51 protein-coding genes (1 of these 51 running past the window's edge) are annotated in these 57,671 nt (G+C 36.8%); 27 read left to right on the top strand and 24 right to left on the bottom strand.

Translation table 11 applies throughout. The features are described 5' to 3' along the window. The 3 genes from ACMAYS_RS08705 to ACMAYS_RS08695 all read left to right on the top strand — a co-directional run. A protein-coding gene (locus ACMAYS_RS08705; protein ID WP_103219060.1) for a GGDEF domain-containing protein crosses the window boundary here: on the top strand, positions 1-867 show its 3' portion. 96 nt of this gene lie to the left of the window's left edge; only the last 867 of its 963 coding nucleotides appear in the window; the start codon falls outside the window, past its left edge; the stop codon is at positions 865-867. Between the two features lie 2 nt (positions 868-869). Beyond that, complete coding sequence (locus tag ACMAYS_RS08700; RefSeq protein ID WP_103219059.1) at positions 870-1,949, top strand: metallophosphoesterase; 1,080 nt, start codon at positions 870-872, stop codon at positions 1,947-1,949. Between the two features lie 375 nt (positions 1,950-2,324). Further along, complete coding sequence (locus ACMAYS_RS08695; protein WP_103219058.1) at positions 2,325-2,933, top strand: sterol desaturase family protein; 609 nt, start codon at positions 2,325-2,327, stop codon at positions 2,931-2,933. A gap of 1 nt (position 2,934) precedes the next feature. Here ACMAYS_RS08695 and ACMAYS_RS08690 read toward each other — a convergent pair whose 3' ends face one another. Genes ACMAYS_RS08690 through spt form a run of 3 tightly spaced genes read right to left on the bottom strand, consistent with a single transcriptional unit; the run spans position 2,935 to position 6,269 of the window. After that, positions 2,935-3,909, bottom strand: a complete 975-nt coding sequence (locus ACMAYS_RS08690) for an NAD-dependent epimerase/dehydratase family protein (RefSeq protein WP_103219057.1) — start codon at positions 3,907-3,909, stop codon at positions 2,935-2,937. Then, on the bottom strand, positions 3,909-5,036 hold the full coding sequence (locus ACMAYS_RS08685) for an N-acetyltransferase (RefSeq protein ID WP_103219056.1): 1,128 nt from the start codon (positions 5,034-5,036) through the stop codon (positions 3,909-3,911). Before ACMAYS_RS08685 ends, ACMAYS_RS08690 begins: the two co-directional genes overlap by 1 nt. A 24-nt stretch (positions 5,037-5,060) precedes the next feature. Further along, positions 5,061-6,269 (bottom strand): serine palmitoyltransferase, encoded by a 1,209-nt coding sequence (gene spt / locus ACMAYS_RS08680; protein ID WP_103219055.1) that lies wholly within the window; start codon positions 6,267-6,269, stop codon positions 5,061-5,063. Positions 6,270-6,406: 137 nt separating this feature from the next. Between spt and ACMAYS_RS08675 the strand changes: the two genes are divergently transcribed. Next, positions 6,407-7,345, top strand: coding sequence for a hypothetical protein (locus tag ACMAYS_RS08675; RefSeq protein WP_392992332.1), 939 nt, complete (start codon positions 6,407-6,409; stop codon positions 7,343-7,345). Here the strand turns inward: ACMAYS_RS08675 and ACMAYS_RS08670 are convergent. Then, on the bottom strand, positions 7,311-8,042 hold the full coding sequence (locus tag ACMAYS_RS08670) for a PilZ domain-containing protein (RefSeq protein WP_103219053.1): 732 nt from the start codon (positions 8,040-8,042) through the stop codon (positions 7,311-7,313). The genes ACMAYS_RS08675 and ACMAYS_RS08670 overlap by 35 nt on opposite strands. A gap of 139 nt (positions 8,043-8,181) precedes the next feature. On the opposite strand from ACMAYS_RS08670, the gene pepN reads away from it, so the two are divergent. After that, entirely contained in the window at positions 8,182-10,797 is a 2,616-nt protein-coding gene (pepN, locus tag ACMAYS_RS08665; RefSeq protein WP_412463104.1) for an aminopeptidase N, read from the top strand. 19 nt (positions 10,798-10,816) lie between these two features. Next, positions 10,817-11,602, top strand: a complete 786-nt coding sequence (locus tag ACMAYS_RS08660; RefSeq protein ID WP_412463103.1) for a nitroreductase family protein — start codon at positions 10,817-10,819, stop codon at positions 11,600-11,602. Positions 11,603-11,605: 3 nt separating this feature from the next. Here ACMAYS_RS08660 and ACMAYS_RS08655 read toward each other — a convergent pair whose 3' ends face one another. Then, positions 11,606-11,791 carry a hypothetical protein gene (locus tag ACMAYS_RS08655; RefSeq protein ID WP_412463102.1) on the bottom strand — a complete coding sequence of 62 codons (186 nt, stop codon included), beginning with the start codon at positions 11,789-11,791 and terminating at the stop codon, positions 11,606-11,608. A gap of 185 nt (positions 11,792-11,976) precedes the next feature. Between ACMAYS_RS08655 and ACMAYS_RS08650 the strand changes: the two genes are divergently transcribed. After that, positions 11,977-12,489, top strand: coding sequence for a hypothetical protein (locus tag ACMAYS_RS08650; RefSeq protein WP_392992324.1), 513 nt, complete (start codon positions 11,977-11,979; stop codon positions 12,487-12,489). Here the strand turns inward: ACMAYS_RS08650 and ACMAYS_RS08645 are convergent. The 3 genes from ACMAYS_RS08645 to fbaA form a co-directional block, all read right to left on the bottom strand. After that, positions 12,476-13,246 carry a sulfite exporter TauE/SafE family protein gene (locus ACMAYS_RS08645; RefSeq protein ID WP_103219048.1) on the bottom strand — a complete coding sequence of 257 codons (771 nt, stop codon included), beginning with the start codon at positions 13,244-13,246 and terminating at the stop codon, positions 12,476-12,478. The genes ACMAYS_RS08650 and ACMAYS_RS08645 overlap by 14 nt on opposite strands. Positions 13,247-13,295: 49 nt before the next feature. Next, positions 13,296-14,228, bottom strand: a complete 933-nt coding sequence (locus ACMAYS_RS08640) for a TIGR01777 family oxidoreductase (RefSeq protein ID WP_103219047.1) — start codon at positions 14,226-14,228, stop codon at positions 13,296-13,298. A gap of 94 nt (positions 14,229-14,322) precedes the next feature. Beyond that, positions 14,323-15,348, bottom strand: a complete 1,026-nt coding sequence (fbaA, locus tag ACMAYS_RS08635; RefSeq protein WP_103219046.1) for a class II fructose-bisphosphate aldolase — start codon at positions 15,346-15,348, stop codon at positions 14,323-14,325. A gap of 58 nt (positions 15,349-15,406) precedes the next feature. Here fbaA and adeD point away from each other — a divergent pair, with 58 nt between their 5' ends. The 4 genes from adeD (at position 15,407) to ACMAYS_RS08615 (ending at position 23,154) form a co-directional block, all read left to right on the top strand. Next, positions 15,407-17,170: an adenine deaminase gene (gene adeD, locus ACMAYS_RS08630; RefSeq protein WP_412463101.1), complete on the top strand. Its 1,764-nt coding sequence runs from the start codon at positions 15,407-15,409 to the stop codon at positions 17,168-17,170. Beyond that, the gene (locus ACMAYS_RS08625; protein ID WP_103219044.1) at positions 17,157-17,663 is read left to right on the top strand and encodes a hypothetical protein; all 507 of its coding nucleotides are present in this window, start codon (positions 17,157-17,159) and stop codon (positions 17,661-17,663) included. The genes adeD and ACMAYS_RS08625 overlap by 14 nt, the downstream gene beginning before the upstream one ends. Positions 17,664-17,760: 97 nt before the next feature. Further along, entirely contained in the window at positions 17,761-19,812 is a 2,052-nt protein-coding gene (locus ACMAYS_RS08620; protein WP_392992317.1) for a thiamine pyrophosphate-dependent enzyme, read from the top strand. A 180-nt stretch (positions 19,813-19,992) separates the two neighbouring features. After that, positions 19,993-23,154 carry a hypothetical protein gene (locus ACMAYS_RS08615; protein WP_412463100.1) on the top strand — a complete coding sequence of 1,054 codons (3,162 nt, stop codon included), beginning with the start codon at positions 19,993-19,995 and terminating at the stop codon, positions 23,152-23,154. 28 nt (positions 23,155-23,182) lie between these two features. On the opposite strand, the gene ACMAYS_RS08610 is transcribed toward ACMAYS_RS08615, so the two are convergent. The 4 genes from ACMAYS_RS08610 to ACMAYS_RS08595 all read right to left on the bottom strand — a co-directional run bounded on the left by ACMAYS_RS08610 (position 23,183) and on the right by ACMAYS_RS08595 (position 29,046). Beyond that, positions 23,183-25,456, bottom strand: coding sequence for a CHASE2 domain-containing protein (locus tag ACMAYS_RS08610; RefSeq protein WP_412463099.1), 2,274 nt, complete (start codon positions 25,454-25,456; stop codon positions 23,183-23,185). A 22-nt stretch (positions 25,457-25,478) separates the two neighbouring features. Beyond that, positions 25,479-27,059: a hypothetical protein gene (locus ACMAYS_RS08605; protein WP_103219040.1), complete on the bottom strand. Its 1,581-nt coding sequence runs from the start codon at positions 27,057-27,059 to the stop codon at positions 25,479-25,481. A 135-nt stretch (positions 27,060-27,194) separates the two neighbouring features. After that, positions 27,195-28,514, bottom strand: a complete 1,320-nt coding sequence (locus ACMAYS_RS08600) for a FecR domain-containing protein (RefSeq protein ID WP_412463098.1) — start codon at positions 28,512-28,514, stop codon at positions 27,195-27,197. A 172-nt stretch (positions 28,515-28,686) separates the two neighbouring features. Next, on the bottom strand, positions 28,687-29,046 hold the full coding sequence (locus ACMAYS_RS08595) for an ArsC/Spx/MgsR family protein (RefSeq protein WP_103219038.1): 360 nt from the start codon (positions 29,044-29,046) through the stop codon (positions 28,687-28,689). An 82-nt stretch (positions 29,047-29,128) separates the two neighbouring features. Between ACMAYS_RS08595 and hemF the strand changes: the two genes are divergently transcribed. Next, the gene (gene hemF, locus ACMAYS_RS08590; protein ID WP_103219037.1) at positions 29,129-30,028 is read left to right on the top strand and encodes an oxygen-dependent coproporphyrinogen oxidase; all 900 of its coding nucleotides are present in this window, start codon (positions 29,129-29,131) and stop codon (positions 30,026-30,028) included. A gap of 3 nt (positions 30,029-30,031) precedes the next feature. Here the strand turns inward: hemF and ACMAYS_RS08585 are convergent, their stop codons facing one another. Continuing rightward, a complete protein-coding gene (locus ACMAYS_RS08585; protein WP_158246941.1) occupies positions 30,032-30,181 on the bottom strand; it encodes a hypothetical protein in 150 nt (49 codons plus the stop codon). Positions 30,182-30,378: 197 nt separating this feature from the next. Here ACMAYS_RS08585 and ACMAYS_RS08580 point away from each other — a divergent pair, with 197 nt between their 5' ends. Together ACMAYS_RS08580 and trhA are read left to right on the top strand one after the other, a co-directional pair. Beyond that, positions 30,379-30,612, top strand: a complete 234-nt coding sequence (locus tag ACMAYS_RS08580; RefSeq protein ID WP_103219036.1) for a hypothetical protein — start codon at positions 30,379-30,381, stop codon at positions 30,610-30,612. 96 nt (positions 30,613-30,708) lie between these two features. Continuing rightward, positions 30,709-31,347: a PAQR family membrane homeostasis protein TrhA gene (trhA, locus tag ACMAYS_RS08575; RefSeq protein ID WP_103219035.1), complete on the top strand. Its 639-nt coding sequence runs from the start codon at positions 30,709-30,711 to the stop codon at positions 31,345-31,347. Between the two features lie 199 nt (positions 31,348-31,546). On the opposite strand, the gene ACMAYS_RS08570 is transcribed toward trhA, so the two are convergent. From ACMAYS_RS08570 to ACMAYS_RS08545, 6 genes are read right to left on the bottom strand one after another with little or no spacing between them, the layout of a single operon-like run. After that, positions 31,547-32,110 carry a NifU family protein gene (locus ACMAYS_RS08570; protein WP_103219034.1) on the bottom strand — a complete coding sequence of 188 codons (564 nt, stop codon included), beginning with the start codon at positions 32,108-32,110 and terminating at the stop codon, positions 31,547-31,549. 27 nt (positions 32,111-32,137) lie between these two features. Then, positions 32,138-33,358 (bottom strand): aminotransferase class V-fold PLP-dependent enzyme, encoded by a 1,221-nt coding sequence (locus ACMAYS_RS08565; protein ID WP_103219033.1) that lies wholly within the window; start codon positions 33,356-33,358, stop codon positions 32,138-32,140. After that, on the bottom strand, positions 33,358-34,599 hold the full coding sequence (sufD, locus tag ACMAYS_RS08560) for a Fe-S cluster assembly protein SufD (protein WP_412463097.1): 1,242 nt from the start codon (positions 34,597-34,599) through the stop codon (positions 33,358-33,360). The genes ACMAYS_RS08565 and sufD overlap by 1 nt, the downstream gene beginning before the upstream one ends. A gap of 15 nt (positions 34,600-34,614) precedes the next feature. Then, the gene (gene sufC, locus ACMAYS_RS08555) at positions 34,615-35,373 is read right to left on the bottom strand and encodes a Fe-S cluster assembly ATPase SufC (protein ID WP_103219031.1); all 759 of its coding nucleotides are present in this window, start codon (positions 35,371-35,373) and stop codon (positions 34,615-34,617) included. Between the two features lie 27 nt (positions 35,374-35,400). After that, entirely contained in the window at positions 35,401-36,834 is a 1,434-nt protein-coding gene (gene sufB / locus ACMAYS_RS08550) for a Fe-S cluster assembly protein SufB (protein ID WP_103219030.1), read from the bottom strand. Beyond that, complete coding sequence (locus ACMAYS_RS08545) at positions 36,827-37,261, bottom strand: RrF2 family transcriptional regulator (protein ID WP_103219029.1); 435 nt, start codon at positions 37,259-37,261, stop codon at positions 36,827-36,829. The genes sufB and ACMAYS_RS08545 overlap by 8 nt, the downstream gene beginning before the upstream one ends. Positions 37,262-37,469: 208 nt before the next feature. Here ACMAYS_RS08545 and ACMAYS_RS08540 point away from each other — a divergent pair, with 208 nt between their 5' ends. Next, the gene (locus tag ACMAYS_RS08540; RefSeq protein ID WP_392992302.1) at positions 37,470-38,318 is read left to right on the top strand and encodes a rhomboid family intramembrane serine protease; all 849 of its coding nucleotides are present in this window, start codon (positions 37,470-37,472) and stop codon (positions 38,316-38,318) included. Here ACMAYS_RS08540 and ACMAYS_RS08535 read toward each other — a convergent pair. Next, positions 38,272-39,537 (bottom strand): pseudouridine synthase, encoded by a 1,266-nt coding sequence (locus tag ACMAYS_RS08535; protein WP_412463096.1) that lies wholly within the window; start codon positions 39,535-39,537, stop codon positions 38,272-38,274. The two genes, ACMAYS_RS08540 and ACMAYS_RS08535, sit on opposite strands and share 47 nt — an antisense overlap. Before the next feature lie 24 nt (positions 39,538-39,561). On the opposite strand from ACMAYS_RS08535, the gene ACMAYS_RS08530 reads away from it, so the two are divergent. Beyond that, complete coding sequence (locus ACMAYS_RS08530; RefSeq protein ID WP_158246940.1) at positions 39,562-40,164, top strand: DUF938 domain-containing protein; 603 nt, start codon at positions 39,562-39,564, stop codon at positions 40,162-40,164. A gap of 5 nt (positions 40,165-40,169) precedes the next feature. Here the strand turns inward: ACMAYS_RS08530 and argS are convergent, their stop codons facing one another. Then, a complete protein-coding gene (gene argS, locus ACMAYS_RS08525) occupies positions 40,170-41,936 on the bottom strand; it encodes an arginine--tRNA ligase (RefSeq protein ID WP_103219025.1) in 1,767 nt (588 codons plus the stop codon). 101 nt (positions 41,937-42,037) lie between these two features. On the opposite strand from argS, the gene ACMAYS_RS08520 reads away from it, so the two are divergent. Then, on the top strand, positions 42,038-42,433 hold the full coding sequence (locus ACMAYS_RS08520) for a hypothetical protein (protein WP_103219024.1): 396 nt from the start codon (positions 42,038-42,040) through the stop codon (positions 42,431-42,433). Here the strand turns inward: ACMAYS_RS08520 and ACMAYS_RS08515 are convergent. Continuing rightward, a complete protein-coding gene (locus tag ACMAYS_RS08515) occupies positions 42,430-42,867 on the bottom strand; it encodes a GNAT family N-acetyltransferase (RefSeq protein ID WP_392992295.1) in 438 nt (145 codons plus the stop codon). The two genes, ACMAYS_RS08520 and ACMAYS_RS08515, sit on opposite strands and share 4 nt — an antisense overlap. 150 nt (positions 42,868-43,017) lie before the next feature. Here ACMAYS_RS08515 and ACMAYS_RS08510 point away from each other — a divergent pair, with 150 nt between their 5' ends. The 3 genes from ACMAYS_RS08510 to ACMAYS_RS08500 are packed head-to-tail and all read left to right on the top strand — an operon-like array spanning position 43,018 to position 46,121. Continuing rightward, complete coding sequence (locus ACMAYS_RS08510) at positions 43,018-44,883, top strand: hypothetical protein (RefSeq protein WP_412463095.1); 1,866 nt, start codon at positions 43,018-43,020, stop codon at positions 44,881-44,883. Next, entirely contained in the window at positions 44,876-45,706 is an 831-nt protein-coding gene (locus tag ACMAYS_RS08505) for a mechanosensitive ion channel family protein (RefSeq protein ID WP_103219021.1), read from the top strand. The genes ACMAYS_RS08510 and ACMAYS_RS08505 overlap by 8 nt, the downstream gene beginning before the upstream one ends. Before the next feature lie 34 nt (positions 45,707-45,740). Beyond that, positions 45,741-46,121: an MAPEG family protein gene (locus tag ACMAYS_RS08500; RefSeq protein WP_103219020.1), complete on the top strand. Its 381-nt coding sequence runs from the start codon at positions 45,741-45,743 to the stop codon at positions 46,119-46,121. Here the strand turns inward: ACMAYS_RS08500 and ACMAYS_RS08495 are convergent. After that, entirely contained in the window at positions 46,105-47,043 is a 939-nt protein-coding gene (locus ACMAYS_RS08495) for a CoA transferase (protein ID WP_392992288.1), read from the bottom strand. The genes ACMAYS_RS08500 and ACMAYS_RS08495 overlap by 17 nt on opposite strands. Beyond that, a complete protein-coding gene (locus ACMAYS_RS08490) occupies positions 47,036-49,102 on the bottom strand; it encodes a thioredoxin domain-containing protein (RefSeq protein ID WP_103219018.1) in 2,067 nt (688 codons plus the stop codon). The genes ACMAYS_RS08495 and ACMAYS_RS08490 overlap by 8 nt, the downstream gene beginning before the upstream one ends. A gap of 171 nt (positions 49,103-49,273) precedes the next feature. Between ACMAYS_RS08490 and ACMAYS_RS08485 the strand changes: the two genes are divergently transcribed. The 7 genes from ACMAYS_RS08485 to pheT all read left to right on the top strand — a co-directional run bounded on the left by ACMAYS_RS08485 (position 49,274) and on the right by pheT (position 57,191). After that, positions 49,274-50,203, top strand: coding sequence for a lytic transglycosylase domain-containing protein (locus tag ACMAYS_RS08485; RefSeq protein WP_158246939.1), 930 nt, complete (start codon positions 49,274-49,276; stop codon positions 50,201-50,203). Between the two features lie 85 nt (positions 50,204-50,288). Beyond that, on the top strand, positions 50,289-50,978 hold the full coding sequence (gene cmk / locus ACMAYS_RS08480) for a (d)CMP kinase (protein WP_103219016.1): 690 nt from the start codon (positions 50,289-50,291) through the stop codon (positions 50,976-50,978). Continuing rightward, positions 50,975-52,042 carry a glycosyltransferase family 9 protein gene (locus tag ACMAYS_RS08475; protein ID WP_103219015.1) on the top strand — a complete coding sequence of 356 codons (1,068 nt, stop codon included), beginning with the start codon at positions 50,975-50,977 and terminating at the stop codon, positions 52,040-52,042. Before cmk ends, ACMAYS_RS08475 begins: the two co-directional genes overlap by 4 nt. A 10-nt stretch (positions 52,043-52,052) precedes the next feature. Next, positions 52,053-53,075, top strand: coding sequence for a bifunctional heptose 7-phosphate kinase/heptose 1-phosphate adenyltransferase (locus ACMAYS_RS08470; protein WP_103219014.1), 1,023 nt, complete (start codon positions 52,053-52,055; stop codon positions 53,073-53,075). A gap of 1 nt (position 53,076) precedes the next feature. Beyond that, the gene (locus ACMAYS_RS08465) at positions 53,077-53,592 is read left to right on the top strand and encodes a DUF4416 family protein (protein WP_103219013.1); all 516 of its coding nucleotides are present in this window, start codon (positions 53,077-53,079) and stop codon (positions 53,590-53,592) included. A 90-nt stretch (positions 53,593-53,682) separates the two neighbouring features. Further along, positions 53,683-54,744 (top strand): phenylalanine--tRNA ligase subunit alpha, encoded by a 1,062-nt coding sequence (gene pheS / locus ACMAYS_RS08460; RefSeq protein WP_103219012.1) that lies wholly within the window; start codon positions 53,683-53,685, stop codon positions 54,742-54,744. Between the two features lie 20 nt (positions 54,745-54,764). Next, entirely contained in the window at positions 54,765-57,191 is a 2,427-nt protein-coding gene (pheT, locus tag ACMAYS_RS08455; RefSeq protein ID WP_412463094.1) for a phenylalanine--tRNA ligase subunit beta, read from the top strand. The last annotated feature ends 480 nt before the right edge of the window (positions 57,192-57,671 follow it).

Raw genomic sequence — 57,671 nt, 5'->3', positions numbered from 1 at the left:
ATTAAGACAGAGTTTGATTCAAAAACGCCACTCGTTTTTGCGACGTTAGATAATGAATCCTCAAATCCAATCATTAGAGATTTCTATAATAATAAAGTTATTGAAGAGTATCCAAGTAAGGTCTATCAAGAACTAATGGGTGCATTAAAGACACAAAAGCTTCATCTTGAAATAGAAGGTGATAAGTATCGCTTTGTCGAGGTCGGCTTCAATGGAAGTCAAAGTCTATATCTTGTATTGAATGGAGAGTTTCCTTCAGATATCTTTAGACAATTAGAAAACTATATTCAATCGAAGTTTAGAAGTCTCTTACAAGTAAAAGAACTTCAAAGACTACAGGCCCTTGCTCACGTTGATGATGTAACAGGTCTTTATAATCAAAGAAAATTTAAAAGTGATATTGATGCTGCTATTAGAGAATATGATGCACTAGAACGTTCATTCTCTCTTATCTTCATCGATATTGATTACTTTAAAAGTATCAACGATGGCCATGGCCATTTGATTGGAACAAGCTTACTTCAGCAGGTCGCAGAAACAATTCGTTCTACTGTAAGAGAGGATGATCTTTGTTATCGTTATGGGGGAGATGAGTTTGTCGTTCTTGCTCCATACTCTTCGTTAGAAGATGCTAAGATGATCGGACAAAGAATTCTTAGTCGAGTTAAGTCTACTGTTTATAAAATAGAGGCAGAGCTTGAAATCAATACTCATGAGGATGAAGATGTCCAATTGAGTGTCTCAATTGGTGTTGCCAATTACCCAACTAACGCTTCAGGACGTAATGAAATTATCGGAATGGCCGATAGAATGATGTATGAAGCAAAAAAGTCTGGACGTGGCAAGGTCTGTGTTGCAGACTCATAAATATGAAGTATCTAATCTTATCTGATCTCCATTTAGGCAAAGGTAGTTACCTGCAAAACGGTGAATTTAATATCTTAGAAGATTTCTTTGAAGACAATCGCTTCTATGAATTTTGCGACTACTTTTCAACGAATGAATATTATTCGAAACCTGTAACAATCATCATGAATGGAGATATCTTAAATCTCATTCAAATCGATTCAGATGGTGTTTTCACTCATGTCGTCGATGAGGCAATGACTATTAAACAGATTGAGGATATCGCTAAAGGACACCCTCGTTTTTTTGCAGGTCTTAAAAAGTTTTTAAGAGCGCCACATAAGCGTGTTGTCTATGTTGTAGGAAATCACGATGTTGGTATGCTTTTTAAAGGTGCACAAGAGAAGTTTTCAAAAATCTGTGGTGATAATATTATCTTTACTGAAACTTTTTTAGAAAATGGCCTACACGTTGAACATGGGCATCGATTTGAAGCTGTAAACACTGTACCAAAGGCAAAACAATTTATTCGCGGACCTGGTGGTAAGGATATATTGAACTTTCCGTGGGGTTCTCTTTTTTGCATTAACGTTCTACCAAAGCTTAAAAAAGAGCGTCCTTATATTGATAAAGTAAGGCCTATGTCTTCATATGTTAAATGGTGTCTTTTTAATGATACAAGATTCTTTTGGCGCCTATTTATCACGTGTATTAACTATGTCATTAAGACTCACTCAAATTATTACACACGACAGAACTCGAATTTCAAAACAAACTTAAAAATTCTTCAACAGATCACAATTTATCCACGCTATGAGCGCATGGCCAGAAGGATTCTTGATCGCGATAGCTCGATTCATACTGTTGTTATGGGGCATACCCATTTACAAGAGTGGAGGCGATTCCCAGAAGGTCGTTATTATTTCAACACTGGAACTTGGAATAATATCCCATCGATTGATGCTGGAAAGCACCAAGATACGCTAAGTCTTACTTATTGTAGTGTAAATGTACATCCAGAGAGTAATTCACTAGTTAATGCGTCCATGAATCAGTGGATGGGCCAATGGAAACCATATATTGAAGAAATTAGAACGAGTTAAATGATTATTAAGATTGATTGAGATGATTTTGAAAAAAAACGACGTTCCTAAAAAGTCCTTTCCCGAAACGCCGAAGTGTCTTTAATTTTTTGTCTCTGCTTATTAATAAGTTTATTCGATTTTACAGAAACCACAAGAGATTTTTTCTTACAGTAGCTCGCAGCAAAAATTAACTTAGTCCATTATTCTATCTCCCTTGTAGTAGGGTATTTACACACTCTATAAAATATGTTTTTCTACTTTCTGACATCACAAAAATTTATTACTTTTGAATTCACGTTCATATGGGTTAAAGCTGGACATTTTAGGTCGCTAAAAGCTGACTTGAGCGAGTTTTTTTGGTAGAAATAGAGGATATTTAATCAGGTAGAAGTTGTGAAAAAGTACGAATCAATTAGAATATTTAAAAATCCAATTCTTGAGTCATTTACCCATGTTCATCCAATTGTGCCACTAGTGCTTTGGGCGCCATTTATTGGTTTTCTAATTTATCGTTCATATTTTGAACTTGGTTACACTCATCTACAAATGATTCTATGTGCAGTTAGTGGTTTAATTATTTGGACTCTTACAGAATATCTACTTCATCGTTTTGTTTTCCATTTAAAGCCTATTGGGCCACTTTCAGAGCGATTTGTGTTCTTGTTTCATGGGCTACATCATGATGACCCTAATGATCCGACAAGGCTTGTTATGCCGCCTGTGCCAGCGATCTTGATCATGGGGCTGATTTGGCTATTCTTTTCACTTTTTATTCCAGCTTTTTATATGCCAGGTTTTATGGCCTTCTTCACAATAGGCTATCTTTGCTATGACTATATTCACTATGCAACTCATCACTTTAAAATGAGTGGCAAGGTGGGGCGCTACTTAAAGAAATTTCATCTTCAGCATCACTTTAGACATGAGAAAGCTAAGTACGGTGTAAGCTCACCATTATGGGATTATGTTTTTAGAACTGTGACAGGACCTAAGGAAGACTAAGTTAGAGCCATTTACGCTCTTTGTAGTCCTTCGCTGTCATCTCAATTGTGTCCTTTAAATTATAATTAGGGACAAAGCCAAGTGCCTTAATCTTTGAGTTACTGCAAAGCCAAGCATCTTGCTCCAATTCATTGATCTTATCTCCAGTAAGAGGTAGGTGAATTGGAAGAGTGTAGATAATTCCCGCAACTATTCTTAGTAGCCAAATTGGTAATGCCATAAACATAACCTTTTGAACTCCTAGAGCGTTCGAAATTTCATTGATTAATTCTTCAAAAGTTACTTCATCTACGGAAGTTACAAAATAAGTTTCTTGTTTTGTTTGCTCTTGAGATGCACAAAGAATGATTGCATCGACTAGGTCAAAAACATTAACGACACTATATTTCTTCGTTCTAAAGTTAAGTCCTGGGCCTGTAACAATACGGCCCTTAACCATTTTGAAAACATCTAAAACGGCACTGTCACGTGGGCCTATCACCATTGGAGGTCGGATTATTGTGGTATTCCAACTCTCTGGAGAAAGTTCTCTGACTGCAATCTCTGCAGCAAGCTTTGAGTGGCCATAGGCCGAAACAGGTAAGCATTCGATGCTTTCATCAACTAATTGCGATGAAGGACCGGCCGCAGCTTGTGAAGAAATTAGCATAAAATGAATATTTTCAAATTTTACTTTTAAGCGATTTATTAAATTCTCTGTGGCAATGTGATTTGTCTTTGCAAAAGTAAGAGAGTGTTTTGCTGAAACAATTCCCGCAGTATGGATAACGCAATCTAAGTCTTTTGGTAGGTCGCTTACCCATGATTTGATTGAGGCCTCTTCAAGGCTACCTTGGATATATTCGCCAGGTAAGTTTAAAGACTGCGCCTTTTGAGGATTTCTCACAAGAGCGAAAACCTCATGTCCTTGTTGATTTAATTTGTCACAAAGATGTGAGCCGACAAAACCTGTTGCACCAGTAACTAAGACTTTCATTATAACTCTTTTTGAAAAATTCGATATGTTCGGTAAGGAACAGCATTCATGCGAATGAGTGGTTTATTCATATTGATATTATCTTCTAGAATCCAGCTCATCTCTACATTCTTATATTTTTTATACTGTTTAATATTCTCATGGCATCTGTAATAAAGAATTGATTCAAGTCCATACAGACGATACTTCTTTTTCACACCCATCGTAATAACTCGAACACCATCTATAAGCTTTGGTGCACGAAGAACTTGAAAAATACCTTTTGGAAATAGCTTTCCATCTGGAATTTTGTGTAGGACTTGATTGAAGTCTGGAAGGGCCACGATGAAGCCGGCTTCTTCACCATTAACCATGGCAAAGAGAATTAGTTTTTCGTCAGCAACAGTTTTAAGGTCTGCTGCCATGGCGTAGAACTCATCCTTTGTCATTGGAACAAAGCCCCAGTTCTGCTCCCAAGCATCATTGTAGATACTATACATAAGATCAATTTCTTTCGCCCAATTTTTCTTAGAAACTGTACGATAAGTAATATTGGCCTTGTCTTCGGCTCTTAAGGCAATCTTTCTGATTACTTCCGGCATCTCGAAATCGGCCTTCATATGGTAGGCCAGGAGATCTTTTGCTTTAGTAAAACCAAGCTCATTTAAGTATTGATGATAGTATTCATAATTGTACATCATCATGAGAACTGGAATTTCATTATGACCTTTAATCAGTGTTCCACATTCATAATTTGTTGATGGATTAAATGGCCCAATAAATCGCTCAAGGCCAAGTGATTTTCCCCATTCCATTGCACAATTGAAAAGAGATTTAAAGACTTCGATATCATCGATGGCCTCAAAGAATCCCCAGTGAGCTTCTTGTGTGCTATGGAACTGGTTATAGTTGTGATTGTTGATGGCCATGATTCGGCCTACATCTTTTCCATCTTTAATTGCAATGTAAAAGGCACTTTGCGCTGTTTGATAAAAAGGATGTTTTTGATTAAAGAGTTTATTGAGTTCCATGCGTAGTTGTGGAACCCAATACTTGTCTTCTTTATAAATATTAAATTGGACGTCAATAAATCTTTTACGGGCCTTTTTATCGTTTAAGATATCAACTTTTTCGATATAAATGGCCATAGACTTATCTCCTTAAAAATATAATTAGTGTCCCATTGTCGAAGGGATATCAAACTCTTTCTTTGCTCTTGCAAAAACTTCTAGAACTTTTGTTAGCTCACTCTTGTTGTGAGTGGCCATGTAACTTGTTCTGATTAATGCTTCTCCCTTAGGAACTGCCGGTGGAACAACTGGAGTTGCAAAGACTCCATTTTCACCTAGAAATTTAGTTACAAGCATTGATTTAACATCATCACCAATAAAGATTGGAATAATAGGAGTTTGAGAGTTGTAAGTATAGAAACCGATTTCCTGGAAACCATTTCTCATGAATTTAACATTGTCCCATAGGCGATCGTGAATTGTATCGTCAGAGTTAATAACGTCAATACATGCCGAAACAGTTGCTACAGCAGATGGTGCCATTGAAGCAGAGAACATGAAAGATCTTGCTAGGTGTTTTACATAGTTGATTGTTTCAGCATCACCTGAAAGAACTCCACCAATTGAAGCAAATGACTTTGAGAATGTTCCCATGTTTAAGTGAACCTTATCAGTTACACCAAAGTGGTTCATTGTCCCAGCGCCTTTTTCTCCCATAACACCGATACCGTGAGCATCGTCGACGTAAATATAAGCACCATACTTTTCAGCAAGTCTAACCATCTCTGGTAGGTTTGCAATATCACCAGTCATTGAGAAAACACCGTCTGCAACGATGATTACTTTTTGGAAGCGATCAATATTTGCTTCAAGTTGCTCTTCTAAAGACTCCATATCGTTGTGGCGATACTTAAATGTCGTTCCCATTGCTAGGCGAGAGGCATCGATAATTGAAGCATGATTTTCTGAATCAAAGAGCATACAGTCTCTTGGGCCACAGATAGCAGAAAGAGCACCAAGATTTGTTTGCATACCAGTTGAGAAGATAAGAGCTTTTTCGTGTCCTAGGTAGCGCGCTAGCTTTTCTTCAAGTTCTTCGTGAATTGTTAGGTTACCGTTTAAGAAACGAGATCCTGTACAACCAGTTCCATATTTTTCAATGGCCTTAATGGCCGCTTCTTTTACGTGAGGGTGATGTGTTAGGCCTAGGTAGTTATTTGAACCGATCATGATTTGATCTTTTCCATCAATCTTTACTATCGTTCCTTCTGAGTCACCAATTTGGCGGAAAAAAGGATAAAGATCTTTAGATTTTAGCATTGCTGCCATGTCCATCAAGCGGTCAGCTGCGCTAGAAAATTTTAGTGCCATATTTCACATCTCATTCGAATTGTATTAATAATAGAGGTAAGCTTGAATTTAGCTAGATTGAGTTGACAAGTCAACAAATTATACGCACAGTGACAGCGCCTATGGTACTTAAATTATTCACTTTTAAAACATGCATCATGTTTATTATCTTAACTGTTTTTGCTTCGTGTCAGCAGCAGAATATTCAAGATGAAAAAACACAAATTGAAGTTTCTGATTGGAAACCTCCTTGTGATTTAAATACTTTTTGTGATCGAAAAGAAATCCTTAGCTCTCTAAATGGGCCTATTGAATACCGAAGTTCACTTGTAAGTATTTTAAATCGTTCAAAGAAAGAGTTCAAAAGGTATCACGTTCATTATGGAGATGATATCTACTATATTTGTGGCAAGCTTATTTCTGTTGGCGGCTGCTCTCATCTTTCACTTGAAGAAGGGGAGATGAGCACTGTTCAAGTCGAAATGTACTTAGCGGCAATGGCCAATTGCCATCACTATAAGTGCTATGATTATTTCCAAAATCTTAGAGGAAAATTTTTAAAATTAGTTAATGCTACAAATTCTGACAAGGCCAAAAAGTCTTTCTATCTCATGGCCATCAAGCTTCCTAGGCCTTGGTTTGAGAAATCGGGAGACTTGAGAATGTTTATCCACTTACTTGAAAAAGATCAAGGCAGCATTGCTTACAAAGATCTTGGTGCCTTGATAAGTGCCATTCCGAATCATGAAGATCTCAAGGATTTTGTTGCAAAAAACTTCTTTAAAATTGATTCACATAAAACTGGAATATCTGTTTATCTGGCCCGCTACCTCGAGGCCTGGCACGATAGAAATTATAAGCGCTTTCTCACTGAGGGCATTAAGCAAGAAGATATTAATGCCTTCATTCTTAGTATGCCAATCGGGTGCCCTAAGCTTGAAACAATTCTTGCTTTCAAGGATTACTTTTCTAAAGGTAATGAGAGGGTATTAAAAGATATTCTCAAACAAGTTGAGTTAGATACTTATTTCAAAGAATTGAATTTAAAAGAAAATAAAAGCTCTAAGTGCCTTTCTTCATTGCCGCCTGCTTCCTAAGCTCTTCTCCGCGGGCCTCTGAATTAATTGAAAGCACAAGATCTTCTTCGACTTCTTTGTCCATATTCATAAAGGCGATACCAATACCCATTGGTGTTTCTTCATTATTTTCAATTGGCCAAGTCGCTGCAATTTTTACTTGTGGAATTTCAAAACGTTTCGACGCAAGTCTTACTGTCGCATTATCAAAAATTGATTCTTTCTTGAATTTATCAGCGAAGTCTTTTGGGCAGTTAAAGCTAATTCCACCGGCCGAGATATCGTTGCAATCAAAGACATCTTCTTCGATTTTAATCTGAATAGGGATGTAAGCATTTGCATGCAAGCGGTAGTTAGATCGTTGCTGACTCTTATAGACGGGACGATCAACTTTAAGCTTATAAACTTCTTCTGCCGCAATGAAGCTTAGGTATGAACTCGAAAATAAAATAACTGATTTAAACTTAATTTTTAGAAGAACTTCATTGTCCTTGTTTTTTGAACCTGCCAATTTCGCAATTAGGCTTGCGTCAAAGTCTAGAGTGAATTCGAGTTCACTTTCATCAAAAGATTTAATTTTGAAGCTTTCGACTTTGTCTTTTTCTTGTCCTTTGCGCCAGATTTCAATGATTAATCCATCGCTTAGGGCCCTTTTTAAAAAACTTATCTTCTCTTCAAAGGGAATTTCTGAGAAATAAAATTTCTTATTCGCATCCATCAAGTTCTCACTTTAATAATCTCTAAATTAATTTAAGTGTTTAATATTAAATATATTCTAATCAAAGTTTTCATTCAGTTCAAATTGTGGCAAATTCTACAAATAAATACTCAAAATTATAGGAAATAACGAGGTATATATGAAAAGCGAAACTCCTGTGGTCAAGTATTTGGCGGATTATCAAGCGCCAACTCACAAAATCGAGACAGTTAATCTTGAATTCCATTTAGATGATACAAAAACTCAAGTATATTCAACGATGGAAATTGTCCCATTAAGCGGTCAGACTCTTGAACTTAATGGTGAAGAATTAATTCTAAAATCTGTAAAAGTTAACGGCGAAGAATTTAAAAACTACAACGAAGAAAAAGAGATCTTAACTCTTAGTGCACTTCCAACAGAAAAGTTCACTCTTGAGATTCACAATGAAATTAACCCTAAAGCCAACACTGCTCTTGATGGTTTATATAAATCAGGTGGAATGTTTTGTACGCAAAATGAGCCTGAAGGATTTAGAAGAATTACTTACTTTATCGACCGTCCAGATAATTTAAGCATTTTTACAACTAAGATCGTTGCAGACAAAGCAGCATACCCATTTCTACTATCTAACGGAAACCTAATTGAACAAGGCGATCTAGAAGGTGGGAAGCACTTTGCTGTGTGGAATGATCCTTTTGCAAAGCCTGCATACCTTTATGCTCTTGTCGCTGGAGATCTTGCTCTAATTGAAGATACATTTACAACAAAGTCAGGCCGTGAAGTTAAGCTTCAGGTTTTTGTTGATAAAGGAAATGAAGACAAGTCTCACCATGCAATGGAATCACTTAAGAAGTCAATGAAGTGGGATGAAGATAGATTTAGACTTGAGTACGATCTTGATATCTATATGATTGTTGCCGTTGACTCATTCAATATGGGTGCAATGGAGAACAAAGGTTTAAATATCTTTAACTCTGCTTACGTTCTTGCTTCAAAAGAGACAGCAGAAGATCATAACTTCTTTGGTATTGAATCAGTAGTTGGACATGAGTACTTCCACAACTGGACAGGAAATCGTGTAACTTGTCGTGATTGGTTCCAGCTAACTCTTAAAGAAGGTCTTACTGTATTTAGAGACCAAGAGTTCTCTGCAGATCTAAACTCAAGATCAGTTTGTCGTATTAACGACGTTATTAATCTTAGAGCAGCTCAGTTCCCTGAAGATGCTGGCCCGCAGTCACACCCAATTCAGCCAAAGTCATATATTGAAATGAATAACTTCTATACCATGACTATTTATGAAAAAGGTTCAGAAGTCATTCGTATGTATCACACACTACTTGGAGAAGAAGGTTTCCAACGTGGTATGGATAAGTATTTTGAGCTATATGATGGTCAAGCGGTAACGACAGCAGATTTCACAAATGCAATGAGTGTCGCCAATGATAATTACGATTTCTCTCAATTTAGAAGATGGTATGATCAAGCGGGAACACCTGTTCTTGATGTAACGTCTAGTTACGATGAAGCGGCAAATGAATTTACTCTAACTGTAAATCAATCAACGCCTGCAACTCCAGGGCAGCCAACAAAAGAGCCATTCCATATGCCATTTGTTATCGGACTTCTTGATAGCAAAGGTGTTGATATGAAGCTTGCTCTGAAAAATAGAGACGATCAAGCTGATCTTGGAAGAGGACTTCTTCATATTAAAAAAGATTCAGAAGTATTCGTATTTGAAAATATCACAGAAAGACCAGTAGCATCTCTAAATAGAAACTTCAGTGCACCTGTTGTTCTGCGATCGGATCTAACAGATGGAGACTTCATTTTCTTAATGGCAAATGATAATGACGATTTCAATCGTTATGAAGCGGGACAAGCACTTGCTCTTAAAAATATCCATGCACTTCTTAGTGATTCAAATTACCAAGTTGATGAGAAATTTATTCAAGCATGGGGGGCAATCCTTAAGGATCAAAATATTGATGAAGAGTTTAAGGCCGTATGTCTTGGGCTTCCATCAATGACTGATATTGCTTCAACAATTACTATCCCAGATTATCGCGCTATCGATGAAGCAAGAGAAAAGTTATATACGCTACTTGCGAGTACTTATGAACAAGATCTAGTTGCTATTTACAATGATCTTAGTACGGAAAGAGAATTCAAGGTAGATGCTAAGGCAATGGGTGAGAGAAGGTTAAGAGGCTTTACTCTTAGTTGTCTTGCTAAAATTGATGGACACCAAGCTCTTGCTCGTAAGTGTTTTGAAACTGCGACAAATATGACTGATATGATGAACTCTCTAGCTGTTATCGTCCACGAAAAGCTTCCTGGTGCTGCTGAGTCTTTACAAGAGTTCTATACACGTTTTAAAGATCAAACTCTTGTTATGCAAAAGTGGCTAAGTGTTCAGGCAAGTTCAAGTGATGACTCAACTTTTGATCGCGTACAAGAGTTAATGAAAGATGAAGTCTTTGATATGAATGTACCAAACTTAGTATCGTCACTAATTGGAACATTTGCTCGTAACAAAGTTCAATTCAATCACGAAAGTGGACGTGGACTTAAGTTCATTGCTGAAATGATTAGAAAGGTTGATGCAATTAACCCTCAATCAGGTTCTCGACTTGCTGGTGCATTTAATGATTACCGTAAGATGCCAGCTGATCTTAAAGAGATTGCACGTCTTGAGCTTGAAGCAATCGTTAATGACGAAAAGACTTCGAAGAATGTTTTTGAAAAACTATCTAAAACTTTAAATTCATAGTTAACGAAGGGAGACTGGCGTGAGTGATAATATTTTTACTGAAGAACTTGAATTAAATTATACGGAAGTTGCTCCGGAAATTGATTTTAAAGAATTCGAAAAAGTTGTCTCTTCACGCCGCTCTGTTCGTGTCTTTGGTGATGAAGAAGTTCCGGATGAGGTTGTTCAAAAGGCAATTGAGCACGGTCTGCTTGCACCAAATTCTTCTAATCTTCAACCTTGGGAGTTTCACTGGGTTAAATCTGAGGATAAGAGATCAGAACTTGCAAAACTTTGTTTTGGTCAAAATGGTGCCAAAACAGCAAAGCATCTAATTGTCTGTGTGGCAAAGACTGGTACTTGGAAGAGGAATTGTGAGCGCATGCTTGCTTCTCTTGAAGCCGCCTCAAAGAAAGATGGCATTGAAGTTCCTAAGGCCGTAAAAGCGTACTATTCAAAGATCGCCCCAATGGCCTATGGATATATGGGACCTTTTGGTATTTTTTCACCTCTTAAATGGGCGTTCTATAATACAATTGGCCTATTCCAAGTGATCTTTCGTGAGCCAATGTTTCCATCTGAGCTTAGAACTTGGGCACATAAGACAACGGCACTTGCCTGTGAAAATATCATGCTATCAATTCGCGCTCAAGGTTATGACACGCTTCCAATGGAAGGCTTTGATGCTAAACGCGTAAAGAAGCTATTAGGTCTTGGATGCAAGGATCATGTCACAATGGTACTTGGAGTAGGAAAGCGTTCTAGTAAAGGCGTCTATGGCCCACAGTTTAGATTTCCAAAAGATGATTTCATCATTAAGCATTAAGCACTATGCGATCATGTAGCGTGGAATGAATGGATAATAAAGAAGGCTTCTTCTTGTATTCAGTCGAATACGAGAAATAAAGTTGGCCTGTTTGCTTTTATTCTTAATTGAATTTCCCCCTTGTCCTCTCAAATCATTATTAGGATTCGTCAATAATAGGCAAAGAGTAAGAATTGAAAAATATTTCATATACACATCCTTAGTACATTCTCATTCTATCTGTCCCTAAGTTGAACGAAGTCAGCGCCTTGTAAAGTTCTTGTGATTTGTTACATCTTTAAATTTTCTTATTGATGTAAGTTTTGCTTATTTGCTCATAATTTAATTGTCACCTAAAATGGTAGCTAAGTTATAAAAATGAAAAGGATTTTCACATGAAATACTTATTAAGCTTACTTGTTACAGTAAACCTATTTGCAATCACTCCTCAAGAGCTATACGGATGTTTTGAAACAATTGAACATAATCAGCAGTCTGTTCCACATGGACCTGATTATGAGAGAAATCTTACCACTTATGAAGATTATAGCTTTTCTCGAACTTATAAAAATGTTGAGACTAATCGTATTGAGCCAATCAATGTTTTCAATTTCTTTACTGGTGTAAGAGATGATGTGTATTACTCGTATTCACCAATTATTCTCTTCCAAGACCTAGGTGAATATTCTTGGAGTGAGAATTCGCTAAGCTATGAGGTTGATGAGGATATTTATATGTATCGTTCGCAAAAAGAGATGTATGAGAAAGTTGATCACCGCCTAAAGCTTTCAATTAATAAAGTTGGAGCTTTCTTTGAGGGAAGTGTTGAACTAAAATCTCAAGCTCGCAATATCGATCGCGCTTTCACTTTTAAACTTAGAAAAGTTTCTTGTCCTACATCGTACTAATATCGTAAATAGACTTAAATAAAAGGCCCACAAGAACAACATTAAATGCTGTTGTGACTGTGGCCTTATTGCCATTAATAACTTGGCTTGAGCCGAGGTAATTCCCAAGAAGTCCTGCCGGCAGGGCGATTGCAACAATCTTCCACATAATAGCACCCTTGATTAAGAACGTAATAAAGGCCGCAATATTACTTACGTAGTTCATAAATGCCGCATGAGGTGAGGCATCAAGTATGTCGAAATGAAGAAAGAACATCATTGAGATGATAAGAAATGTTCCGGTTCCTGGGCCGAAGAAGCCATCATAACCACCAATGACTAGTCCAATAAGAACTGAGCGAAAAAGAACCTGCATCTTTTCAAGTGGAGAGTGATCCATTAATTCTCTTTTCTTCTTTAGATGGTTCATAAAGAAGATGATTGGAATGATTAAGATTAAAATATAGACCATGTGCTTTGACTCAAGGATAGTGCTAAGTTGGGCACCAATTAAAGAAGCACTAAAAGTTGCAATTGTTGGAGGTAGAATAAATTTAAAGTCAATCTTGCCACGCTTCACATAGCGAATGATTGAAAGTGATTTTGAAATACATGAAACACATTTATTCGTACCAAGCAGAAGGTGAGCAGGGACACCTGTTGCAATATAAGTAGGGATTGTTATTAGGCCACCACCTCCGGCCATGGAGTCGATAAATCCTGCGAAAGTAATGAGAGTAAAAATAATGAGAGCTTGAACTAATGTGAAATCTTCCATTCGGAGATTATCTCTCTTTTTGAAATAGAAAGATAGTAGAGGATGAAAATTATTCGCTATGATTCTTTAGGGTATCTCTTAGAGCAGCCTCAAGAAAATTAAATGAGTACTCAAAGCCACAGGCCTTATTCTCCTCACATGAAACTTTTTGACTTGCGAGCATAATCTGAGACATTTCACCAAAAATTGTTTTAGCTGCAAATTCTGGCAGCGGAATAAAAGTAGGACGGTGAAGAACTCTTCCCAGTGTTTGTGTGAAATCAATATTTTCAATTGGGTTAGGTGCTACTCCGTTTATGACTTGTTTTTCGGTGTCATGTTCGATTAAGAAGCAGTAAAGGTCACAAAGGTCTCTAATGTGAATCCAGCTCATGTACTGATGACCGTCGCCAATACGTCCTGCAAGACCTAGGTTAAATGCGGGGAGCATTTTTGCAAGTGCACCTCCTTCACTTGAAAGAACAATTCCAACTCTGATAATTTTGACATCAATATCTAGGTTTTGAATTCTTAGTGCGCTGGACTCCCAGTGCTGACAGACTTCGGCCAAAAAATCACCGCTGATACTGCTGTCACTTGTGAGCTCTTCATCGGAGCGGTCGCCGTAAATACCAATTGCCGAAGTACTAACAAATTTTTTAGGCAGGGGGAGTCCTCTTGTTCCAAGCTGTTTTAATTTGTCGTGAAGTAAGTTTGTCGCGTTGATACGTGAGTTATAGATCTTGTCTTTCTTTTCTTCGCTCCAACGGGAGTCTGCGATATTTTCACCAGCAAGGTTAATAACAGCATCTACCCCCATAAGGGCCGCCATATCCATTTCGCCTTTTTCCACATCCCACTTGTAATACTTTACTTGCTCATTGCTTTGTTTATTTGAAATATCGCGTGTGAGTATGCGCACTTCCTCGTGGCCGTGTTCAAGCAAAGATTGTGTTAAATTTGTGCCAATAAAACCTGAACCACCACTAATTAATACTTTCATATTTTTAGTATATGGATGAATTGTGAAGAATTTATTAATGAAGTATGAGTGGGTACCACGATTTTCGTAATACCCACTCTTTAGAATTTTTTAATTAAAGGTTGATCGACTTTCCATCTGACTTTAAGTCACGACAAGCTTGTGCAATACGTTCAGTCATTGCGTTTTCAGCTTTTTTCATCCAAGTTCTAGGATCGTATTGTTTCTTGTTTCCAACTTCACCTTCGATCTTTAGCATCTCATCGTAGTGCTTGAACATGTGATCAACCACTGGACGAGAGTAAGCATATTGAGTGTCAGTGTCGATATTCATTTTTACAACACCATAGTTTAGTGTTTCGTGAATTTCAGATAGCTCACTTCCTGAACCACCGTGGAAAACTAGCCAGTTTTCTGCATCTGCTCCAAGCTCAGCCGTAACAGCAGCTTGTCCGTCTTTTAAAACTTGTGGACGAAGCTTTACGTTACCTGGCTTATAGACGCCGTGAACGTTACCAAAAGTAGCCGCATACATAAACTTACCAAGAGGGCGAAGTGCTTTTGTTACTTCAACCATCTCCTCTGGTGTTGTGTATAATTTATCTGCTGGTGCATCTTCATTATTAACACCATCTTCTTCACCACCAACAACACCTGTTTCAATTTCAAGAATAATTTCACTCTTAGCACATCTCTCTAAAAGCTTCTTACTCATTTCAATATTTTCAGCAGTTGGTAGAACTGAACCATCAAACATATGTGAGTGGAAAAGGTTTGGTTGACCTTGAGCTCTTCTTTTTTCTGTTTCTTCAATAAGAGGAATTAAAAAGCTATCAACTTTTTCTGGGTGACAGTGGTCAGTATGTAGAGCAATAAGTACATCGTACTTTGCAGCAACAAGGTGAACGTGTTGAGCTAGAGAGATTGCACCTAGGACTTCATCTTTCAGGGCCTGGCCTGAAGCAAATGAACCACCTCCAGTTGAAACTTGGATAATTCCATCTGATTTCATGTCAGCGAAGGCCTTGATGGCAGCATTTGCTGTTGAAGTAGATGTTACGTTAATGGCCGGATATGCGTATCCGCCTTTTTTAGCGCTATCTAACATATCGCAGTATTGTTCATAAGTAGCTATTGGCATCCAGTGCTCCTTTTAGTTATAGTAGGATTAAGATTCCACAACATTATAGAGGTCAAAGATGTCACTTGCAAATAAGGAAACACAAAAATTATCACCACAAGAATTAAGAGAGGTTTTGAAGACTGCTCGCGGCGATGGTGAGATTGATTTGCTTATTAAAAATGTAAAGATTTTAGATCTTGTTAATGGGGAAGTGGTTGAGAGCTCAATTGCCATCTCTGGAAAAACTATTGCAGGAATTGGTAAGGAATACGACGATCAGCCTGCTAAGCGTATTTATGACGCTGGTGGAGCGACAGCGGTTCCTGGCTTTATTGACGGCCACCTTCATGTTGAATCTTCAATGATGCACCCGTTTGAATTTGAAAGGCTCACTCTTCCTCTTGGAACAACTACTGCCATTTGTGATCCACATGAAATTACTAATGTAATGGGAGATCGTGGGTTTTCTTGGTTTCTAAGATGTAGTGAACTGATGGATCAAAACCTCTTTGTTCAGGTGAGTTCGTGTATTCCTGCTCTTCCTGGCTTTGAAACAAACGGTGGTCAATTTGATATCATTGATATGAAAAAATATAAGGAGCATCCTCGTGTTCTTGGCCTTGCTGAAATGATGAATTTTCCAGGTGTCATCAATGGTGTGGAAGGTGTACTTGAAAAAGTTGAAGAGTTTGCAGAGCTTAATCTTGACGGGCACTCGCCAATGCTTCGTGGGAAACAGCTTAATGCTTATATCGCAGCAGGAATTCAAAATTGTCACGAGACAATCTTTGCAGATGAAGCAAAAGAAAAACTTCAAAAAGGTATGGGACTTATTATTCGTGAGGGATCTGTTGCCAAGAACTTAAAAACTCTGGCCCCAGTTGTTAACGAGTTTAACTCTTGTCAGTGTCTACTATGTACTGATGATAGAAACCCATATGAAATTTTTAATGAAGGTCATATTAACTATATGATCAAGAAAATGATTAATGAGCTTGGAACACCTGCACACATTGCTTATAGGCTATCAAGCTTCTCGGCCGCCAAACACTTTGGTTTAAAGAAACTAGGTCTGATTGCTCCTGGTAAACAAGCTGATATCGTTCTTGTTGGAAAACTTGAAGACGTTGATGTGAAGGAAGTATTTAAAAAAGGTAAGCTTGTAAGTGAGCTTGATTTACCTGCAAAGGTTAATGAGAAATTAGAAAAGTCTCAGCCGCCAAAAGAAAATACCATTAAGAGAAATTTCTTAGCACCTACTGATTTTAATTATGACCTGACACCAGGAACATATAACGTAATGGAAATTGTAAAAGATGAAATCATCACAAATCACCTAAAAGTAAAATTTGATGGTGAAGAATTTGAGCAAGATGATATTTCATTTATAACAGTTATTGAAAGATACGGACAAAATCGCAAGCCTAGTTTGGGCCTTGTAAAAGGTATGGGGCTAACTCGTGGAGCGATTGCTTCAAGTGTTGCTCACGACTCTCACAATATTGTCGTCATTGGAAAGACGCCTCAAGATATTGCAACAGCTGCTAATGAAGTTATTGAGAATGCTGGTGGCTTCTGTGTTGTGGATAAGGGGAGAGTCACTGCATCTCTTGCGCTTCCAATTGCAGGTCTTCTTAGTTTAGAGTCTGCTGAAACAATCAATGAGGGGATCATAAGACTTAAGGCCGCATGTAAAGAAATTGAAGTTGCGGTAAGTGAGCCTTTTATTCAAATGGCCTTCTTAGCTCTGCCTGTTATTCCAACTCTTAAAATAACAGACATGGGATTAGTTGATGTGACAAAATTTGAATTCATTGATTTAAAATGTGAAGAAGCTTAGTCAGTTAATTGAAGCAATTCCTGGGTGGCTATTTCTTACAATCACTGTGGGTGTGATTGCCTTATTTCTTGATCCAATCATGGGGCTTTTACAAAAGAGGGTTACTCAAGTTGAACAAGATAAACTAAGAGGTGATGCTCATACGGTATGTTTCCGTGACGATTTTTCTCAAAGTCGTCAACTTCAGGCCTGTCTCGATGGTAGAAAACTGGCAAAGTTAGACAATAAAAAACAGCTAGAATTGAAATATATTGAACGACTTTGTGAGATTAATGATGCGTCATCTTGCTATGAGTTAAGCCAGATCAAGAAAAAATTATTGCCTAAAGATGATTACAAAAGCCTTTTAAATAAGGCCTGCCGGCAAGGTCGCGGTGGTAGTATGCTGGCCTGTGGAAAGCTTGGAGAATTGATTGAATCTGATTCTCCTGCACTTTCAAAAAAATACCAAGAATACGCTTGTGCGAGTGGTCATAAAAAGTATTGTCTTTAGTTACGACAGCGCCACTATTTCTTTCCAATTCCGTTAAATTATGGTTAAATTCCGTTTCACTTAAGATTTATAACTAGATGAAAATACGAGGTTGATAATGGCAACTGTTCTTAAGCCTAAGAAAAAGTACACTTGGAAAAACACAGATAAAGCAACACTTAAGCAGTGGTATGAGCTACTAAGTCTTGGACGTATGTTAGATGATCGTGCGCCAAACTATCTTAAGCAAGCGATTGGTTGGTCTTACCACGCTCCATATGCAGGACACGATGGAATCCAACTAGCAATTGGTCAAACTTTCGAATTAGGAAAAGACCACTTATTCCCATACTACCGTGACATGCTAACTGCATTCTCGGCAGGTTTAACTGCAGAAGAAATTCTTTTAAATGGTATTTCAAAAGCCACTGACCTTGCTTCTGGTGGACGTCACATGTCTAACCACTTTGCAAAGCCAGAGTGGAATATTCATAACGTATCTTCTTGTACAGGTAACCACACGCTACACGCTGTAGGTACTGCAAGAGCATTCAACCGTTATAAGCATGATGGTGTTGTTTACTCTTCACAAGGTGAGTCTTCAGTTTCTGAAGGTTACTGTTATGAAGCGATCAACGGTGCATCTCGCGAGAAGCTTCCAGTTGTATTTGTATTCCAAGATAATGGATACGGTATTTCTGTTCCAAAATGTGATCAAACAGCAAACGAGTACGTTGCTGATAACTTTACAGGTTTCCTAAACCTTCACATCATTCACTGTGATGGAAAAGATATCTTTGATTCAATGAACGCGATGGCAACTGCAAGAGAAATTGCAGCAACTCAACAAGAGCCTGTAATTGTTCACGCTCGTTGTGTACGTATTCACTCTCACTCTAACTCTGATAAGCACGAGCTTTATCGTTCAGAAGAAGAAAGAGCAGAAGCGGCAGCTCAAGATCCATTAGTAGCATTTAGAAAAGAACTTGTTGCTAACAAGATCTTCACTGAAGCAGAGCTAGATGAAATCGATGCAGCTGCAAAAGTTGAGCTACTTGAAGCTCACAAGAAAGCAATGAAAGCTCCAAACCCAACTCCTGAGTCAATCTATGACTTCGTACTTCCAGAGCCACACGTTCCAACGAAGTATGTTGACGGTACTCACAATGAGTCTGGTGAAGAGGTGAAGTTCATCGATGCAATCAATGGTCAACTTAAGAAAGAATTTAGACATAACCCAGATACTTTCATTTGGGGACAAGATATGGCCAACAAAGATAAAGGTGGTATCTTTAACGTTTCAAAAGGTATGCAACAAGAATTTGGTAAGGACAGAGTATTTAACGGTCCAATCGCTGAAGACTATATCCTAGGAACGGCAAATGGTTTCTCACGTTTCAACAAAGACATCAGAGTTGTTGTTGAAGGTGCTGAATTCGCTGACTACTTCTGGCCAGCAATGGAGCAATACGTAGAGTGTTCTCACGATTACTGGAGATCAAACGGAGCATTTGCACCTAATATCCTAATCAGACTTGCTTCTGGTGGATATATCGGTGGTGGACTTTACCACTCACAAAACCTTGAAGGTAACTTAGCAGGTATTCCTGGTGTACGTATCGTATGCCCAGCTTTCGCTGACGATGCTGCTGGTCTTCTAAGAACTGCAATGAGAAGTGAAGGGCCAACTCTATACCTAGAGCCAAAATCTCTATATAACGCAAAACAAGCAATGACTGTTGTACCAGAAGACTTTGAAGTTCCATTTGGTAAGTGTCGTGTAAGACGTGAAGGAACTGATCTTTCAATTATTACTTACGGAAACACAGTACACCACTCACTTGAAGCAGCAGAGAAACTTGCAGCTCAAGGTTATAGCGTAGAAGTTGTTGACCTTAGATCAATTGCTCCTCTAGATGAAGAAGGTGTTCTTGCTTCAATCAAGAAAACAAATAGAGCACTAGTTGTTCACGAAGATAAAGTATTTGGTGGATTTGGTGGTGAAGTTGCTGCCATGATCAACGACAAAGGGTTTGAGCTTCTAGATGCTCCAGTTCAACGTGTTGGTTCGACTTTCACTCCAGTTGGTTTCAACAGAATCCTTGAAAAAGCAGTTCTTCCAAACACAGACCGTGTTGTAGAAGCTGCTCTTAAAGTATTAAACTACTAAAATTCTATATACTTTTCGAAATATAAAAGCCGGATTAAAGTCCGGCTTTTTATATAACCACTTAAAATCACGTTGTTTTATTTCACTTTATAAATGTAAATTTTTTAGTTGGGTAGAATTTGTTGGATGTACATCTCTTGGTGTTGTACATTTTCACAAATTAATTATTAAGGAGCATACGTGAGACCGGTTTTTATCGTGGTTATACTACTATTCATTTCTTGTGGTGATAAAAATATTCAGCATATCACTAATAATATCGAAAACAGCGAAATTGGCGATGTTACTTCAGATCCTACTTCTTCCACTTCTCGTGGAGATGTACAGCTACAACCAATGATTCATGCGATTAATGCGGCTCCATTTATTAACAAAAGATTTGATGATCGAAATATCACTGATGAACGGTATTCAGATTTTTCTTATCAAAGAATAACTAGTGAAAATGAGCTAAACCACACTCAATTTAAGGAAGGTTTAAAATTTGCTCGCTTAAGCGGCATTAAATTAATTATCGATGATGGAAATAAGTTTGATGATTATTTAAGTAATCAATACGATTTGAAAGAGTTGATTATTGATGCAAAAGAAATTGTAATTAATTCTAAAATTTGGCTACCTTCGACTAATATTACAATCAATGCTGAGAAACTCATTATTGGTCCTACTGGACAAATTTCAACAACACCATCATTCATTTCTGATGGAGCTAAAGACTATACAGATGGCAAGGCCGGAGCTAATGCCGGTAATATTCATCTAAATATTGCAAAGTTAGAGATTCAAGGACCAAAAAGAGCTGTCTTCAATCTTGTCGGGGGAAAAGGACAAGATGCTGGATTAGGTAAGGATGGTGATGATGGAGAAGATCATTCTAATATTGATCAAGGAGGAGGAGTTCTTTACAAGGAGTTATATAAGTATGTTGTAATTGGGCCTAGGCCAGGTCAAAGAGGTGGACCTTCAACACTTGTAAAGAGTAATGGTTACTTTAAACTAGAAAAAGAGATAGGGCATAAAGTATGGCCTTCAGATGGTGAAGATGCAATTCCTGGTGGAAGTGCTGGTGTCGGTGGAAACGGTGGAAATTTTATAAGTACAGTATCGCTTGCTAAAGAATTAATTATAAATAATGGTGGAGCAACAGGTAAGGATGCTCCAGACTATATTGGTGGTTCTGCTGGAAAGCCAAACCCTGCTTATCATATTTGGTGGCATAATGATAAGGTTAACAAAACGACTAAGAAAGAGTTTATAGATGGTCAACCTGTTAAGTCACCTAAGGCAACAATTCATTTTGGAAATATCGGAAATGTTGAATTTATCGAAGATAGCATTAATAAATATGGTTGGATTACAAATAGTTATTTAGAAAGAGCAATCAAGTATGGAAAAGATCTGTACTTAGGTAACTATTTTGATGAAGCATATGAGTATTTTTCTGAACTTGCTATATACTGCCAAGAGATCGACGAAGACGATGTTGAGCGTACGAATCTATGTTTATCAATATTTACAAATCTACAAAAACTTAAAATTGGTCATAACTACTTTAATAAACAAATCAATACGGTACCAATTATTGGTCTTGAGGTTTCAACTGAAGTTTATAAACAGGAATTATTAAACTCTCTAGAAATTATTTACTATGCGACACTTGATAAGAATAAAAAAGTTAGCACTGAAGAAAGATTAAAACTTTTAAGTCAACTTCAAGATAGTATTTATAACGACTTGGAAAGTAGTAATAACCTTATTCCTGATCTTGTAAAACAAATACCTGCATTGAATAAAGAGGTTTCACAGTTACGTGGATATGAAGAAACCTTTAAGAAGGAGATCGATCGTCTCCAAAATATGATCGAAGAGCGAGCGAGAAGAAATGTCGATGATAGAAGAAGTAAAATCAAATTTCTAAAGGCGGTTAAATCTGTTGCTGCTGTTGCTTCGGTTATCCCGATTGGGCAACCAGCTCTCGGTATTGCAACAGGTGCACTTGCTACATTTATTGATAAAGGAGTTAACGCAACATCAATTACAGAGTCTTTAAAAAATTCTTATAGTCTTTATAAATCTGTAAAAGAAGTAAATGAAGACATGGTTAAATCAAAGAATAACTGGAATGAGGGTTTTAAAAAGATTAAGTATAGTACACTTAAAGCTGAGTTAGATAAGGCTTCTAAAGTAGAAGGAAAAAGAGAAGAGCGTAAAAAAGTTCTAGCAAAATATCTTAAAGATGTTACTGACTTCGCTAAACCTATTGTCAAACAAACGATGGAAGAGATTGAAGATTATAAGAAAATTACTTTCCCGAAGGATGAAGTAGAGAAGGAGATTCAAAAGATTCAAAAAACTGACCCTATGTTTAATGAGGTTACTCGAATTGTAAGAGAGCTTATTGAAAAAAGAAAACTTGTTTCAGAAAAAGTTAGATTCATCAACTCTCAGATTTCAGATATCATTATTGGAATTAATGAAGGTTTTAATAAAATTTCGAAAATTTCAGATGAAAAGTATTTGTTACTAAATGAAAGTAAATATATTTTAAGCCAAGATTTCAAGAATATTATAGAGGATGCAAAATATAGACTCCTTTCTTATAATTATGACCTTTATAATTCTTATCAATACCGATTAATGAGTGGTGAAAAGATAGGTTTTTACGATTCTTTAGATACAATTATAAAGAAAATGGAAGATGATATTAAGGAAAGTGAGGTTGGTAGTAAAGCTGACTTAGAAGACTACTTTAGAATGAATCAAAGAATATTATCGCAAGTTTTTCGTAAATCTGTTGATTCTCTAGCTCAAGATGAAATTATAAATAGTAGCTTTCCATATTATTTGAAGGAAAAAGAAATTGAAGCTTTAAATGAAGGAAAGGATATTTATATTAACTTCTTTGAGATAAAATCACTTTTTGCTGGTAAAGAGAACTTAAAATTTAGAAACCTTAAAATCGAAACAGAATATACTAGTTATGATAACGGTCAAAAAGTTCCTACTTTTGATTTAGTTGTTGAACATGGTGCTGATCACATTATCGAAAAGAATGGTGTTCTATATAAGCTCGCACAAGAGAAAGAGTATAGCTGGGGAGTAACAGTTAACACTAAATCTGGAGAGCATTTTCCTAAGGAGCCTTCAAAGCTTAATTTTAAATTCCTTGAAGCACTTCTAGGTAAAAACCTTACAAATGACGAGGTTGTACCGTTTTATGCCCGACCTTCTGTTTTAGGAGAGTATCGTGTTAGATTCATAAATACCTCGATTCCTAAAACTGATACAAAGATAGAATCGGTGAAATTTACTATTGATTATGATTATATGAAAGCAAATTAAGAAAAAGCCTGCATTATGCAGGCTTTTTTTATTTGCTTGTTAATGTATAAACACCATCCCATTCTGGTGGAGGTGGGATAACCTTATAATCTTCACAGCGTTTAATATAAATCTCAGATGGATTTGTTTTTACACCTTTCAGATCAGGAAAGCGCATATATTCTAGCTCAAGTGTGTGTTTAAATAACTCAATGGCCTCATCCCATTTTTGCGCCTTATAAAGTAAGATAGCTTTTGAAAATTTATCAGCAAGCTCTTTTAAATAGTCTGGAGCAGTTGCTTTAAGTCCAAGTAGGTCATAACTTGTTACCGGAATTGATTTACCAACAACGCGAATCGTATCAAGCTCTCGCCATAGAAATTCATCTCCTGCAAGCTCAACCGTGTCTTTTGCAACTTGTGTGAAAATACCATATTGTTTTGCTGACTCTTCAAGACGGGCAGCAAGGTTTACAGAATCGCCCATCATTGTATAGTTCATACGAGAAGCAGAACCCATATTTCCTGTTACGATATCCCCTGAGTTAATTCCTATTCTCATTCTCATATCGTGAACAATCTTTGGCCACTTGTCTCCCTCTGAAACCCATTTTTTTCTTAGCTTTAGTAGTGCTTCTTGCATACGATGAGCAACCATACAGGCACGTTTAGCATGATCAGGAAGCTCCATTGGTGCACCGAAGAAAGCGATAATAGCATCTCCCTCATACTTATCAAGTGTCCCTTTTTCCTCTAGGAGAATATCGGTCATGGCCGTTAAGTATTCATTTAAAAGCTCGACTAGTTGTGATGCTGACAACTTCTCAGAAAAACTTGAAAATCCTTGAATGTCAGTAAAGTAGGCCGTTCTAATGTCAGAAGTACCTCCAAGAGTCGGAGCGTGTCCAGATTCATACATTTCATCAATGAGCTCTGGAGAGATATAGTTTCCAAAAGCATTAATAAGGAAGGCCTTATCTTGATTGGCCATATAGAAGTTAACAATTGTATTCCATGAATAGCATAAGACTAGGGCAAAGAAGCACCAAAATAGCTTTGTTTCATACCCTTGTGGAATAAAGTAGAAAGTATCAGAGTAGTAAAGACCTGAGATCAAGACCACGAGTGTAAATAGATCAAAGATAGGGTTTTCTTTAAATTGTACTAGGAGGAGTAGTAGTACAGATATGACAAGTAGGGCCCAAGATAGTTTGGCCGAGTCGATAAATTTTTTAAAGAAGTGGCCATCTATTAGCATCTGGACGAAGTTCATGTGGAACAGAACTCCTGGTAGCATTGAGTCGATTGGCGTATTTCTTAAGTCGTGTGCACCGTATGCAGTTGCACCTACAAAGACAAGAGAGCCTTCAAATAATTTTTTTAGTTCAGGATCATTAGGGTCTTTTTCGATGATTTGATAAATTGGAATTCTAGTATATGCATCGGCCCCTCCGATCCAGCGTACTTTAGTTTCACCTCTAAGGTTTAACTCTACATCTCCCATTTTGGTTTTTAGAATCGGCACTCCACCTTGAGTACTGAGATCAAGTTCTGTTTTAAAAACATTCTTATTTTCACCTTCTTCGTTCTCATCAAATTCACCAATCCAATGCATATATGATGAAAGCCCATATGAAGGTACATGAATTTCTCTGTAAGGAAATGCAAGTGCTTTATAGTGTCTGATTACGCCATCATTGTCTGCGCTGGCCTCAATGAAGCCTAGAGATGCTTCTGCATCGATGAGTCCTTGTAGAGGGTATACGGAGTTTGAAATAATCGTTGGTTCCATATCATAATTTACTCCACCGGCCTTTGTGTTTAGGGCAAAAAGATATAGGTCTTCTGGTAAAGCAGGATAGTGGTCAGTCCCATATACTTCGAGGTTATAAGGCATAATGACTCGATTATTTGGAATTTCATGAAAGTACTCAATGGCCGAAATTAATTCATCATCTGGATTAACATCGTTGCATGTTTGAGATGCTTCTGAAAAGAAGACATCAAAGGCAATGACTTTTGCCCCGTAGCCGCGTAGTTTTCTTACCATTGTTCCCCAATGAGAGCGAGTAATTGGCCAAGAACCGAGTCTTTTAATTGAATCATCATCAATATCGGCAAGAATTAGTTTTGGATTTGGTGTATTCTGATCCATCGTTTGCATCATTCTAAAATCGTAGAATCGATTTTCAAAAAATGATGCATATGAAGTGAGATTTCTAAAACCTATATCATATGTTCTAGAGTAAAGAGAGAAGAAGACACTGACGCACGAAAATAAAATGATAAAAAACAGTCCCGTGTATTTAATTATATTTTTCATAGCAATCCGTATTTCTTAATGCTTAGTAATAATAAGAGAAGTCAATACCCGTTTGATGGGCAGTATAATTACTTGTGTCTTCATCCGAGCTATTATTTGTGTAGATATACTCGAAACCAAATGCAAAATTTCTGTTAATAACACGTGTAAGTTTTGCATTTAATGAAGTCGTCATCTCAAGCCCTCGACTTGCATCAGTTGCAGCATCTTCATAACTAATGAAGTTTGTCGAAAGTCCGGCATTGAAACTAGTATTTGGAAAAAGGCCTGGCACAATATAATCAACACGAAATAGGTGAGAAGTCGTATTCAAGTTTGGAGAGTTTGTGTAATCACTACTATCAAATTGATATAATAAGACAAAGATTCCGTAGGTCTTTTTGATAATTTGATCAGCGGAAAGAATCATTGAGCTACGCTCTAGACTATCTACATAGTATGAATATGTTTGATACTTAAAAGTTAGAGTTGTATTACCCGTTTCGAAAAAAGGCATCTCACTACCAAGCTCTATTTGCTGAGAGCGATAGTTGAACTCTTTACTTTTTTGAGCATTAATATCTTTTGCTTGATAGTCATAAATGAGATTTGTAAAAAAACGAGCAGGCTTTTTATTGTAGCGATAAGCGAAATCAATATCAACTTCAGGAGTGATATTATAACTATCATTTGAATAAATTTCTGAATCAACGCGATCTGTATAGATTGTATTCTTAATCTCTAAAGAAGGTGTAATTGTATATCTTCTTTTAAAGTTAAAAGCCTTATCAATATTAAAACGAGTTTGAGAAATGAAAGAGTCTTTATTCGTGCCTGTTGAACTTGGAAGGTCATCTGATAGGGTCACATTATTATCATATGTAATTTTCTCTTCTACACTTAGGCTTAGTCTTTCACTTGGTAGAGGATCTCCGTTTACAAGCTTATCTTCTTCTAAGAAGAATTCTTTTTTTATTTCTTTTATACGATTATCAATATCATCAGCAGTGGAACTATTTGGGTCAAGATCGATGGCCTTGTAATAATCTGGCAGGATATACTTTTCGACTATTTCTCTGGTTCGACTTGTCTCTCTGGCGATTTCTAAATTCATATTTGCTATCTGAAAGTATGAAATCTGCTTCATCTCTTTAGAAGTTTTTTTGTCTTTTAAAAGTCGTCTAAAGTAGATTTTGGCATTCTTTGGTTCTTCTTTAAGCTGATAGATATAGGCGATATAGTAATTTGATTGTTCGACTTTATACTTGGCCTTCTCTGACTTTTTAAAGTTTTCAATGGCACTATCTAAATTGTTAATCGCAAAGTTGGCCTGTCCTAATTCATAGTAGAGCTCACTGGCCTTGTTTCCTTTTTTTAGCGCAGAATTAAATGCTTCAATCGCCTTGTTATATTCTTGAATACGAGAGTAAGAAATCCCCAGCAGGTAGTCTCGTACACCAGGTGACTTCGCACTTTTAAAATTCTTATAATTTGGAGAGTTAAGTAACTCGATAACTTTCTCGTAATCTGAGTTTTCAAATGCACGGTAAACAGGAGTCATGCTCTGGGCAAGTCCCACTGATGTGATACTAGCTAAGGCCAGTGCGATAAAAATTTTTTTCAAAGTCAGTCCTTTAACTTTTTATTAAAATCTAGGTATTTATAAATAATTTTACTGATAAATAGGACAATTGAATAGAGGGAATTTGGCCACAGAGCTAATTAGCTGTGGCCATATCTGAATTTAGAACTCGGTTATTTATTGGCGATCAAGAATGACTTTAACACGTGCTCGATTTGTTGAAGTCGTATTTGTTTGATCAAGCATTTGGTCACGATCATCCATTGTCATTTTTGTTGGATCTTGAAGTTGTGGTGGAATAAAATCATCAGGCTCATCTGTAAGAGCTGGTTGCTCTGGAGTATCGTACAGAGTAATTGGTTCTGACGGTGCGAGAGGCTTTGTATCATCTGCTGGTGCTCTCGTTGGCCATTGTGGAGTATTGTCTAAAAGTTTCATACGTCCTTCTTCATCTACTGCATAGAAATCGTTCTTATACTCACCAGTGTCCTTATCGAAACTACCCATCTGAATAGGAACAATAACTTCATTAGTCATTGGGTCTACTGGAGCATTTTTTGGTGGTGGAATATAGAGAACATTATTCGTATCGACATAACCACCTTCGGTCATTGTTCCTTTTGTCTGCACTCTTGATGAAGCTATCGTTGTAGCAGCTTGTGCACTAGGAACTTTGATACTAGCGTCGGCCTTGGCCATTTGTCCCATGATCTCAGATCCACCTGCTCCACTAAACTTTGAGCTATCCATTCCTGGAGGAATGATATTTCGACTCATCTGTTTTTTCTCTGATTTCTTTTGATCGTCATTTGATGATGTTTTAGATCCATCATTTGCCTCAAGGGCCTTTAGCTGTTGTTTATTAATTTTTACCGGTGCCATTGGTTTTGAATCAACCTTTGGCATAACCCCCGAAAGCTGTCCTTGGCGAACCATAACTGAAGTAGGTGATGAAACAACCTTCTCAAGTCTGTCTTGTAGGAAGCGGCTCTTCTTAAAGTTAGTAAGTGAACCCATCGCAACGGCACCTTCAAATGTAATAAGTGTCGTATTATTATTGGTAGGGTTAAAGTTAACTTGGAAATCAGTACCACGTACACCCATGGCCGCAGTTTTAGTTTTAATGAAAAGTTTTGATTTCTTTTTATCGATCTCTAGGTAATTCTTAGATACTTTTGAACGAAGTTGACCATTAATAAGATTGATAATTCCTGCTTTCTTTTTTGGGAATTGCTCCACTTCAACTTCAGAATTCGCACCGAGAGTAAGATTTGATTTGTCGATAAAGAGTAGCTTTACAAAGCTTCGGGCCTTGGTCGTAATCTTAGCACCCTCTGGTACCCAATCTCCCTTCGCTAGTGGCTTTTTAGTTTGGGAGTAAAAGACATTTCCTCTTACTTTCATAACTTTGGCGACACCCTTTTCCGAATTTGCATTCAAGACAGAAATATTCGCTAAAATTGCTACAGATAAAATTACAAGTCTTAGTACCTTCATAATGAGTCCCCACAAAATCAATCTCATTTATACTTATCGTAGATCAAACTAATTTCTTAAGCTGAAACTTGTGTAAATGGCTAAAAATAAAGGGAGTTTGGATTGGGCTAACTTTCTGATATGACAAGAACTTGTGGCAGAGTGAACTGCCACAATACGTAATTTAGAGTACTTAGATAATTGTATCGAAATTCTCTGTCGGTCTACCGATTACCGCTTTCTTGTTATCATTAACAAGGATTGGACGCTCAAGAAGCTTTGGGTTTTCGTGAACGATTTTGGCCCATTCAATATTCGATAACTCTTTACCTGCAAGACCTAGGTCCTTAAATAGCGCTTCTTTTGTACGAATTAGACCTTCTAGTGGAGCTAGACCTGTGTATTTCACTAAGTCGATAAACTCTTTTTCCTCAACCCCATCTTTCAGATATTCTTTAACCCTAAAGCCAACACCTTCTTGGATGCCTTTATGTTCTAAATATTCTAGACCTTGGCGACTCTTAGAGCATCTTGGATTGTGATAATAAAGCATTAATTCTACTCCTGATAATTATCATATCAGTTCTTTTCTGATATATTGGGTTTTTAAAAAATAACTAACTAGGATTTTAGCCATGTCTTACGATATTGAAAATATCAAATCAGAATTTGCCGAACATGTTAAAACTTTACAGAATCAGATTAGTGACGAACTTAAGAGAATCGATAGAAAAATTAACTTAAATGAAGATATTTGGGAGAGAAAAGACTACGCTGGAAATCCTGGCGGTGGTGGAATCACTCGCGCTTTTGAAGGAGAGATCTTTGAGAACGCTGGTGTAAATACATCTCTTGTTTCTGGTGAAGTTGATCCTAAATTTGCTGCTAATATTGGTGGTGATAATAATCAAATGTGGGCAACGGGAATTTCTCTCATCATTCACCCGACAAATCCAAAAGTTCCAACAACTCATGCAAATTTTCGTATGATTCAGGCCGGTTCAAAAATTTGGTTTGGTGGTGGAGCAGACCTAACTCCTTACTTTCCACACGAAGAAGACTTTGAGTACTTTCACAAGGTTTGGAAGGACGCCTGTGAACCATATGGATACTGGGATGATTGGAAGAATCGTTGTGATAAGTATTTTGTAAATAAGCACAGAGAAGACGAAATGCGTGGAGTCGGTGGATTCTTCTACGACCATTTCTTTTCAGGTGACCCTGTTAAAGACCTGGCCATGTTTAAAGAGATTTCTTCAAACTTTATCAAGTCTTACTTCCCACTTGTTGAGAAGAGAATGAATGAAGCCTTCGATGATGAAGATGTGGATTTCCAATTACATCGTCGTGGCCGCTACGTTGAGTTTAATCTTCTTCATGATAGAGGAACTCACTTTGGTCTTAAATCTAATGGCCGTACAGATTCAATTTTAATTTCACTACCAAAGAGAGTGAAGTTTACTTATCGTTACGAGCCAACAAAGCCAGAGCATAAGAAGATGATGGAGTATTACTATCCAAAGGACTGGGCCTAGCTTTTAGCTGGCCTGTGCCTTAATGAGGTCTTCTAAGATCTCATTGGCATCAATTTCAACTCCATGGGACTGGGCCACAGCTTGAATCTCTTCAAGTTTTTTCTCTAGTTTCGTGATTTCACAAAGTAGACGGTAGCAGTTGTTAATCATCATAAATTACCCCTTTGTTAGAGTTGTTAAATATAAGTTTGGCACATCAAACTATCGGTGTCTATAAGAAAATACTTAATGGTCATAGTTTTAATTGATTTGATCAATACAATTTATTTTAATTTTACACAGTTTAGGAATTTATGTAAGGTGCCTGAATCCTAATTCGGATGCATTGCAAGATTAGTAAGAGGTAGAAAATGTCTAAAAGACTACAAGAATTATTAGAAGAAATTAAAGAATACACGCCAAAGCAAATGAGAACGCTTAGAAATAATCTTAATAACAGATTGCAAAGTTTTAAAAATGATTTCAAAGAACCAAAAGAGCTACAAACTTCTCATAAATTATATGGCCTTGAAGAAGGCGAGTGTCGCGAGCTTCTTGGTGTTGTAAAAAAAGAATTAATCAAAATGAAATTTTCTGATTTATAGAACATGCTCTACAACAGCTGTTGTAACAATGTAATATAAATGTAAAATCTTGGGCCTTGGCTTTAGTTGAACGCTTATCGAGGGTATGCTCCTTATATGCAAAAAGCCAAGCAAAAGCCCATTCTCAGAGGTTGGTCTCATCAGGCCATGTTCTTTATCTCCCTTGGAGCCTGTTCACTTCTCATAGCTAAAAGTGTAAATACCACTCAGTATATTTCGACTATCATCTATTCTCTAGGCCTTCTAATGATGCTTGGAGTGAGTGCCTTCTATCACCGAATTCATTGGGAGCCTAAAGCACGAGACCTTCTTGGCAGGCTAGATCATAGTGCTATTTACGTGATGATTGCAGGAACTTGTACGCCTATAACTCTTCTTGTTTTAAATGGAGAGTCCGGTTCGACTTTGCTTATTAGTATTTGGACTGTTGCTGCAATTGGTATCTTAAAATCAATCTTCTTTCCAAATTTACCTGAGAAGGTAAGTGCAATTATTTATCTGATACCTGGCTACATGGTTCTTCCATATTTATCTGAGCTTATCCCAAAATTAGGGATGACAAATATCTCGCTCTTAATTTCTGGTGGAGTTCTCTATACAATAGGTGCTATTTTTTACGGATTAAAGAAGCCTGGTAGGTATGCCAAGTGGTTTGGTTATCATGAATTATTTCATCTATTCGTTTGTGTGGCCGCGACGTTGCACTTTATGATTATCTATTCGATTGTTGGGTAGGTGATTTTTGAAATAGTTTGTGCCATTGGCGCCTGTGACGAACCGCTCGGGCGTTATGGTCACGATGACCTGTATGTCTGCGGGAGGCAGGAGCCGAAGCAGACTGAACCCTCGCTCTCGTATTTATTGGCAAGCTAAAGATTAGGGGCGCGCGCGCAGCGTCCCATTGACTGGCCTATGCCAGTCAATGACGCGGGCGTTACCAATCAGGGGCAATGTAAACATCAATCGCTGGATTATACTCTGCTCTTAGAGTTGACTTAATTGCCTCAAGAGTTCCAGTTGTCGATGATGGGCAAGTCCCACATGCACCTTGATAACGAACAAGTAGAATATTGTCTTCATAAGAAACAGTCTGAATATCTCCACCGTCAGCTTGTAGGTATTGTCTAACTGTACGATCAAGTACGGCCTCAATATCTTTTAGCTCTTGAGGTAGGTTTTCACGACGCTCTTTTTCTGGATCAAATTCTTCGTATTCTGGATTGTGATTTGGTAGATCGTGCTTGATTGTTTCAAGGATCTTTGGCTCAATATCATCCCAATCTTCATAATTGAATTTTGTCACTGTGATAACATTTTCAAAAAAGTGTAATTGGTCAATTCCACGAATTGTAAAAAGATTAACTCCTAGGTTAACCTCTCCACACTCCATTGGTGTTCTAAAAGTTGAAGAACCAGATGCTTTTACATTTTGATTTAAAATGAACTTAAGTGCATTTGGGTTTGGTGTTGGTTGAATGTCGATTGTTACTTCACTCATATACTTTACCTTTGTTACCTTAACTTCTTATAGGAAGTTGATGGCCTTATGTAGTGCTTTTATAAAATTATCAATTTCTTCTTTTGTATTATACAACGAGAACGAGGCCCTTGCAGTAGCACCGATTCCGAACCTTTTCATTAATGGTTGCGTACAGTGGTGACCAGTTCTAATTGCAACACCTTGGCGATCTAAAAGTGTTCCTAGATCGTGTGGGTGAGCGCCTTCAACGACAAATGATAGAACAGAGGCCTTCTCTTTTGCTGTCCCAATTAAGCGAACCTTTTCAACCTCAAGAATTTGTTTTGTTGCATAATCAAGAAGCTCTTTTTCATAACTCTTAATAACATCGAGGTCACAATTAACGATGAAATCAACTGCTGGTTTAAGCCCGATACCACCAGCAATATGAGGTGTACCAGCTTCAAATTTATGTGGAAGATCGTTATAAGTTGTTTTCTCAATTGTCACAACATCGATCATATCACCACCACCTTGGTAAGGAGGCATAGATTCAAGAAGTTTCTCTTTACCATATAGTGCGCCAATTCCAGTTGGTCCAAACATCTTGTGAGATGAGAAGGCGAGGAAGTCGCAATTTAAGTCTTGAACGTCAATCTTTTCATGCGCAATCGACTGAGCAGCATCAACGCAAAAGTAGGCACCATTATCATGTGCAAGCTTAATGTATTTTTTGATATTGTTAACTGTTCCAAGGCTATTTGAAATATGGGCCATTGAAACTAGTTTTACATTACCTTCAGAAAGAAGCTTCACATAAGCTTCTTCATTGATGTCTCCTTCATCAGTAATTGGAATCTCTCTAACTTTAGCCCCAATCTTTTCTGCTTGGATCTGCCAAGGTACAATATTTGAATGGTGCTCCATAGTTGAGATTAGAATGACATCATCTTTTTTCAAGTAGTAAGGAATAAAAGAGTTCGCAACTAAGTTTAAGCTATCAGTTGTTCCTTTCGTAAAAATAATTTCAACTCTTGAATTAGCATTGATCAGTGATTGAATCGCATCACGTGTTTCTTCATACTTAATAGTTCCAAACTCACTTAGGTAGTGAACTCCTCTGTGAATATTGGCAACATTATGTGAGTAATGCTCATTAACAGTATTGATTACATTAATATGTTTAAGAGTAGATGCAGCATTATCTAAGTAGATAAGTGGCTTATCATGTACTTTTCTTTCTAGTTGTGGAAATTGTGCTCTAATAGCATTAATTTCGAAGGCCATTAAGATTCCTTTTCCATTTCATCAAATGTGTTTTTTTCAAATGATTCAAATAGAATTTCACTTAAGAAGTTTTCAATTTTCTCATCTTCAATTTTTGTAATTGCATCTGAACAGAATGCGTGGATAAGTAGTTTTTGCACGCGCTCTTTTGATAAACCACGAGACTGTAGATAGAAAGCTTCTTCATCACTCATTTGTCCTACTGTTGCACCGTGGGCACATTTAACATCGTCAGCATAAACTTCTAGTTGTGGACGAGTATCAACGTGAGCACCCTTAGATAAAAGTAGGTTCTTATTTAATTGCTCAGAATTTACAAGTTGAGCGTCTCGACAAACAAGAACTTTCCCAGTGAAAACTCCACGGGCCTTGTTATCAAGAACTCCTTTGAAAAGCTGAGAACTATCTGTTCTTTCTTTGATATGCGAAATTAGTGAGAAGTTGTCTGTATGTTGATCACCTCTAAGAGCGTATAGTCCATCAACACTTGCAGTTGCACCTGTCCCATTAAGACGCACTCTCATTTCATTACGAGACTTCTTTGCACCTGTTGTGAAAGTGAACGATTTAAAGTGTGCATCTTTTGCAATGTCAGCATTCACACTGCTTACGTGAAATGCATTTACACCATCAGTTTGAACTTTTACGTGGCTAACATTTGCTCCATCTGCAATTTTGAAATTTGAGACAGCGTTTATATTATATGCCTTGTCACTTCCCGTGAAAATCTCTACAAAACTAACCTTTGAAAATTGCTCAACGTTAACGTGAATACGAGGAAGAGCAAATTCTCCATCAAAGTCTGAAATATGAACAATTGAGATAATATCATCAACACTTACATTTTTTGGTACATTGATTTCAATAATATTTTCGACAGCAGAAGCATTAAGCATGGCAAAGATATCTGTTTGGTCACAATTGGCCTCATTTGCTACGAGTGCCTTGTGCTCAACGGTGATTTCTTCTGGAAAGAATGAGTCTGCTTTAGAGTACTGACCATTTAAAAGAACAACTTGATACTTTCCTGCAACCTTAACATTTTTAAGCATCGCTTTCTCAGTTGTAACCGTAAACTTTTCAGGTAATACATCTGTAAGTTTCGTATAAATCCAGTCTTCCATCTTTGTGTGTGGAAGTCCACGGGCCTTAAAATTATTCAAGGCTTCCTTATTTGAATTTGATTTAGCATAAGTTGCTAGATCATTTAAGTATTGGTCTGTTAATTCTTGGATATTCATTATTAATCCTAGTCCTTATTTTGTTAACCAGTCGTAACCTTTCTCTTCAAGCTCAAGAGCTAGCTCTTTTCCACCTGACTTAATAATTTTACCGCCACTTAGTACGTGAACATAATCAGGAACGATATAGTCTAGAAGTCTTTGGTAGTGTGTTACTAGAACGATACCATTGTACTTAGACTTGATCGCATTAACACCTTTTGCAACGATCTTAAGAGCGTCGATATCAAGACCTGAGTCTGTTTCATCAAGTAGTGCAATCTTTGGGTTAAGAACGGCCATTTGAAGGATTTCATTTTTCTTCTTTTCACCACCAGAAAAACCTGTGTTAACTGGACGGTCTAAGAATTCTTCTCTCATCTCTAGTAGTTCTAATTTTGGTCTTAGGAATTCTCTGAATTCTTCTTTTTTCATTTCTGCAGCACCTTGAGATTTAGATACTTCATTAAATGACTCAAGAAGGAAGTCAATATTTGATACACCTGGAACTTCAATAGGGTATTGGAAGCCTAGAAAGATTCCATTCTTTGCTCTTTCATCTGGCTCAAGTTCTAGTAGGTCTGTTTGCTTTCCATTGATATTGTAATCAATAGATCCACTTGTTACTTCAAATGAAGGGTGACCAGCGATAACTTTAGAAAGAGTACTCTTTCCTGAACCGTTTGGTCCCATAATTGCGTGAACTTCACCTGGTTTAACTTCAATAGAAATCCCTTTAAGAATTTCTTTTTCTTCTACTCTTGCGTGAACATCTTTAACTGTAAGTAAGCTCATTTTTTTCCCTTTATATAAATCTAAATTTTATCCAATTGAATTTTCTAATTTCATCTCAATTAACTTAACGGCTTCAACAGAGAACTCTAGTGGAAGTTCTTTAAATACTTCACTACAGAAACCATTTACGATCATTGAGATACATTTTTCCATATCCATCCCACGTTGCTGTAGGTAGAAAAGCTGATCTTCAGAAATCTTTGAAGTTGAGGCCTCGTGCTCTACAGTTGCCGTATTATTTTTCACGTCAATATATGGGAATGTGTTTGCTGAACACTTTGAACCAACAAGCATTGAGTCACATTGAGAATAGTTCTTTGCACCAATTGCCGAAGGCATAACTTTAACAAGCCCTCGATAGTTATTTTCAGATTCCTCTGCTGAGATACCTTTTGAAATAATTGTCGACTTTGTGTTCTTACCGATGTGAACCATTTTTGTTCCAGTATCGGCCTGCATTTTATTATTTGTTAGTGCAACAGAGTAGAAAGCTCCTTGAGAGTTTTCACCAATTAAGTTACATGACGGGTACTTCCAAGTGATTGCAGAACCTGCTTCAACTTGAGTCCAAGAAATTTTTGAATTCTTTCCAAGGCAGTTCCCACGCTTTGTTACGAAGTTATAAATACCACCTTTTCCTTTTTCATCACCGGCATACCAGTTTTGAACAGTTGAGTACTTAATTTCTGCATCATCAAGAGCAATAAGTTCAACGATGGCCGCGTGAAGTTGGTTTTCATCTCTTTGTGGAGCTGTACAACCTTCAAGGTAATTTACGTAGCTTCCCTTATCTGCAACAACAAGTGTTCTCTCAAACTGTCCTGTCTCTTTTGCATTGATTCTAAAGTAAGTTGAAAGATCCATCGGGCAAGTTACACCCTCTGGGATGTAAACAAATGATCCATCCGAGAATACTGCTGCGTTTAGTGCTGCATAGAAGTTATCTGCTGGTGGCACAACTGTACCAAGATATTTTTTTACTAGCTCAGGATGCTCTTGTACTGCTTCCGAGATAGAGCAGAAAATAACACCAACTGCTTCAAGCTCTTCTTTATATGTTGTCCCAACTGAAACTGAGTCAAATACTGCATCAACTGCAACACCTGAAATTCTTTTCTGTTCAGATAATGGAATTCCTAACTTCTCAAAAGTCGCTAAAAGTTCTGGGTCTAAATCATCAAGACTTTTTGGCGCACTTTCTGTTGATTTTGGTGCTGCATAGTAATACAGATCTTCAAAATCAATTTCTGGAATCTCAAGTTTTGCCCAATTTGGCATTGGCATTTGCTTCCAAAGACGGAACGCCTTTAGACGATATTCAAGTAACCATTCAGGCTCATTCTTTTTTGCTGAAATCATTCTTACGATGTCTTCATTTAAACCTTTAGGAAACTCTTGAGTTTCAATGTCTGTAAAGAAGCCGTACTTATATTCTGACTTTGTTAATTGTGTATCACTCATGTGTGAATCCTGCCTTATTCATTAATAACTCTTCAAGCGACAAGTTAATCAGCTGGTGATTAACGTGAGAGTTAAGCTTTTCTATTGGTGAAATTAATTCGCAATTTAAGTATTTAGTACATTTACCTTTTAGGGCATCACAGTCTGAATTTGAAATCTTTCCTTCGATTGAATTACTGACTTCAAAAAGATTAATTTCAGACAGGGGACGGCTTAGGAAGTAGCCACCTTTAATTCCCTTAATTGATGAGAGGACGCCGTATCCATTTAGCTTTTGCATAACTTTTGATACGGGGTCAAAAGGCATTTTGTAGATGTCACATATTTCTCTGGCCGAAGTTAAGTTTTCAGCACAAGTGTGTCCGTGCTCTTGCATATGCTTTAGAGCTTTTAGGGCATATTCTGTTTTTTTACTAACCTTAAACATGCGTTTCACACCTATATTGTGACGAGTTAAATACCTTAGGTATCGCCTTTTATTAATAATTTACGTTATGCCATTTAAATAACGTAAAATAAGTCAAAAAACAACTTATTTAAGTCCATCTTATCAAATATATAGGTGGAATCACACCTCTAATCCATAATATTTATGTAAGATCGACTTTTATCAAGCTTTGTAGGAAAATGATTTCATGAGTGAACATGATACTGAAATTAACTTAAAACGACTTAAATATATTGGCTCTTTACGTGATGAGTCGATCACATCTCTGATTGAAGCACAACTTCTGCGTGAGGGGATTCATATCACAAAAGAATACGAGAACGATTTCTATCACTTATTTGTTGTGGATATTAATCAATTGCAACAGGCCCGTGACGTTTATCGTGTCTACATTGGTGGGGCAAAGCCGTCTAAAGTCGACGAGAATTGGCAGTACGTTCAGTCTTTAAGTATGGGGCCTGCGACAATTATTATATTGGCCTTATGTGTAATTGTTTTTATTTTTGGTTGGATCTTTAAAAATGAAAACCTTTACTATCTCTTTCTCTTTTCAACTTCAAAGGTTGATGCTTTTGCAGATATCAATCGTGGAGAATATTGGCGTCTACTTTCTCCGGCCTTTATTCATTTTGGCTATATCCACATCTTCTTTAATATGCTTTGGTGGAAAGAGCTTGGTAAGCTTATCGAAGTAACTAAGGGAAGTGTCTTTCTTGTCTTACTATTACTATTTACCGCAATTACTTCAAATATTTTACAAGCAATAATGTCGCCGGGGATGTTCGGCGGGCTCTCTGGTGTAGTTTACGGCCTATTGGGATTTTTATGGCCTTACTCAAGACTGAATCCAAATTTCAAGTTTAAGCTTCCAACTTCAGATATTGTACTTATGGTAGGATGGCTTTTCTTAGGCTTCTTTGATGTCTTTAATTTTAAGATGGCCAACTGGGCCCATGGTGGTGGACTGGTAAGTGGTGCAATTTTAGGTGTTATTTTTGCTTTGATGGATCGAAATAAGAGAATTCCCCAACCTTAAGTTTTCCAAGCTTTACGTCACCAATAGCAACTCGAATAAGTCTAAGCGTAGGAAAGTCTACGGCCGCACACATTCTGCGAATTTGTCGGTTACGTCCCTCTGAGATGCGTACTTCAATCCAAGATGTTGGAATCGACTTTCTTACTCGCACTGGAGGTACTCGCTCTTCAATTTTAAAATCCGCAAGTTTTTTTACTTTGGCAGGCTTTGTCTTGTAATTTCCTTTAATAACAACACCACGTTTAAGCTTTTCAATTGCCTCTGTCGTAATATCGCCATCGACTTGAACAATATAGGTTTTTTCAACCTTGCTATCAGCATTTGCCATTTGGTTCTTATACTTTCCATCATTTGTTAGAATAAGTAGACCTTCACTATCTTTATCAAGTCGTCCGACAGGATAGACTTCCTTAGGTAGTTTATAATCGATAAGGCTTAACTGATCTCGATGATCTTTTCCAAATTGGCAAAGAACATCGTAGGGCTTATTGAAGATGATATACTGGTTGTCTCCATTACTAGAAAGCTCTTTAAAATTCTCAAGTGAAAATGGAGCTTCTACTTTTAAGTTAATTTCTTCATTTGAAAATTTATCAAAAAATCGAAGCTTATAGGCACATAGTCTTTGTCCACTTTGGTCTTTTGAATTTGAATAAATTGGATCACCATAAATCGGATGGCCCATATGTTTTGCATGAGCGCGAATTTGGTGCTTTCGACCTGTTAGAATTGTAAATTCTAAAAGTGAATACTGCTTATTTGTATCGATTACCTTGTAGTCAGTAATGGCCTTTTTTCCACCTGAATTTACCACGGCCATCTTTTCAATATGTCCGACACGATTAGCTTTTAAGAAGTTCTCAATTCTTCCTTCTTGCTCAGAAAGTTCTCCGCTACATATTGCTAGGTAGCTCTTCGTTATCTTATTTGGATCGTGTGAACTAAAGAGTTCTTGTAGATACTTATTCGCTTCTTTATTCTTTGCAAATAAAAGAATTCCCGACGTTTCCACATCAAGTCTGTGGGCCAAAACGAGATACTGGTCTTTTCCATCTGCTCGATTCTTCAAAAAACTTGCTAATGCATCTGTACAATTGTCTCTAAAACGATCGAGAGTTTTATGCACAGGCCAGCCGGCCTTTTTAAATAAGGCAATATAATTACCATCCTCGAAGATGATATCATTGGCCGATAGACGAATTTTAATTCTTTTTTTCACTGAAAGTATTGTATCATGTTTAACATGAACGATTTACCAAATTCTGAAGCATGTGAAAGAAATAAAGGCCCCATTCTAGAGGTGATTAAACCTTATCTAGAGAGTTGTGAAAGTGGAGAATTCCTAGAAATTGGCTCTCTAACTTGTCAGCATAGCGCTCACTTTGCAAAGAGCTTTTCTCAAATTGATTTTATTACATCAGAAATTAGAGAAAACCAGAATGTCCTTAAAAAGTGCCTAGAGCATTACAGTAAGAACTTAAAGAATCTCAAAGGTCCTCTGACTTATGAAGCCGGTTTTAATAAACTTGAAGCAGGTAAGAAATTCTATTACACAGCAAATACTTTACATATTATGCCTTGGAAGGCCGCAAAGACCTTTATTAAGGATTTGGCCCAAGCAATGGATGAGAATAGTACTTTGTTTATTTACGGCCCATTTAAGTACCATGGAAATTTCACTAGTCCTTCAAATGAACAATTTGATACTTACTTAAAAGAGAGAGATTCTCAGAGTGGAATTAGAAATTTTGAAGATGTTTGCAATAACTTCTTAAAGAAAGGTGTCTTCCTAAAAGAAGATATTGCAATGCCAGCTAATAATCAGTTACTAGTTTTTACGAAGTAATAAGATTACATTCTCTCTGGTACTTGGATTCCTAGGATACCAAGGCCCGTTTTAATAATTTCACTTGTTGCATACGCCAGCTCAAGTCTTGCTTTTTTAAGAGACTCTTCGCTCGAAGCAATTGGGCAAGCTGCGTAGAAGCTATTAAATAACTTTCCAAGCTCAAATAGGTAAGTCGTAAGTAAACTTGTCTTATTCTGCTCATGTGCTTTTGTAGCAACATCATTAAATAGTGAAAGTTTTTGTAAAAGTTCAAATTCCTTCGTTTCAACAATTGAAGATGCATTTGAAAGTTCAAGCGCTTGTGCCTTTTCGAATCCTTGCTTTGATAGAAGTGAGTTAATTCGAGCATAAACGTATTGAAGATATGGGCCAGTATCACCATCAAGCTTTAACCACTCATTCATATCAAAAACGATTTTACGATTGTTATCAATTTTGATCATTCCGTACTTGATCGCACCGTTTGCAATCTTAGTCGCTGTTTCATCAATCTCTGATTGGCTCCATTCTCCAGCATACTTATTTAAGTAATCTTCTTTGATCTTAGCTTCCATATTGTTTATTAGATCAGTAAGGGCAACAATATTTCCTTTACGAGAACTCATGGCACCATCTGTTAGCTCCACCATTTCATATGGAAGGTGATAGCAGTCTTTTGCCTGTTCAAATCCTATATGCTCAAGAACTTTAAATACTTGTTTGAAGTGAAAGGCTTGGCGAGAGTCAACGATGTAGATATTATTTTTTACACCGTATTCTTCAAATTTCTTAATTGCAAGGGCCACGTCTTTTGTTGAATAAAGTCCTGTTCCATCAGACTTGATTAGAATACAAAAACCTAGCTTATCTTCACTTAGATCCATTCCAATAGCACCATCATCTTTTACGAATAGACCTTTCTCATAGTATTCGTTACAGATCTTTAGTGATGGAGCGTCCATTTCAGATTCAAAGAACCAGCGATCAAACTCAACATCTGCCCAAGCATATGTCTTCTTCATTAGATCAATCGACCACTGACGAGTCTCTTTCCAAAGATCGAAGAATTCACCTTCTTCAGCATGAAGTTGTTTTAGGATTTCTGTAAGCTTTGCGCGGTTATCGTCTTCTTTATCTGAGCCAAGCTCATCTTCTAGCTTTGTATTTGCTAGAGTGTAAATACGGCCAAGCCATTCTCCCTTATTCGTTTCAGGAATTGTGTCTTGGTTATGATATTTTAAGTACCATAGACATTTTGCAACGTGAGTTCCAGAGTCTCCAGGATAAGTCACTGGATGAACATCAACGCTACAATACTGTTTAATTCTTACAAGAGCATTTCCAAGACATAGATTTCTCATATGACCAACGTGAAGCTCTTTGTGAGTATTTGGCTGCGAGTACTCAATCATTGTTTTACCTTCGCCTTTAGTTAGCTCTTTTTTGAAGAACTCACCTGAGCGAATTTCACTGACTAGATTTGCAAAGTATGCATCAGCTGTAAGTGTAAAGTTTAGGTATGGGCCTTGTGCTTTAAGGTCTTTTATAATCGAAGCGTTTGCTTCAAGATCAATTTGTTCTAAGATTGCAGCAGCGATTTGTGGTGGCCCTTGCTTAAGAGCTTTGGCGAAACGAAATACTGGAAAAGCGTAGTGGGCCATCTCAATATTTGGCGCCTGTCCAATTGAGGCATAAATATCTGCTCTTTCAAACTGTGCATCTGGGTAAGCAGTCGAGAATGCATTTTCAAGGATATCAGTAAGCTTTGTTAAAATTGTATTCGTTTCCATTAATTAATCACCGTAATTTGCTGCGCTGCAGTTTAGTATAAGTATGTTATCATCATATTATAATAAATAATTTACTAATTGTTTAGGAAAAGTAATTTCATATGTTCATTTCTACTAGACTTCTAATGATTATATTTAGCTCAGTGTTAATCGTAGTAGCGCCAATTGGAGACACTATTGCCGACGATGGTATGACTCCAATTGAAGAATTTCAAAAAAAGCAGCTAAAAGAGCGAAAAGAAGCAGAAGACTTTCGTAAATACAATACGGAGTCCAGTATTGGTGATGGACTTTTTAAAGGTTCAAATCTTATCTATCTTTGTGGTAAGGATCGTAGGCACTACGCCTGTGTGAATGATCTTTCCATGCAAAATTGTGAGCGTCGTAAAGATATGAAATGTATGTTTATACAAAAGACTAAAGGCCAAAGGGAATGCTTCAAGATTCAGTCTGAGCTTATGCTTAAGTCGCGTATTGATTCTTATTGTAAAAATTAATTAATCTCACGATACATTAGGATATGTCGTCCGATTCCCTCAATTTCAAATTCGTCTTCAAAGCTTTCAAAACCTAGCTTTTCGTAGAAAGCTCTTGCTTCGATACGAGCATTGCACCAAATAAGGTTACAAAAGTTTTGCTTAATAATTGGGAAGGCGACATTAAGTAGCTCTCTTGAAAATCCTTGTTTTCGATAACTTTCAAGTGTTGCCATACCTTGTAATTGATATTGATTATCAATATTAAACTTTGGGTTTGGATTAAAATAAAAAGATGCCACAGATACGAGATTATTTTCGACGAAAGCACCTAAGTGAAAAGTATCGGACTCGTCATCAGCAACAAATTTATAACTAGATTCATTGCCATCTATACCTAGAACTGAGCGTCGAATTTTATATGTATCTTTCAAATGGATTCTTTTTACAATCATAGAGGGAATTTATACCAAATAAATGAAATTTTGTCACAATAAAGAAATATAAGCTTATTAATTGAGTATTAAACTTTAGAATTTAGTTTTTTTTACTATTGTGACAACAATAATTATGGGAAATAGTTACGTTATCTTTATAATAGATATATGAAGTTTAGTATAATAAAAATCCAAAAGGCCGTGGCCGATTTCTTCCATTTTCTAAATCAAGAGTTTTCTAAGCTTATTGCTCATATTGATGAGTTCATATTAGCGTGGCCAATGCGCTCTTTTTTTATCTTTCTAGCGATAATAATAATCGCTCGAGTTATGTTCTTTTTAGCAAGAACATATCTGTTAAAGAGAAGTGAGAATCAGATACAGGCCAGAAAGTTTGTCTTTCGTTTCTTTGACTTTAATCTTTACTATCTATTCGCCTTTAGCGCTCTTGATGTTTTTAATCTTTATCTTTTGAAGTTTCAACGAGAGGACTTTCAACTTTTTTTACACGTCTTCAGAAATATACTTGTTCTCTACGTACTCTATATTAATATCGGTTACTTTCACAGTTTCTTACGTTTTAATTTTCAAGTTTATTTTAAGAGAGTAAATAAGGATTTTGTTAAGGACAGCAAGAAACTTCGCTATATTATTACAATAACAACTTTCTTCTATATTCTCTTATATAATTTATTTTCCGGCTTTCTTGGTCACAATATTATCACGATTCTATTCTTTGTTATTTATACAGCGATCCTACTTCGCTATGAGAACTATGCGCAATTGATTCTACCTAAAATTGTACCGCCTTCAATGTTACTCACTCAAAAGCATATTTCTAATCTTGTCATTAGATATATCTTGCCAGTTTTCTTATACATCTACACACTTCTATATTCATTTTACTTAATGTTCTTCTTGGCAAATAACGACAAGGAGTGGTCAAAGAACTTACTTTCAGGCATTTTAGAACAGCATCTAGAAAGTCTAAGAGATGAGGTCTTCACAGAGTATGAAGTACCTGACACCTATCTTGATATATTTAAAAGAGAAAGTGATACCGAAATTGTCAGAAAGCCAGATCCTGCTGTGATGGCCTATGAGCGTATTGATAGTTGGCTTAATGGAACAAGTAGTTCATATCATTTGGCATTTTCTGGAGAGTCGGGAAGTGGAAAGAATCATGTCTTGGATAAAATCTTAAAACGATATTCTTCAGTAACATCTTTCAAATTGGATATTAATGAAAAAATTGTTGAAGAATCTGTTCTTTTAAAAAGACTTGAAAACTTTGTTGGTAATGGTGATGAAGAAGAAAAAAAGTTCGTTATCATTAAAAATGCACATAATCTCTTTTTATCGAAATTTAATGGTTTTAAGGCATTTGACGCCTTTTTTAAAGTCATTAATAGTTCTTCTAAAAATGTCTTTTGGTTTACTGTGTGGAATAGTAATTCACTAAATTTAATTAAGCATATTTATAATAAGTATGAATTGTCTTCAGATACCATCCATATAAGGCCATGGAGTAAAGAAGAGCTTATGCAGTTGATTTTAAAAAGACATGAACCAACAGGTCTTGAGATCAGATTTAACGAAGAGCTTTTTGAAATTATGTCGCACTTTGGAGCAGAAAGATCAATTGAAAATGCTCAGGATATTTACTTTAGAATCTTAGCAAAACAAACTGGTGGAAATCCTCAGGCAGCAGTTAACACGTGGCTTAAGTCGATTTCTCACGTAAATGACAAAACAATTGAGCTGCACCTCCCACAACGTCGTCCAATTCATGAAGTTGAAATCTTGACTGATGAATCACTATTTGTTTTTTCAAGCATCCTATCTCATGAGCACCTTAGCTTTTCTGAGATTGTGGCGACAACAGACCTTAGTGAAAAAGTTGTTACCTATGCTCTCAAAACAGGCTTTGGGAAGGGAATCCTAAGTAAGGATGGGGATTACTTTCACATTAGAAAAGATTGGTTAGTGGACATCAAAACAATCTTACGCAAGAGGAATTTTATCTATGAATGAAACAGTAACTGATACAATTGCTAAAACGCAAAAAATGGCCAGTATTTTTGATTCTGTTAATCCTGAAATGATTCTAAGTCTTGTCATGGGTTTTCTAACTCTTTTCATTATTGTAAGAATCGTCTCTTGGTCCCTACAGTATTTAGCAATTAAGATTCCGTTTTATCGCTTATCAATACTTCAATTAAATACAATCATCACTCACATGATTTATATCTTTGGTACTTTTTGGTTACTTTACGTAACCCTAAACCCAAGCCAAGAAATGATTTATGCATTTATTGGGTCAGGTGCAGTGGCTATTGGCTTTTCACTCAAAGACCTTATTTCTTCTATTATTGCCGGTATTATTTTAATTTTTGATAAGCCATTTCAGGTAGGGGATCGAATCCAATTTCGCGATAACTATGGTGATATCATCCAAATCGGACTACGTTCTGTACGTATTCAAACTCTTGATGATTCGACAGTAACAATTCCCAATAATTTATTTCTTAGTGAAAATGTCGCTTCAGCTAATTCGGGACAACGAGATATGCTGGTTTGTAGCTATTTTTATTTTAAAAATAATTGCGATATTTCACGTATGATATCACTACTGGAAGAAGTTACATCAACTTCTCGTTACGCTTATTTAAAGAAGCCTTTAAAAGTTATAGTGTCGACGGAAAAATTTGAGCACGGTATTGGAGTGAAGGCCACGGTTAAGGCCTACGTGCTTGAAACAGTTTATGAGAAGGCTTTTGTTACAGATATTACAAAGAGATTTTATGAGGCATTAAGAGAAGAGGAGCTTGCCGATCAACTGCTTTCTGAGTCATAATTTAGACTAATTCTGCCAAAGATAAGGAGTTGATATGGAAATGGAAATCTTTTTTCGCTATTGTGGTGTTCTAGGATTGCTTTATGTCGGTGTTACACTAAATGTAATACGTAATCGCTGGAAACATCGTGTAGGTCTAGGACATGGAAAGGTGTCTGATATGAACAAGGCCATCAGAATTCATGGAAACTTCTCGGAGTATATTCCTTTTATTCTTTTATTAACTTATTTTGCTATCGAAAAACAGATGATCTCTATGACAGGAATTCATGTACTTCTTTCAGCACTTATTATCTCAAGAGTATCTCACTTTATTGGACTTACAAAAAGTGCTGGTACTTCATTTTATCGTTTTTTCGGTACCAGCGTTATTCTTATTGCTTTAATCGGTATCAGTATTATTTTATTACGTTAATACAAATATCAAGATCGCCTAGGGTGTTGCGAACATCCTGGGCAGTCATTGAATAGAAGAGATCTTTTAGCCTCTTATGGATTTCTCCACTTGTTTCAAATCTTTCATCATCTGTTGAATCAAACTTAAATGCTTCTTTAAAAGATTGCCAAAATTTTTCTTCAACACATGCCATGACGACAAATTCACGGTCACTTGTTTGATAGATATTGTAACAAGGGTAAAGTCCGTTGTGTAAGAACTTATGATCAGTTTCTCGAATTGATTTTGGCCAGAAAGCATCAAAAACTTCTTGAGTTGATTCATATAGATAAGACTCAATGATTTGAACATCTTTAGTCTCTTGTGCCTTAAACATTGCTCCTAGTAGATCAAAGGCCATTTTCTGACCAAAATTAATACCTGCTAGTGGCAAGAATGGAGGGGCCACATCTTCAATTGAATTGATATTTCTTAGGTGTAGACTTAGAAGTCCCGTCATTGCTAGAGCATTTAAATCGTGCATATGATTCATATGCTCTTTTGATGCCTTTGGGATAACAATTCCATAAGAGTTCTTAACAGTATTTTCGATTGTTTTAATCGAAATTCCAAGCTTATCTTGAATCTTGCCAGGAATTCCCATAATAATTCCATCTGCTTCAAATACTAACTTTTGAATCTCTTTAATATCTTCTTCACTTTTAAAATCGAAGCGTTTGACTGTTTTACACTCATTTAATTCTTCGTACCATTTTGGAAATGAGTTATCCATTTCAGCGAATAGTCCATATATGAATGGGTCTTTAAACTTTGAATCTTCAATTTTAATGACATTTGCACCAAGGCCCGCAAGAAGTTTTCCTGCTAAAGGCCCTGGTAGTCGATGTGAAAAATCTATAATTGTTTTTCCGGCAAGTGGCTTTCCTTGAGTGTTACTCATTAACTTCGCCCTGTACGTGATTTGGTTTTAAAGTCTCAATGAAATTATCTAAACCTTCTCCAGTCATTTCGCATTCATTTGCACCACAGATTTCCCATCTTTGTCCCTTGTCTTCTTGGAAGTCAAAAACAAACCTTGGAAGGAAGTAGCAAATAAAGCCAGCGAACTCTTGGTTTTGAAGCCACTCTTTTGGGCACTTGATCACTTTGTAAGCATTTGCTGGATAGCTGAGTGCTCTTAGACCTTCACCAGATCCCGCAGGATTTTTTAGAACATCTTGAGTCGTGTTTTCCATTAGAGGCTTGATTTCTTCAAGCATATCAATGTCACCAAATAAAACACTTGCACGTCTTACTAATTTAATAAGAGTTGAAACAGGTGACTTGAATGACTGGTCAAAGCTTGTGTAGTTTTGATTTGGATAAAGTTCCGCATCGTTGTCTCTTAGAGCACGTGTTTTAAGACGGCCGTCCACTAAGAATTCTTTTAAGATAAAGCCTAACGTGTCTTTTAGGTTTGCTTTAAAGACAGGGTTTCCACTTAGCTCGTATATTCTAAGTTGTGCTTCTGCAAAAAGAACATAGTCTTCAAGAAGAGATGCACCAACTGGACGAGTTGTTGTGTGACGAAGACGCATTCCATTTGGAGTCGTCTCTAGAAACTTCTTATATGTTCCTTCGACAACACGGTTAAATAACATACTAGCTGCATTTCTAATTGCTGGAACCTGAGTGTATTGCATAACATCTGATAGGGCAGTGATCATGTGGAAATTCCAACTTGCTATCCCTTTATTATCAGTCATTGGTGGAATACGAAGCTTTCTTTCATTAAGAAGTGCTTTTTTAGCATTTCTAATGAGCTCCCAAGACTCAGTTGTGAAAATATCTTTCGCCTTATCATGATTAATCGTAAGAACATTAAGCCCAGAATCAAAATTACCTTTTTGTGTAACTCCAAACCATTCTTTTAGCTTGTCTAGATTCTTTGTTAATGACTCATCTTCAGTATCAAAGCGCCCTAGAGCATCTTCAAACTCTTGCTCAGTATATGTGAAGTATAGACCTTCAACACCTTCACTATCTGCATCTTGAGCAGAGAAGAAAAAGTTTTCTTCTTCATTAAGCATTTCTGTTTTTAGGTATTCAAGTGTATTAAAAATTCCATCAAATACTAAAGGTGATGGGTAGAGCATACTTGTCTTTGCAAGAAGCTTTAGGAGACCAGCTTGATCATAAAGCATTTTCTCAAAGTGTGGCACAGTCCACTTATTATCTGTACTGTAACGGTGTAGTCCACCACGTACTTGATCGTAAACACCACCCATTAACATTCTTTCAATTGACTTAATAATGTGTTCACCATGTTCTTTTTTTACAACACCTTCAAGCATTTGTTCGATGGCCCACTCATAGAAAGCTAATTGTGGAAACTTAGGTGCTTCACCAAAGCCACCGTTTTCCTGATCTTTGAATTTGTCTAGAACATCAAGAACTGAGTTTGGATGTGGAAAGTGTCCCTGGAAGTCAACATTTTCTGGTGAGATAAAGCCTTTCTCAATTGCATCAAATGCTTTGTTCGCATTTTCAGTAACGGTAGCATTATCTTCTTTATATGCTCTCACTAGTTCAGTTAAAACTTCCATAAATGGAGTTGCTTTAGCTTTGGCCTCTTTTGGAAAATACGTTCCAACAAAAAATGGCCTTAGGTTTGGAAGTAGGAAGGCACTAAGAGGCCAGCCACCACCATTAGTGAATAATTGGCAGGCTTGCTGATAGTAATTATCAATATCTGGGTGCTCCTCTCTATCAACTTTGATATTGATAAAGTTTTCATTGAGATACTTTGCTGTTTCTTCATCACAAAATGATTCTTCGGCCATTACGTGACACCAGTGACAAGAGCTGTATCCAATTGATAGAAAGATCGGTTTATTTTCTTCAGTTGCACGTGCAAGAGCCTCCGGACCCCATGGGAACCAGTGAACTGGATTGTCTTTGTGTTGTTTTAGGTATGTTGATGATTCATCTTTTAATCGGTTAAATCCAATATCTGTCATTCTTACTCCTCAAATTTATATATCTATTATGCGTGAAATATTTAAAAATTAAAGGATAACCTCCCAAAATCCTGTAATTAAATGAATGTTTTTGAAATTATTTCTTGCGCTCTGCATTATAATTTTATTTTAACTAGACGAGTAGGTTCAATAGCGGTAAAAGACCTTCATATGAAAGCACCGAGTGAGCGATATAGCTCGCATCTTGAACATTTTAGTACTTTTTGTACGAATACAAAATCATGGTTCACGCTAGGACTTTGTGCCTTTGCAGTCGTGCTTTCTTTCGACTTTTTATGGACACCGACAAGCACAAACTTCCGCGATCTTGGTATCCTTTCATCAATTAATTCAAAAAATCAAAATTTCACTCCTTATAATAGTTATAACTTTAAAGAAACGAATCCATTCTTTAAAAGCTTGCATCTAGGCTTTCTTTCATCAATTGATAAAAAGACGCTTGAGGATACTTTGATTGCTCATATGGAGCATCCAATAAACGTAAGAGCAGAGAAGTATATTTCTTCACTTCTACATTTTGCTGAACAAAGACAACTTGATCCATTATGGGTTATCTCTATTGCTTGGACTGAAAGTCATTTCAATCCAACTGCACAAAGTTATGTGAAGGCCCAAGGCCTAATGCAGATCATGCCTAAAACAGGGGTTTTTCTGCATAAGCTTTTAAAGAGATCCCTCAATCAAGAAGATATTATTGAGATTCTTCGTGTTCCTCACGTAAATATGGAATTAGGTGTCTATTATCTTAGTCGTCTTTATAAGAGATTTGGTCTTTATCGCTATGCGACGGTTGCTTATAATATGGGGCCAGGCTTTGTGAGGCAGCGTCTGCGTTTTAATCGTCCAGTTGGAACAAAGAATGTTTATTATGACAAGGTGAAGAAGAATTATAAAAAACTTCTGGCCGCTGTTGAGACTTTAAATAAACGTTCACGTTCACTTGGCGTTGAGTCAATTCTTCATAAGAATAACCACCAATTCGATCTTGATTACTACTTAGGGATGGATCTTGTTCCTAGTTCTGATGAAAAAATTGCTAAGAAAGAAATTTCTAAATCACGCTTAGCGAAAAACTCGTAATTCATTGAGTCATCTTTTCAACTTCAAATAGCTATTAAAAATTGCTATATTCGTTCCTTATAAATTACATGAATAAGGAAGTTGTATGACATATTCATCAGTTATTGCAATTGATGGCCCAAGTGGGAGCGGAAAATCAACAGTAGCTAAGTTGTTGGCCAAGGAGTTAGGTATTCTATATATCGACACTGGAGCTATGTTTCGCGCTTTAGCCTTTGCTGCAAATGAGAAGGGAGTCGATCTTCATAATCATGGTGCGGTAGAATCATTCTTAAAAGATATTAAACTTGAATACGGACAAGCTGATGCACTTGTAAAAGTGGATGGTGTTGATTTATCTCAAAAAATTAGAGAGCACCATGTTTCAAAACTTGCTTCAATCATTTCTCAAATTCCTGTTGTAAGGACAATGCTTTTAGATTTTCAACGCTATATTGCAGATGAAAAAGTATGTGTTATGGAAGGGCGTGATATTGGATCAGTTGTTTTTCCAAATGCATTCATTAAGTTCTTTGTTACTGCTTCAATCGATATTCGTGCTCAAAGAAGATTTGACCAATTAATTGAGAAAGGTCAGCACGATATTGATCTTGAACAACTAAAGCGTGATGTGAAAAAGCGTGATGATAAAGACATGGGTAGAGAAGTTGCTCCACTTGTAAAAGCGGATGATGCTACTCTTGTTGATACTAGTGAGATGGCCATTGATAAGGTTATTTCGACTCTAAAAGAAAACGTACAAATTCGCGCTAAAGAGGTTGGTATAGCGTTGTGAAATATTTAATCAGTCGCACAGATGCCATTGGTCAAAATATCTTAACGATGCCAATGGCCCAGGCCATAAAAGAAATGGATCCGAATGCGACTGTTGCTATAATCACATCTCCAACTTCTGTCATTCTCTATAAAGACCACCCTTATATCGACAAAGTTTACGTTCTTGATAAGAAGAGGTCATACCCATTTAAAGTAAAAAAAGCACTTCAGGTTTTTAATGAGTTTAAGCCAGATGTCTATCTCTATGCAGGTGGATCACAAACACCAAACTTTGTGGCCTGGCTAAAGAAAGTTCCTTTTCGTGGCGGACACCTTGCCAAGTGGCAGGCCAATTTCACTTTAAATCGTGGAGTTCGACAAATTCGCTCTGAAGTGGAAGGGCATGAAACTTTCTATAATATAGAGCTACTTCGTGATCTTGATAATTTTACTAATATAGAACATCGAGAATTCATCCCTGAGTTCAACTTTACTGTTAATGAGAATGATTTTAATTCATTTAAAGAGTTAATTAAGGGAGAAGGTCTTGATCCAGAAAAAGAAATGGTCTTTGTTCATCCTGGAGTTTCTAATGATAATTTGTCATGGCCGGCCAAGAATATTGCTACTTTCATAAAGCGTATAAATGGTATTTATCCTAATCGTTTTAATTTTATCATTTCTCATATTCCTTCAGATCTACGCTACGTAAATCCTGTTAGGGAAGAGCTTAGAGATTATGATGATCAGAATATCTATTACTTTAATGGCAAAAGACGTGGCATTGTTAACTTTCTAAATATTCTAAAACACGCTACACTTTTTATAGGACCTAACTCTGGGGCCACACATATGGCCGCTGTTCTTGGTGTTGATTTAGTTGGAATTTTTTCACCTATTAAAAGCCAATCATCACTTAGGTGGAAACCTAAAGGGGATGCGCAGATCAAGACGGTCACTCCAAACGTAGTTTGTGGGGAGTCTGACAAGTGTGCCGGAATGGATTGTCCATACTATGACTGTATGGCAAAGATCGAAGAAGACAGAGTAATTGAAATTGCAAAATCAATTTTAAATAAATAACGGAAATATTATGACAAAATTAATTTCACCTGAACGCTTTAATGCAATCATTACAAATCTTAACACGATTAAACCAATTCTCGTTGTGGGAGACGTGGGAATCGATAAATACACATCTGGTGTCGTCAATCGTATCTCACCTGAAGCACCTGTTCCACTTCTTGAAGTTCAAAAAGAATGGCAAAAACTAGGGCTTTCAGCAAACGTTTCGGAGAATTTAAAAACTCTTGGTGTTAACTCAACTTTATGTGGGGTTATGGGTGATGATGCTAATGCAAATGTTTTAGAAGATCTTCTTGAAGAAGCGGGGCTTTCAACTTGGGGAGTTGTTCGCTGTGATGAAAGACCAACTGTTTTCAAGGAAAGAATTGTAACAGATCATCAACAAATTTGTCGTATTGATTATGAGTCAAAGAAGCCTATTAATGCTGATGTTGAAAAAAGGTTAGTAAGTCGTATTAACGAACTCAAAGAAAATCATGGTGCTTTAATACTTGAAGATTATTCTAAAGGAGTGCTTACTGAATCTTTAATTTCACGTTTAGTTAGTGAGTTTAAAGAGTCAAAGAGCTTAATTGCTGTTGACCCTAGTCGCACAACTCCGCCGCTATATTATAAGGGTGTCTCACTTCTTAAACCAAACCATCTTGAAGCAAAGCTTATGGCAAATCTACTAGGATATGCTGGGGAGCTTCAGGTTGAAGATATTGCTGAAATTCTAGTTGATAAACTGGAGTTAGAAAAAATTATTATTACTCTTGGTGCTCGTGGAATGGCCATGCTGGACACTCTTGGTGATGGTAAATTGCACATGATCCCAACTGTTGCCAACGAAGTCTATGATGTTTCTGGAGCAGGGGATACAACAATTTCTCTTCTTGTTGCCTGTCTTGAAGCAGGAGCAAGTCTTGAGGAAGCCGCTTGGATTGCTAACTGTGGAGCGGGTGTGGTTGTCGGAAAAGTTGGTACAGCTACAGTTAATCTTGAAGAGTTAAGCAATTACTACAATGTTTTAAAAGAGAAAATGAAGTAGAGTGAGCGATTTAAAACCGGCCACTCGTGCCCTCGCTTTCTTCAGTGTTCTTTATCAAGAGGACAAGATTGGTCCAAGTGAAATCATTAATTTACTTGGGCCACAGTACTCTGATCCAATACTATTCACACACGATTTTTTTCCAATGAAAGACTATTACAGCAAAGAAATGGGGCAGAATCTCAAAAGATGCTTTTTCTTCTATCCTGAGCTTATTGAGAGAACTAAATTAGTTGAACTCAAAAAATATTGTGATGCACTTGAAAAGCAATATCTCTTGGATAGCGCTAGGACTTTTAATATTGATCCAGGGCTCATCTGCTTGGATCAGGTCCTTCTTTCGAGTGGCAAGCCTTACTCTCATCGTATCTATTTAGGAGAAGGAGTTTTTGCTGAATTGACCTATCAATTTCAAGGTAAAACTTACCAAAGTCTTTCTTGGACATACCCCGACTATCAGCACCAAGAGATCATTTCAAAGTTCAATTGGTTTCGCTCATTTTTATTGGTACTTTAAACACCCCACGTCTTGCTTTTTCGCACACCGCATGAAAAACTCCCAAGGTTATTATTGAACGTATACAAATCGTCGAAAATAGGTGGGATTATGATTGATAAGCTAAATGAAGCTTATGGGAAGTTTCAAACAGAACTTGAAACACTAAGTGCACAGCCAGATGTACTTTCACTTAAGTCTAGTTACTTAGGGAAGAAGGGCGCTGTATCTGAAATTTTAAAGTCGCTTAAGGATGCTACTCCTGAGCAGAGAAAAGAAATTGGGCCAGTTGCCAATGAGATTAAGCAAAATATTGAAGGGCTTGTTGCAAAGAAGCTATCTGAGATTGAGCTTGCTGAAATTAATGAAAAGCTAAGTAAGAATAAAATCGATATTACTTTTACTGACGCAGTTAAGTCTAAGAATAATAATCACGGCGGACTTCACCCAAGAACTCTTGTGCAACAAGAGGTTGAAGATATTTTCTTATCAATGGGATTTGAGGTTTTAGATGGCCCACATGTTGAAACAGAGTTTTATAATTTTGAGGCCCTAAATATTCCTGGTGATCACCCAGCTCGTGATATGCAAGATACTTTCTGGTTTAGAGATGAGAAATCTCCGGAAGGCAATAAACATCTTTTACGTACACACACTTCAACTATTCAAGTACGTGGGATGATGTCTCGTAAGCCACCATTCCGCTTCATTGCTCCTGGAACAGTATTTCGTTGTGAAAGAACTGATGCTTCTCACGAGATGGTATTTCAACAATTAGAAGGGATGATGGTTGGAAAAGATATTTCTGTATCAAACCTAATTTACTTCATGAAAGAAATTCTAACTGAGATCTTTAAGAAAGATGTCGAAGTAAGGCTTCGTCCTGGTTACTTCCCATTCGTTGAGCCAGGTTTTGAACTAGATATCAAATGCCAAGTTTGTAGCGGAAAAGGGTGTTCTGTTTGTAAACAAGTTGGTTGGGTAGAGCTTCTTCCATGTGGGATGGTTCATCCAAATGTTCTTAGAGCAGGTGGAATTGATCCTGAAGAATATAATGGTTTTGCATTTGGGCTTGGTTTAGATCGTCTTGTTATGATGAAGTACGGAATCGATGATATCCGCCACCTTCAGTCAGGTGATCTACGTTTTAACTCACAATTTAAAGAATATTAGAAAAGTTTTAAGGATAATATATGTTAATTAGTATCGATTGGATTAAAGACTTCGTAAAAGTTCCAGACTTAGATGCAAATGAAATTGGATCAAAATTTACTCTAGCAACTGCTGAAGTAGAAGACGTTCTTTCTGTTGGTGATCACCTCGAAGCAATCACTGTTGTTGAAGTTCTAGAAAAAGAAAAGCACCCTGAAGCTGATAAGTTAAATCTTGTTACTTTCACAAACGGAAAGGATAAGTTTCAAGTAGTTTGTGGAGCTGCAAACGTTAGAATTGGAATGCGCACAGCTTATGCTCCACTTGGAATCACTCTACCAAATGGCCTAACACTTGAGCCTAAAAAAATTCGTGGTGTTCTCTCTGAAGGAATGCTTTGTTCTGAAGAAGAGCTTGGTTTCGCTGAAGATTCTGCCGGAATTATTGAGCTCGATAAAATGTTTGATAACCCAGAGCTTGGCACAAATATGCTAACTCTTTTCAATCAAACAAAAGATATCTTATTAGACGTTGATAATAAGTCTCTTACTCATAGACCAGATCTTTGGGGTCACTATGGAATTGCTCGCGAGTTTGCGACAATTTTTGATAATGAATTACAAAAACCATTCTGTGTCGATTGGGCAGCTAATTTAAAAGCAAAGTTTTCAACTGATGCAGCTCCTATCAAAATTAAAGTAGAAGAAGGCACAAGTTGTCTTGGTTACTTTGGCCTTAGCGTAGATAATGTTAAAGTAGGAGAGTCTCCTGCGTGGATGAAAAGACGACTGCAAGCAGTAGGTCTTCGTCCAATTAATAATATCGTTGATATTTCAAATTACGTAATGCTTGAACTTGGTATTCCTCTGCATATCTTTGATCGCGAAAAGATCAAAGGTGACACTGTTGTGATTAGTGCTCTTAAGTCAGATTCAGAGTTCACAACTCTTGATGAAGAAAACAGAAAATTAGTTGCAGGCGATACTGTAATTGGTGACTCTGAAAAGCCTCTTGTTCTTGCGGGGATTATGGGTGGTTTAAATAGTGGTGTTGATGAAAACACAACGAAAATTTTCATTGAAGTTGCAAACTGGAAGGCCGCAGAGGTTAGAAAAACTTCAACTCGCCTAGGTTTAAGAACTGACTCTTCTTCTCGATATGAAAAAACTCTTGATTCTCTAATGCTTGAGAGAACTCTATTAAGAACTCTTGAGTATGTATTAAAAGAAAACCCTGAAGCTAAAGTCGTAGGTGATATGCAATACGATGGGCCAAATCTTTTAGAGATTAAGCCCATTTCGATTCCATCAAGTGCTGCTAAAATTAATAAGGCCCTTGGTAAAGAAGTTTCTTTTGATGAAATGAAGAGAATCTTCAATAGTCTTGATTTTAATATTGAGGGAACAGCTGAAAGTTTTGTTGCTCATATTCCAAGTTATCGTGCAACTAAAGATATTGAAACAGGATCTTGTCTTGTTGAAGAAATTGGACGTGTTATTGGTTTCGATAATATTGCTCCTGTTTCACCAAAGCTTGATATTGCTCCAGTTAAGTTAAGTCCTGCTCAGAAGCTACACCGCCGTATGAAAAACTTTATGGTGAATCATGCTAATGCATTTGAAGTAATGACATACCCTATGATTGGGCCATCTCTTCTTAAGAAGTCTCTATATGAACACAAGGGTGGATTAGAGTTAATTAACGCTCTTTCAAAAGATGCGTCTCTTATGCGCGAATCATTAGCACCTTCTTTTCTTGAGGCCGCTTCTCAAAACGCAAAGAATTCATCTGCATTTAAATTCTTTGAACTAGGTCGTACATATCACGCAAATGATAAAGACTTTGTAAAAGAGGAGAGTGTATTTGGTGCGCTTTACTTTGATAAAGAAGCAACTCCATTCATGGATCTTTTAAACGATACTACTCGCTTACTTGATTGCTGTAATGTTAACTATCAGTTAAATGAACGTAATCCTAAGTTTAAGAGTAATGCTATTGATGAAGAGTGGGCAGGTATTCATCCATTTGAATTTTATAACTTTAGAATTCAAGGAAAGATGGATGGTGTAATCTTCTCTGTTCATCCTCTAGTTCTTAAGCAATTTAAGATTAAAGGCAATGTTTCAATTGCACTTATTAATATGAGCGCGTTTGAATCACGTGAGCAGAAAGACAAAACTAAGTATCAACCATTAGCGAAGTTTCCTGGTTCAACATTCGATTGTACTGTAGAAGTAGATACTAACGTTGCAGTAGGTACTATTTTAAATAGTCTTTCAAAACTTAAGATTAAAGAACTTGTTTCTACTTCTATTGCAGATATCTTTGTTCAAGATAATAAGAAGTCTGTAACAGTAAGAAGTGAATTCTTAGATCCTAATAGTACTTTATCAGGAGAGTTCATTACTGAAGCTTCTAATAAAGTAATAGAGACGTTAGAAAAAAACGGATTTCCTCTAAAAAAATAGGTTAAATTTTTTACATAGTAACCGATGATAGAAGGCCACTCAGAGAGTGGCCTTTTTTATTTTCATTAACTTTCGAGATTTCAGAGGGTTACGTTTTTAGTAGAAGTTTAACCTACTGCTAAAATTAAGTATGATTAATAATCTATAAGTATTTAATATTGTTATTAAAATTTATGAAAAAAAAGTTAATAAAAAGTAAAAAAAGTATTGACGAAGTTATTCGGGTTTCATAATATGCCCCTCGTTCCAAACAACAAACGAAACAAAAACAACGTTGCAAATAACGACATTGAATTTTTTTCTTTAATTGTTAAAAAAGACTTTACATGTTGAACATGAACATATAGTCTCGGACAGCTCTTTAGACATTCAAATAAAGTAATAAAGATTTGCTACTTAGGTGGCAAACAAGATGAGAAGAAATCCAAAATAAGTTTTAAACGGTTTTTGAAAGATCTGACGTAACTGAATCATTGAAGT

The organism is Halobacteriovorax sp. RT-2-6, from assembly GCF_047085025.1.
GTDB lineage: Bacteria > Bdellovibrionota > Bacteriovoracia > Bacteriovoracales > Bacteriovoracaceae > Halobacteriovorax_A.
The sequence above is the reverse complement of the archived record's forward strand: the minus strand, read 5'-3'. Positions and strand labels throughout refer to the sequence as shown.

Bases quoted from the DNA above. Each gene is read 5' to 3' on its own strand.
- ACMAYS_RS08670 (WP_103219053.1), bottom strand. From the start codon at position 8,042: ATGGATGCGAATAAGAAATTTTATTTCTCAGAAATTCCCTTTGAAGAG.
- ACMAYS_RS08690 (WP_103219057.1), bottom strand. From the start codon at position 3,909: ATGAAAGTCTTAGTTACTGGTGCAACAGGTTTTGTCGGCTCACATCTT.
- ACMAYS_RS08565 (WP_103219033.1), bottom strand. From the start codon at position 33,358: ATGGCCTTCGAAATTAATGCTATTAGAGCACAATTTCCACAACTAGAA.
- cmk (WP_103219016.1), top strand. From the start codon at position 50,289: ATGACATATTCATCAGTTATTGCAATTGATGGCCCAAGTGGGAGCGGA.
- pepN (WP_412463104.1), top strand. From the start codon at position 8,182: ATGAAAAGCGAAACTCCTGTGGTCAAGTATTTGGCGGATTATCAAGCG.
- ACMAYS_RS08545 (WP_103219029.1), bottom strand. From the start codon at position 37,261: ATGTTTAAGGTTAGTAAAAAAACAGAATATGCCCTAAAAGCTCTAAAG.
- ACMAYS_RS08655 (WP_412463102.1), bottom strand. From the start codon at position 11,791: ATGAAATATTTTTCAATTCTTACTCTTTGCCTATTATTGACGAATCCT.
- trhA (WP_103219035.1), top strand. From the start codon at position 30,709: ATGCAAAAAGCCAAGCAAAAGCCCATTCTCAGAGGTTGGTCTCATCAG.
- ACMAYS_RS08675 (WP_392992332.1), top strand. From the start codon at position 6,407: ATGTTTATTATCTTAACTGTTTTTGCTTCGTGTCAGCAGCAGAATATT.
- adeD (WP_412463101.1), top strand. From the start codon at position 15,407: ATGTCACTTGCAAATAAGGAAACACAAAAATTATCACCACAAGAATTA.
- pheS (WP_103219012.1), top strand. From the start codon at position 53,683: ATGATTGATAAGCTAAATGAAGCTTATGGGAAGTTTCAAACAGAACTT.
- ACMAYS_RS08610 (WP_412463099.1), bottom strand. From the start codon at position 25,456: ATGAAAAATATAATTAAATACACGGGACTGTTTTTTATCATTTTATTT.
- ACMAYS_RS08580 (WP_103219036.1), top strand. From the start codon at position 30,379: ATGTCTAAAAGACTACAAGAATTATTAGAAGAAATTAAAGAATACACG.
- ACMAYS_RS08640 (WP_103219047.1), bottom strand. From the start codon at position 14,228: ATGAAAGTATTAATTAGTGGTGGTTCAGGTTTTATTGGCACAAATTTA.
- ACMAYS_RS08585 (WP_158246941.1), bottom strand. From the start codon at position 30,181: ATGATGATTAACAACTGCTACCGTCTACTTTGTGAAATCACGAAACTA.
- ACMAYS_RS08650 (WP_392992324.1), top strand. From the start codon at position 11,977: ATGAAATACTTATTAAGCTTACTTGTTACAGTAAACCTATTTGCAATC.
- fbaA (WP_103219046.1), bottom strand. From the start codon at position 15,348: ATGCCAATAGCTACTTATGAACAATACTGCGATATGTTAGATAGCGCT.
- ACMAYS_RS08530 (WP_158246940.1), top strand. From the start codon at position 39,562: ATGAACGATTTACCAAATTCTGAAGCATGTGAAAGAAATAAAGGCCCC.
- ACMAYS_RS08495 (WP_392992288.1), bottom strand. From the start codon at position 47,043: ATGAGTAACACTCAAGGAAAGCCACTTGCCGGAAAAACAATTATAGAT.
- ACMAYS_RS08600 (WP_412463098.1), bottom strand. From the start codon at position 28,514: ATGAAGGTACTAAGACTTGTAATTTTATCTGTAGCAATTTTAGCGAAT.
- spt (WP_103219055.1), bottom strand. From the start codon at position 6,269: ATGGCACTAAAATTTTCTAGCGCAGCTGACCGCTTGATGGACATGGCA.
- ACMAYS_RS08570 (WP_103219034.1), bottom strand. From the start codon at position 32,110: ATGAGTGAAGTAACAATCGACATTCAACCAACACCAAACCCAAATGCA.
- sufC (WP_103219031.1), bottom strand. From the start codon at position 35,373: ATGAGCTTACTTACAGTTAAAGATGTTCACGCAAGAGTAGAAGAAAAA.
- ACMAYS_RS08485 (WP_158246939.1), top strand. From the start codon at position 49,274: ATGAAAGCACCGAGTGAGCGATATAGCTCGCATCTTGAACATTTTAGT.
- sufD (WP_412463097.1), bottom strand. From the start codon at position 34,599: ATGAATATCCAAGAATTAACAGACCAATACTTAAATGATCTAGCAACT.
- ACMAYS_RS08645 (WP_103219048.1), bottom strand. From the start codon at position 13,246: ATGGAAGATTTCACATTAGTTCAAGCTCTCATTATTTTTACTCTCATT.
- ACMAYS_RS08700 (WP_103219059.1), top strand. From the start codon at position 870: ATGAAGTATCTAATCTTATCTGATCTCCATTTAGGCAAAGGTAGTTAC.
- ACMAYS_RS08595 (WP_103219038.1), bottom strand. From the start codon at position 29,046: ATGCTTTATTATCACAATCCAAGATGCTCTAAGAGTCGCCAAGGTCTA.
- sufB (WP_103219030.1), bottom strand. From the start codon at position 36,834: ATGAGTGATACACAATTAACAAAGTCAGAATATAAGTACGGCTTCTTT.
- hemF (WP_103219037.1), top strand. From the start codon at position 29,129: ATGTCTTACGATATTGAAAATATCAAATCAGAATTTGCCGAACATGTT.
- pheT (WP_412463094.1), top strand. From the start codon at position 54,765: ATGTTAATTAGTATCGATTGGATTAAAGACTTCGTAAAAGTTCCAGAC.
- ACMAYS_RS08510 (WP_412463095.1), top strand. From the start codon at position 43,018: ATGAAGTTTAGTATAATAAAAATCCAAAAGGCCGTGGCCGATTTCTTC.
- ACMAYS_RS08500 (WP_103219020.1), top strand. From the start codon at position 45,741: ATGGAAATGGAAATCTTTTTTCGCTATTGTGGTGTTCTAGGATTGCTT.
- argS (WP_103219025.1), bottom strand. From the start codon at position 41,936: ATGGAAACGAATACAATTTTAACAAAGCTTACTGATATCCTTGAAAAT.
- ACMAYS_RS08470 (WP_103219014.1), top strand. From the start codon at position 52,053: ATGACAAAATTAATTTCACCTGAACGCTTTAATGCAATCATTACAAAT.
- ACMAYS_RS08515 (WP_392992295.1), bottom strand. From the start codon at position 42,867: ATGATTGTAAAAAGAATCCATTTGAAAGATACATATAAAATTCGACGC.
- ACMAYS_RS08620 (WP_392992317.1), top strand. From the start codon at position 17,761: ATGGCAACTGTTCTTAAGCCTAAGAAAAAGTACACTTGGAAAAACACA.
- ACMAYS_RS08490 (WP_103219018.1), bottom strand. From the start codon at position 49,102: ATGACAGATATTGGATTTAACCGATTAAAAGATGAATCATCAACATAC.
- ACMAYS_RS08505 (WP_103219021.1), top strand. From the start codon at position 44,876: ATGAATGAAACAGTAACTGATACAATTGCTAAAACGCAAAAAATGGCC.
- ACMAYS_RS08685 (WP_103219056.1), bottom strand. From the start codon at position 5,036: ATGGCCATTTATATCGAAAAAGTTGATATCTTAAACGATAAAAAGGCC.
- ACMAYS_RS08520 (WP_103219024.1), top strand. From the start codon at position 42,038: ATGTTCATTTCTACTAGACTTCTAATGATTATATTTAGCTCAGTGTTA.
- ACMAYS_RS08540 (WP_392992302.1), top strand. From the start codon at position 37,470: ATGAGTGAACATGATACTGAAATTAACTTAAAACGACTTAAATATATT.